Below are 57,671 nucleotides of genomic sequence, written 5' to 3' on the forward strand. Positions count from 1 at the left end.
GCAAAATTTACCGAAGTAGCCTTTTGCATTTCGGAAGCCTTGTCAAAATCCTTTTTTAAACCACCGCCATACCATAAGTAGCTATCCACGTTTTGTCCCAAAAGGGTGATTTCTTTAAAACCTTTGTCCCACAGATCGTTTACTTCTTCCAAGATAGATTGCGGGTCACGGCTGCGTTCCCTACCACGTGTAAAAGGAACCACACAAAAAGTGCACATGTTGTCACAGCCCCTGGTAATGGAGACAAATGCGGTAACCCCGTTAGAGTTCAAACGTACTGGAGCAACATCCCCATAGGTCTCATCTTTAGAGAGAATAACGTTGACGGCATTGCGACCCTCATCAATTTCCTGAATCAAATTCGGAAGGTCTTTATAGGCATCAGGTCCCACTACCATGTCCACAATTTTCTCCTCTTCGAGGAACTTGCTTTTCAAACGCTCTGCCATGCAACCAAGCACCCCAACCTTCATTCCTGGATTGGTCCGTTTCACGGCATTGAATTTCTCAAGTCTTTTACGTACCGTCTGTTCTGCTTTTTCCCGAATGGAACATGTGTTGACCAATACCAAATCGGCTTCGGCCAATTCTTGGGTCGTGTTGAAACCTTCTTTGGCCAAAATGGAAGCCACGATTTCGCTATCGGAAAAGTTCATCTGACAGCCATAGCTTTCAATATACAGTTTGCGGGTGTTCTTTTCGCTGTGCTCCATGGCCAATGTGCTCCCCTGTTGGCTTTCGTCTATAATTTTCTCTACTCTTTCTTCCTTTATCATTTTAGCGGTAATGGGGTGCAAAGATAACGCTTATTCTATTTTTGTGACAATATGGCAGTATTATTTGATATCCCTTTCAGAAATTAATGGGATATTCTTACCTTAACTATATATTCTAAACCAACCAGACTATGAATTTTGCTCAGATTTCTCAAAAAATATCAGAAAGTGGCGCCTTGGACTTTGGAAAGATTTTCAATGAAACCATTGAACTTTTTAAAAAAGTATGGTTGCAGGGTTTTATTACGATTCTATTGACCATGGTTGTGATACTTCCATTTTATATCATTTTGTACGTTCCGATGATTGCTATGGGTATGATGGACCCCTATAGTATGGATGGCAATGAAATTCCACCTGCTTTTTTGGTGTTCTTGATTGTTTACTACCCGATCATGCTGATTGGTATAGTGACTTTTGGGATGTGTTTGAATGCAGCTTTCCTAAGAATTTGCCGGTTGAAAGATTTAGACGGGTTCGGCCGCGATGATTATTTTTATTATTTTAAGAAAGAGTATTTGTACAAGGCATTTATATTGGCGTTGATAGTCACGGGTCTTTCCATTTTGGGTATGCTTACATGTGGTATAGGAATCATCTATTTGATTGTTCCCATGTCACTTTTTCCAGCTTTCTTCGCCTTTGATAAAGAACTTACCGCTAAGGAAATTACCAAGGCATCTTTTGCTTTGGGCAACAAAAATTGGCTATTGATTTTTGGGTTGATTGTTGTACTCGGTTTAATTGCCCAATTGGGCATAGTGCTCTGTTTTGTTGGTGTTCTTTTTACGGCCATGTTGTCCAAGATTCCAGTGTATTTTATTTACAAGGAAGCGATTGGCATTACTGATGCAGCGTGATTTTTTTCTGACCCCTTTGCGCAACTTTGTTTAAGGATTATTATCTAATGGGTAAAATACTGTCCAAAAACTTAAACAATTATGAAAAAGAGCATTCTATATCTGTTTTCCCTAACCCTATTTTCTTTTGTTTCCTGTGATAATGACAATGGGGACAATCAATTTGCAGATTATTTGGTGGCGCGCCCTTTGATCATGAGCAAGGCCGAATTTGCCTCAAGCGTAGATATCGTGGCCCCTCTCCCCATTGAGGAATCTGGCAAAGTCTATACCTATAAGGATTACATTTTCGTGAATGATCGCTATCAGGGGATACATGTAATTGATAATAGCAATCCAGAGCAGCCAGTTAAAATTGCCTTTATCAAAATTCCAGGCAATGTGGATATTTCAGTGAAGAATAATTATTTGTACGCCGACAGTCTTATGGATTTGGTCGTTTTGGACATCTCCGATATTAATGGTATATCACAAGTGAACCGATTGGAGAACGTACTTTATAACAATATTTTTTGGCCATTTGAAGCAGACATAATTGAGAGTGAGAACTACGATTACGAAAATGAGATTTTGATTGGGTGGGAAACAACTACGGAACGAAGATTAATTTCAGAGGTGGAACAAAGAAACGATTGGAGTCAGTTCGATGACCTGGCATTGGCCGAAGCGGCCAATGATGTAGGTGCTGGCCAAGGAGGTTCCTTGGCACGTTTTAAGATTGTCGCAGATTATTTATATGCCGTTGATAGCCACAACATTAATGTATTCAATATTTCCGATTTGGAAAACCCTCAGGATTTGGAAGATGTTTATGCAGGTTTTGATATCGAGACCATCTTCAACCATGGTAATCATCTGTTCTTGGGAAGTATGCGGGGAATGTATATCTATGATATTACCGACCCTGCTGTCCCGACTTTTGTTTCCGAATTTCAGCATGGTACCGCTTGTGACCCAGTGGTGGTAGATGGAGATTATGCATATGTGACCCTTAGAGGGGGAAATGGTTGTGGGGCTTTGGAAAGTGGACTTTTTATTGTGGATATTTCTGATATCGAAAATCCAGAACTGGCCATTTCCTATCCCATGGATGAACCTTATGGTCTTGGCATCCAAAACGAGAAGATTTTTGTATGTGATGGAGCATCGGGGCTTAAGGTGTATGACAAAACCGACATTAATGATTTGATACAATTGGACCACTTTAAGGATATAGTCACATTTGATGTCATTCCTTTGGAAACCCACTTGATTATGGTGGGGGATGGCGTATTGTATCAGTATGAATATTTGGACGATGGAATTAAATTGATGAGCCAGATAGGCCTGAATTAATTAGGTATACAATCAAATGAAATATCCCGTTTTACACGGGATATTTTTTTGTCCAATGTTTTGTGAAAAACCGGAAATCGAAAAATTGATATACTTTTGTTCCTCAAAACCCAGCGCATGCCAAAGAATTTAGTTATCGTTGAGTCTCCAGCCAAGGCAAAGACCATAGAGCGATTTTTAGGAAAGGAATATCAAGTGGAATCTAGTTTTGGTCACATTGTTGACCTTCCCTCCAAGGAGCTGGGCGTTGATGTAGAGAACGATTTTAAACCCAAATATACAGTAGACAAGGAGAAAAAGGCCTTGGTGAAAAAATTGAAGGATTTGGCCAGCAAGGCAGAAACCATTTGGTTGGCCAGTGATGAAGACCGTGAAGGGGAAGCCATTTCATGGCATTTGGCCGAAGAACTGAAGTTGGACAAAGACAAGACCAAGCGAATCGTTTTCAACTCCATAACCAAATCGGCTATTCAGCGGGCGATAGAAAACCCAAGGGAAATCAATTATAACTTAGTCAATGCCCAACAAGCCAGAAGGGTATTGGATAGATTGGTGGGCTATGAACTTTCACCTGTTCTTTGGAAAAAAATCAAACCAGGACTTTCTGCCGGAAGGGTACAATCCGTGGCGGTACGTTTAATTGTAGAACGTGAAAGGGAAATTGACGAGTTTAATCCGGAAGCCTCTTTCCGCATAAAGGCTGAATTTAAAACCGTGGATGGAAGTGTTTTTGCTGCGAGATTGAACAAAACATTTCCAACCAAAGCAACAGCTGAAGAATTTCTCAAAAAAAATATTGGTGCCAGTTTTTCGGTTTCTGGGCTAGACAAAAAACCTGCAAAGAAATCGCCGGCTGCTCCATTTACTACATCTACCTTGCAGCAAGAAGCATCCCGCAAACTATATTTTTCTGTCAGTAGAACCATGCAAGTTGCCCAAAGATTGTATGAGGCCGGGTTAATCACCTATATGCGAACGGATAGTGTAAACCTGTCCAAAGAAGCATTGATGGCGGCCAAGGATGCCATTGTGCAAAACTATGGTGAGACTTACAGCAAGACGAGGAATTACATCGGAAAAACAAAAGGAGCGCAAGAAGCTCACGAGGCCATTCGCCCTACCGATATGAAATTGCAATCACCTTCTTTGGAGCGTGATCAAGCCAGGCTTTATGAGTTGATATGGAAACGTACCCTGGCTTCTCAAATGAGCGATGCTGAATTGGAGCGTACCAATGTGAAAATAAAAGCGAACAAGCATGGCGACGAGTTTTTGGCCAATGGGGAAGTGGTAAAATTTGATGGTTTCTTAAAAGTGTATCTGGAGGATACGGATGAGGAGGACACAGTCGAGGAACAAGATGGAATGCTTCCTGCCATGCGCGTGGGGGAAACATTGCTGAACAACTTCATCACCGCCACCGAGCGTTTTACACGGCCTCCATATCGCTATACCGAGGCTTCATTGGTGAAAAAATTGGAAGAGCTCGGAATCGGACGACCTTCCACTTATGCACCGACCATCTCTACCATTCAAAATAGAGGATATGTGGAGAAGGGATCTGTTGATGGGACAGAACGCACCTATGTGCAACTGGTGTTGGAGCAAGGCCAACTTGCAGAGAAAAAACTATCGGAAACCATTGGGTCTGACAAAGGAAAAATGGTACCTACAGATATTGGAATGATTGTGAATGATTTCTTGGTAAGTCATTTCACCAAGATTCTGGATTATAATTTTACTGCTAAAGTAGAAGAGGATTTTGATGAAATTGCCGCAGGCGAAGAAGATTGGCAAGAGGTAATGAAGGAATTTTACAAGGATTTCCACCCCAATGTAATCGAGGTTGAGGAAAATGCAGAACGGGCCAGTGGGGAAAGAGTTTTGGGCACGGACCCAAAAACAGGACGTCAAGTAGCCGCCAGGTTGGGACGTTTTGGGCCTATGATTCAAATCGGAACAGTGGACGAGGAAGAGAAACCCTTATTTGCCAGTCTCTTGCCAAACCAGTCCATCAATACCATCACTTTTGAAGAAGCGATGGAACTTTTCCAGCTTCCGAGAAAATTAGGCGTGTACCAAGGAGAGGAAATTGAGGCCAACGTTGGCCGCTACGGACCTTACGTGAGGTTTGGTAAAAAGTTTGTTTCGTTGGACAAGGGAGAAAGCGCTTTTGATGTGGACTTGGAAAGGGCAATAGAGCTCATTAAAGCCAAAGAAAAAGCTGATGCACCCATTGCCAATTATGAAGGAAAAGAAGTGACCAAAGGAAAAGGGAGGTTTGGACCCTTTATCAAATGGGATGGGATCTTCATCAATGTGAACAAAAAATACGATTTTGATAATCTTTCCCAATCTGATATTGAGGAATTGATTGAGGCCAAAAAGAAAAAAGAAGCCGAAAAGTTGGTTCAGGAGTGGCCCGAGGAAAAAATCAGGATAGAGAAAGCCCGTTGGGGAAGACATAATATAATAAAGGGAAGAATAAAAGTAGAATTATCCAAGGACGTGGACGCTTCAAAAGTTACCCTGAAAGAAGCAAAGGCTCTTCTTGAAAAGAAAACCCCTAAGAAAAAGACCAAGGCAAAAGCTAAGAAATAGTATGGCGTTCGATTTTTTGGTTCCCGTAAAGGACAAAGTTTTGGCGTTTTCTGAATTGTTACCGCCTCAAGCGGTGGGCAAGAACATCTTCATGCACACCGAGAAAGACGGATTGCCCGTTTTCGCCAACGCTACCGTGGCCATTTTTGGCGTGCTCGAATCCAGAAATGCCTTTGAGAAGAAAACCGAAAAGCTGGATGTGGATGAAATACGGATTCAGCTTTATCGATTGATGATGGGCAACTGGAACTCCACCATTATAGATATAGGAGATGTGGAAGAAGGCAATACGGTGGAGGATACCTACTTTGTTGTCAAGGAAATTGTGGCCGGGTTGCTAGAGGAAAATATTATACCTATTATAATAGGCTACACGCAAGATATTACCTTCCCTACGTATCGTGCCTTCGATAATATAAAAGAAATGGTGAATCTGACTTCGATAGATAGCCGTTTCGATTTTGGTGAAGATGAAGAGTTAACATCCTCCCATTCCTATATGAGCAGGATCATAACGGATAAGCCCAACAACCTTTTTAACTTTTCCAACATAGGATATCAAAGCTATTTTAATGCCCAAGAAGAGATGGACCTTATGGAACGTCTTTTTTTTGATGCTTATCGCTTGGGTGACATTGCTGCAAACATAGAACTGGCCGAACCAGTGCTACGCAGCAGCGATATTGTAAGTCTGGACCTTAGGGCCATCCGTGCCAGTGAAATGGGGTTGTCCAAAAACTTTTCACCCAACGGATTTACTGGAAGGGAAATTTGCACCATAGCTCGTTACGCGGGGTTAAGTGACAGAGTTTCTTTGTTTGGAATTTACGAAGGGGAAAACTCCAATCAAGCCTTTCAAATGGTAGCCCAGATCATTTGGTACTTTATAGAAGGCATCAGCTATAGGATTAAGGAGTATCCTAGCTCCAAGAGTGAGGATTTCACCAAGTTTACCGTACCCACGGATGCAGAGGAACTCGTCTTCTTCAAAAGTCATGTTACTGAACGTTGGTGGGTGGAAGTGCCGTCAATTTTACCAGAACATACTAAAACCAATTCACCTGCGTTATTACCTTGCACCGAAGGGGACTATTTGGATGCTTGCAACCAGAACATTCCGGAAAGGTGGTTCAAGGCCTACAGAAAGGGCTTCAACTAAACAAATTAAATTTTAGCCATTAACTGTCCTTACACAATAAATTATTCAAAAAATAGTTTTGAGAGTAATGAATTTGTGTTGCACAGTTTATAATCTTAAATCGAAAATTTAACCTAAAGTATGAGAAAGCTATTCTTTTCATCTATTGCACTTGTCTTTTTGCTTACAAGCTGTGGGTCAAAATCAAGGTCAAAAGGTGAGCTCGTCGGGGTCGCTGGAAAAAAGTGGCATCCAGAAAAACCCTACGGGATGGAACTTATTCCCCGAGGCGCCTTTGTAATGGGGAAAGCTGAGGAAGATCAGGCAAAGGTACTGAACGCACCTACAAGAACCGTTACCGTACGTTCCTTTTATATGGACGATACGGAAATCACCAATAGTGAGTATCGACAGTTTGTAGAGTGGGTAAAGGATTCTGTTGCCAGAACCAAATTGGCCATACTGGCTGATGAACTTGGCCTAGGCCCAGAGGACGAAGGGATAGGCGAATATGCCTTTAAAGACACAGACACCACAGAACTTTCGGTATACGACAAGTATATGTTGGACAATTATGCGGGACTGGGAGAAACTGGGTATGAAGGTAGAGCCTTGAACAAAGATGCCGATTTAGTATGGGACACTTCGGAGTACCCAGACGAGTACTATGCCGAAGTAATGGACTCATTGTATCTCCCCGAAGAGGAAAGCTATAACGGTCTTCGCTCCATAGATGTTACCCAACTGAAGTACAAGTATAGTTGGATGGACATTGAAGCGGCGGCCCGAGCTAGGACCGGTAGCAGAAAAGACTTCATCAAGCACGAGGAATTGGAAATCTATCCGGATACTACGGTTTGGATTCGAGATTTTGAATATTCCTATAACGAACCTATGCACAATGATTATTTTTGGCATGATGCCTACAGTGATTATCCTGTTGTGGGAGTCAATTGGATTCAGGCCAAAGCCTTTTGTAATTGGAGGACCAAGTATAAGAACGATGATCAGAAAAGTCGAGGGAAGCAGTTCGTAAACCAATTTAGATTGCCTACCGAGGCAGAATGGGAATATGCAGCAAGAGGAGGCATTGAAGGAGGCACCTACCCATGGGGAGGTCCTTATGTAATTAGTGACACGGGATGCTTTATGGCCAACTTTAAGCCACAGCGGGGGGATTATGCCGCAGATGCCGCCTTGTACACTGTCGAGGCAAAGTCGTTCGAACCAAACGATTACAACCTTTACAATATGGCAGGTAATGTATCCGAATGGACAAGCTCAAGCTTTGATCCCGGTGCATATGAATATTTGTCCACCATGAACCCAAATGTGGGATCTGGGCAAAATCAAAGAAAAGTAATTCGTGGAGGATCTTGGAAAGATGTCGCTTACTTCTTGCAAGTAAGTACAAGGGATTATGAGTACCAAGACTCTGCACGTAGTTATATCGGGTTCCGAACGGTGCAGGATTATATGGGTGAAGAGGATTCCACCAAGGGCCAAGGCCTTCCAAACTAAATTATTTAAATAAAAAGAAGAGAACGTTTTATAAACCAAAGTAGTAACCAAATACTTATTTATATCACTTAATTAAAACTAGAATTATGGCACAGTCAAAATCAACAAAAAAACTGTTTAACATGGCCTATGGCCTTGGAGCATCGGTAGTAATTATTGGTGCACTGTTCAAAATCCTTCACTGGGAGTTTGGACCACTTACCGGTGGACTTCTTCTTGCGGTTGGACTTATTACCGAAGCATTGATCTTTGCGATCAGCGCATTTGAACCTGTGGACGACGAATACGATTGGTCCTTGGTTTATCCGGAATTGGCAAATGCTCCATCTAAAGGAAACAAGAATGATGCAAAGCAAGCCAAAGAAGCTGAAGGTCTTCTTTCCAGAAAATTGGATGATCTTCTTAAAGAAGCCAACATCGATTCTGAGCTTTTTTCAAGCTTGGGTGAAAGTATCAAGAGTTTTGAAGGTGCTGCCAAAAACATTGCTCCTACCACAGATGCAATTCAGCACACCAAGAAATACTCTGAAGAGTTGTCTCACGCAGCAGCTCAAATGGAGTCTTTGAACAGCTTGTACAAAGTACAGCTGGAAAGTGCCAGCCGTCAAGCTTCTATCAATGAGGAAGTTGTACAGAACGCCGGAGCCTTGAAAGAGCAAATGGAATCTTTGGCGACCAATCTATCTTCTTTGAACGGAGTTTATGGAGGTATGCTTTCTGCCATGAGCACAAAAAACTAATTAGGTATAATTAAGCAGATACCAAACCCAAATCAAATTAATTAATAATTCTAATTAGAAAATAACATGGCATCAGGAAAACAATCGCCACGTCAGAAGATGATCAACCTTATGTATTTGATCTTCATCGCGATGCTGGCCCTTAATATGAGCAAGGAGGTTCTTGCGGCGTTCGGATTGATGAATGCAAAGCTGGAAACTTCCAATGCTAAGGCAGACGCAAACAACTTGGCTTACTTTGAAGGTCTTGAGACCAAGGCATCCGAAGATGCACTGAAGTACGGTCCTTTGTTTGAAAAAGCCCAACAAGTGAAACAATTGTCGCAAGAGTACTATGAGTATCTGAGCGAACTGAAAAAAGGCATGTTGGCCGACCAGGAAGACCCAAACAACTATGTTGTTATGGACAAATCCGATTATTTGGATAACTTGTTTTTCCAAGGAGATAATCTAAAGCCAGAAGGCCAAAAGTTCCTTGAGAATCTTCAGAACTATCGTGAACAAATGTTGAAGACCATCCCAGAAAACATGACCGATGTTAAGGGAGCTATTCAGACTCGTTTTGAGACCGGTGGGGAAGATGGTAAAGTGGAACGGATTCGTGATAACGTCAAGGTCGACTGGATGAACTATCATTTTGAAGGATATCCTTTGGTAGCTTCTTTAACCAAGGTCACACAGTTACAAGCGGACATTAAGGCCACGGAACAGGAAGTGCTTAAGGGTCTGTTGGAAGGTAACTTGACTGAAGCAGTTTCCTTGAAGAATTTTGCTACCGCATTGAATGCATCAAAATCTGCGTTTTATGCTGGCGAAAAATATGATGGCAAAATTATCATCAGTAAGACCGACAAAACTTCAAAGCCTGTGAAAGCAGAATTGAAGTTGGATGGTAGAGATCTTAAAGAAGGTACGGATTACCTTCTTGAGGAAGGTGGCATCAAAATGTTGATCAGCGCCGGTTCTCCAGGGGACCATACCATTGCAGGAACCATGTACTTTATGCAAGATGGGGAGGAAGTTCCTGTGCCAGTGAACAATACCTTCGCTACCATTTCTAAACCAAATGCTGCGGTAATCTCTGCAGATAAAATGAATGTGGTGTATCGTGGTGTGGCTAATCCTATGACCATTTCCATTCCTGGTATTCCTGACAATAAAGTAAGAGCTTCAGCTCCTGGACTTACCAGAAGAACTGGTAGCAACTACGTTATGAATCCAGGTACAGGAAGAAAAGTGACCATTACGGCTTCTGGTACGTTACCGGATGGACAGTCCATTTCGACCAGATCTGAATTCAGGATCAAGGATATTCCAAGACCTGGAGGTACCGTACGTGGAGAAGCTGGTAGTGTTAAAATGCCAAGAAGGAACCTTGAAATTTCAACCATTGGCGCTATGTTGGAAGACTTCGATTTTGACTTGAACCTAGCCGTTAGTGGGTTTAAGTTCAAAGTTCCTGGTCAACCTACTATCGACGTCAATGGTAATAAATTGGATGGAAGAGCCAAGTCTGCACTTAAACGTGCCAAGCGTGGCGATGCCGTTCAGGTTTTCGATATCAAAGCCTATATAACCAACAACAGGACTTACAAGTTGAAGAAAGTTTCTCCTGTAGTGGTTGAGCTTACAAACTAAAAAGTATACAAGAAGTGATCATGAATTGGAAAAATGTATTAGTTATTGGAGTCTTAAGCTTATTGCCCGTATCAATTATGGCGCAGGCAAACATTTTGAATGCCAAATTGCCCACCGATATAGGTAAGAAGACTGAAGCCCAAATAGAGCAGGATGCTGACGCTCCTCTTGCATACGGCTATGTGGACGACAGGGACATTCTCTGGTCCAAAACTGTATGGGAAATCATCGATTTGGATGAGCGAGTCAACTTCCCGTTGTACTACCCGACCGATACCATTGGTATAGGAAAGGATAGAAGGTCGTTGTACCATGTTTTGATGACAAATATCAGAAATGGAAAACTGACCGAGGTTTACACGGATTCGTATTTCACTGAAAAACGAACCTTGGATGACTTGGCTGCAACCTTACAAAAAGTGGATACCACAGACCTTGGATATGAGCAATTGAACGCTGGTGAGCAAATTTCCCCCGAGTTTATCAACAAAAGGGATTTGACCGCGGCCGATATTGAAGAGTATCGCATTAAAGGAATCTGGTATTTTGACAAGCGTCAAGGTGAGCTAAAATATCGTTTATTGGGAATAGCACCTGTTGCACCCGATGTAAACTTCATCGATGACGAATCGGTGGATCCAGGAGAAAACAAAGTGGAATTGTTCTGGGTGTGGTATCCATCAGCAAGACAGATACTTCACGAAGCCAAGGTTTACAATCAACGTAACTCCGCACGCCCTATTTCTTTTGATATGCTGTTGAACGCAAGACGTTTTAATGGTATTATCTATAAAGAAGAAAATGTTCACGGAGACCGTGAAATAGACGATTACATTTTCGATAATGCCCTATTCCAGCTTTTGGAAGCGAATAGAATAAAAGAACATATTCGCGACCGGGAACAAGATATGTGGGCCTATTAACGAAATCCCAATTTTCCAATTCAAAAAAAGAAAACGTCGCACAATTGTGCGACGTTTTTTATTGGCTTCTCAAGGTTGGACTACATAAAATTTGCAGCAAGATATCTACCTTAGCAGCATGTTGGACTATTTGGTTGTAGGCCATGGATTGGCTGGAATTTCGTTTTGCGAAGTGTTGGAAGAACAAGGGAAGCGCTTTAAAGTAATCTCTGATGACTCCCAACAAGCTTCGCAAGTAGCAGGCGGATTGTACAACCCAGTTATCCTAAAGCGCTTTACCATGGCTTGGAAAGCCAAGGAGCAAATGGAACACATAGTGCCATTCTACTCCCGTTTAGAGAAAAAACTCCAAGTAAAGCTGGATTATAAGGTGCCCGTGTTGAGAAGATTTGCTTCTATAGAAGAACAGAATGCTTGGTTCGAAGCGTCGGACAGACCAGGATTGGAACATTTCATATCCACGAATCTCATCAACAATAATAATCCTCATATTGATGCACCTTTCGGTTTTGGTGAAGTAAAACATACAGGGCGTATAGACACAAAGACCCTGATTGTTTCTTATGTCCAGTATTTGGAACAAAAATCCTTTTTGGACAGTGAAAATTTCGACTTCGCCAAGTTTGGCATCAAGCAAGGTCATGTTGCTTACAAAGACATTAAAGCCAAACGCATTGTTTTTGCATGTGGCTATGGACTCAACCAGAATCCATTTTTTAATTATTTGCCCCTTAATGGGACCAAGGGAGAATTGTTGACCATAAAAGCTCCAGATTATAAAGAGCAAAACGTAATAAAATCCGCTGTTTTTACTATTCCTTTGGGAAATGACCTTTACCGTGTGGGAGCTACCTACAAATGGAAGGACAAGACCAATACACCCACAGAGAGCGCAAAAGAGGAGCTCCTTGAAAAACTGAAGACCTTTTTGAGATGCGGCTTTGAGGTTGTGGAACATGTGGCCGGAATACGACCCACCGTGGTGGACAGACGTCCCCTGGTTGGGCAACATCCAGAACACCGAAATGTTTATGTGTTGAACGGATTCGGTTCACGCGGAGTACTTATCGCCCCATATGCCTCAATACAATTGTATAATGCCATTGAACACCAAGAAAAACTAGAGCCAGAACTGGACATTGCAAGGTTTACCAGAAAATACTACTCCAACTGACTTTTGACGTTAGCGGAATCATACTTGATAAAAAAGTTGATCCAAATATTTCGAGACAAACGGATGATAATGGGCATAAAAACAATGAGTGTTCCCACTATGGCAATAAAAGTGTTCATTAGGCTCGTGCCAACGACCAAAAAGGCAATCACAAATGCTGCTGCGGCAAAGGCAATGCCCACGGCATAGCTCACATACATGGAACCGTAAAAGAATGAAGGTTCAATCTTATATTTGGTGGCGCAGTGGGAACAACGCTCGTGCATCTTAAAAATCTGGGATATGGCATAAGGGTTGGTATTCACATACATGCTTTCCTCATGGCACTTGGGGCAACTTCCTGTTAAAATACTGTACAGTTTGGTTCCTTTTTTTAACATTTGCAGCAATTTTGTACAAAATTAAGCATTCGTTCACGTTTGTTCTGTAATTCAAGTCACATTAAATGCTGAATATCCATAACCTTTCCGTTGCCTTTGGTGGAGAATTTCTTTTTGAAGAAATAGCCTTTCGTTTAAATGGAGGCGATAAGGTCGGTTTAATTGGGAAAAATGGTGCTGGAAAATCCACACTGTTGAAATTGCTTTCAAAGGAAATGAATCCAGATTCTGGGACCATCGCCACTGAGAAGGACCTTAAAATTGGGTTTTTGAAGCAGGACATCGATTTTGAGCAAGGCAGAACAGTTCTGGAGGAGTCCTATCTGGCATTCTCTGAGATCAAAGCTCTGGAAAACAAATTGGAAGAAATCAATCTCGCCTTAGCTGAAAGGACTGATTATGAAAGTGAGGGATACCATCAACTTATGGTTGATTTGAACGAGGTGACCCATCGCTACGAGATATTGGGAGGGTACAACTATCAAGGAGAAACAGAAAAAGTACTGATGGGCCTCGGGTTCAAACGGGAAGATTTCAATAAGGTGACCGACACTTTTTCAGGTGGATGGCGAATGCGTATTGAACTGGCCAAATTACTCCTCCAAAACAACGATGTGCTGCTCTTGGACGAACCTACCAACCATTTGGATATAGAATCCATCATTTGGTTGGAGCAGTTTTTAAAGAATTATACCGGGGCTGTGGTCATCGTTTCACACGATAAAATGTTCCTCGACAATGTGACAAATCGAACCATAGAAATATCCTTGGGCAGGATATATGACTACAGCAAGCCATACTCAAAATATTTGGAACTTCGAGGGGAGATAAGGGAGCAGCAACGTAATGCCCAAAAGAATCAAGAAAAACAGATACAACAAACCGAAAAACTAATTGAAAAGTTCCGTGCTAAAGCTACAAAGGCATCCATGGCCCAATCGTTGATCAAAAAACTGGACAAAATAGAACGGATTGAGATCGATGAAGAAGATCACAGCGTGATGAAAGTAAGGTTTCCTATTTCGGTAAACCCAGGCAAGGTAGTGGCCGAATTGGAAAACCTTTCCAAAAGCTTTGGGGACAATCATGTGCTAAAAAATGTAAACCTTTTGGTAGAGCGGGGCAGCAAGACAGCTTTTGTTGGACAGAATGGACAAGGAAAAACCACCTTGGCCAAAATCATTGTGGGTGAATTGGATTACGTTGGAAAACTGAAAATAGGACACAATGTTCAGATTGGGTACTTTGCCCAAAACCAAGCAGAATATCTAGATGGGAATAAGACCATTTTGGATACCATGATCGATGCTGCCAATGAAAGCAATCGAAGCAAGGTAAGAGATATTTTGGGCTCGTTTCTGTTTCAGGGAGATGAGGTGGAAAAATATGTAAAAGTGCTATCGGGAGGTGAGCGTAACCGTTTGGCAATGGCCAAAATGTTGTTGCAACCCTTCAATGTACTGGTGATGGATGAACCTACCAACCATTTGGACATCAAGTCCAAAAATGTCTTGAAGCAAGCACTGCAAAATTTTGAAGGAACCCTGATTCTAGTTTCCCACGACCGGGATTTTCTGCAAGGACTAACCAACCGCGTATATGAGTTTAAGGATGGAAGCATTAAAGAATATTTGGGAGATATTGATTTTTATCTGGAACAGCGCAATGCCGAAGACTTTAGAAAAATAGAGAAAAGGGACGAAGCGTCATTATCCAAACAAGAAAACAGTGACAAGTCCAATAGCGACTATGCGACCCAGAAAAAACTCAAGTCGTTGAAAAACAAACTCGGAAATGTGGAAAAGAAGATTACCGAGTTAGAACAGGAAATAGCCGAGATAGACCACAAGCTATTGATGGATTATGACAAGACCATAGCCGAATCTGGGTTTTTTGATGCCTACCATGGAAAAAAGAGGACCTTGGAAACCCTAATGGAAGACTGGGAAAAACTGTCTGGCGAAATGGAGCAATTGAGTTGATTGTTCCAGAATGGTTGGTTCACCACACGAACAGCTGTTTTCACAACATTCCGTATACCTTTCATCGATTAAATTGTAGGCTTTTTCTTTCTTTTCGTTAATTTGTAGGTAAATTCTTGATAATTATGAGAATCAATCGGATTTCACTGTTAGTTATCTTAACGATTTTGTTGTTAGGTCTGAACTTTATGTTCGGAAACATCAACTCTAGGGAAAAAGATGCGCTTATAGCACTTTATCAGGCTACAAGTGGTGAAAGTTGGAATACTCCATGGGATTTAGATTCCGATATAGCTACATGGAAGGGTGTAGAAGTAATTGACGGACATGTGGTCAGCATTAACCTCTTTCAGAACAATCTGGTAGGGGTATTGCCGGAAAATATTGGAGAACTGAAATATCTAAGGCATCTTAACCTGGCTTTCAACCAGATAACAGGGGTGTTGCCAAAAGATATTGTAAAGCTTAAAAAGTTGAGAGTGCTACGCCTGGAAATGAACCGAATTAAAGGCTCCATACCCACAGGTGTGGGACAATTGAAAGAATTGGAGGTATTTTCCATGTTCAACAATTTTTTGTCCGGGCCCATTCCTGAAACATTTGGTAATCTTTCGAACCTAAGAGAACTCAACCTTTCGAGCAATAATCTCAAAGGTATTATTCCAGAATCCATCGGAAATCTCACTAAGTTGGAGGCCCTTGGACTGTTTGAAAACAATCTGGAGGGTTCCATTCCCGGAGAAATGGGAAAACTGGGACGGTTACGGGAATTGGTATTGGCCAATAATCAATTGGGAGGAGAAATTCCCGTCGAATTTGGGCAACTGGCAAGTTTAAAGATTCTGCAACTACAAAATAATCGATTTAACTCCTATACCGGCCTCAAAGTTATGAACGCCGATCAATTTCTGGTTTTCGATAGTGATGAGAATGTGTTCGAGCCAGGATTCAATCAAATTCAAATTCCTAGTACACGCACACGTATGGCAGATACAAAATTTGAAGATGAAGATTTTGACGACATCGAGTAGTTTAGTTATATTTTAGTTAGTTTGGTTTGGGGATACGCAACAGTATCCCCTTTTTTATGTCCAATCCCCAATTTTAACATTTTATGAAATATTTAACCTAAGACATTTCCAATACGAGATAGCTTTGCAAGGACTAATTCATCCAACACGAACAAATGCGCAAGCTTATTTTTTCAGCGGTAGTCGGTGCTATTATAATCGTTGCATCCTTATATTTCGCGGGGCTCATAGCTGGAAGCAAAGATAATAGAAGACCTCAATCCCAAAAAGTGGTGAAAACCGTTTTTGTGGACACCGTAAAGAACGGAACAGTACCTATAGTTTTGCCTGCAAATGGAAATCTACAAGCCAAAAGAAGGGTAGAACTTTTTTCAGAAGTACAAGGGGTGTTCAGACCAGGAAGCAAACTTTTTAGAACGGGGCAAGAATACAACAAGGGACAAACACTTATTCGAATCGATGCTGGAGAATACTACGCTAGTGTTCAAGCGGCAAAAAGCGACCTTTACAATTTGTTGACTTCTGTGATGCCCGACCTCCGGTTGGATTATCCAGAAATTTATCCCAAGTGGCAAGCGTATCTGAACAACTTTGATTTGGATAAGACCATACCGGTTTTGCCCGATATGACTTCTGAGAAAGAAAAATTCTTTATCACCGGAAGAGGAATTGTCTCCAGCTATTATAATGTAAGAAACATGGAACAACGCCTTATAAAATATACCATAATTGCTCCTTTCAATGGAATTTTGACCGACGCCTTGGTGACCGAGGGCACCTTGGTCCGAGCAGGCCAGAAACTGGGGGATTTTATCAATACGGGATTATACGAGCTGGAAGTTTCGGTAAGTAAAACTTATGGGGATTTCTTAAAATTAGGCAAAAAAGTGGAGCTGTCCACCTTGAACAACACTCAAAAATATACTGGAAAAGTAACTAGGATTAATGGTCGTGTAGATCAAAACTCGCAAACCATTATGGTGTACATCGAAGTGAGTGGAGATAACCTGAAAGAGGGCCAATACCTAGAAGCGAATTTGGAGGCCAAGGAAGAACCCGATGCCATTGAAATTGACCGTTCTCTTTTGTTGGAAAACAATCAAATTTTTGTGGTACGAGACTCGGTACTCGATCTAATTGATGTCAGTCCCGTTTATTTCTCCGATAAGAAGGTTGTATTAAAAAATGTTCCTGATGGTGAGGTGTTTGTTTCCAAAGCATTGACCGGAGCTTATGCTGGAATGCTGGTAAAGATATTTGACGAGGGAAAATCCAAAAAAGGTAAATCGTGAAAAAGGTCATTTCCTATTTCATAAAGTATCATGTTGCCGTCAATACAATTATTGTGGCCTTTTTTGTATTTGGTATTGTGGGTGCACTTTCCCTTAAATCATCTTTTTTCCCACTTACCGAATCCAAGAATGTATTGATTAGCATTACCTATCCTGGAGCCTCACCTCAGGAAGTGGAGGAGGGTATAGTGCTCAAAATAGAGGACAACCTCAAAGGATTGGAAGGCGTGGAACGGGTTACTTCCACCTCACGCGAAAATAGCGGCTCCATCAATGTGGAGATTGAGAAAGGAAGGGATATTGACTTCATGCTTCTAGAAGTAAAAAATGCGGTGGACCGGGTGCCCACGTTTCCAATAGGTATGGAACCATTGATTGTTTCAAAACAGGAAGCCGTTAGGCCCACAATCAGCTTTGCCATTAGTGGAGATGAAATACCCTTGGCCACCTTGAAACAAATTGGGCGTCAAATAGAGAATGACCTGCGCGCCATGGACGGTATCTCACAGATAGATATAGCGGGTTATCCAGAGGAGGAAATAGAGATAGCTGTAAATGAAAACAACTTACTGGCCTATAATTTGTCATTTAACGAAGTGGCACAGGCCGTAGCCAACGCCAATATTTTGGTTACCGGAGGAAACATCAAGACCGTTGCTGAAGAGTATCTGATCAGGGCCAATAATCGATCCTATTACGGAGATGAGTTGTCCAATGTGGTGGTCAGGGCGGATGCTGATGGGCGAACCGTTCGATTAAAAGACGTTGCCATTATTCGAGACCGTTTTTCTGAAACCCCCAACACTTCTTACTTCAATGGCGATTTGGCGGTTAATGTGACCATCACCAGTACCAATACCGAAGACCTTATAGATTCAGCAGAAAGAGTAAAGGACTATATTGAAGATTTTAATCAGAAGTACACCAATGTGCAGCTGGCGGTGGTGAGGGACCTATCAAAAACCTTGACCCAACGGACCCAACTGCTAAGGGAAAATGCTATCGTAGGGATGCTTTTGGTCCTTTTGTTCCTTTCCCTATTTCTAAATACACGTTTGGCTTTTTGGGTGGCTTTTGGGTTGCCAATAGCCTTTTTGGGAATGTTCGTATTTGCTCCAATGGTCAATGTCACTATCAACGTACTGTCCCTTTTTGGTATGATTATCGTTATCGGTATTTTAGTGGATGATGGTATTGTAATTGCCGAGAACATCTATCAACATTATGAGAAGGGAAAATCTCCCATACAGGCGGCCATCGATGGTACCATGGAAGTGCTTCCGCCCATTATTTCAGCCATTCTGACCACAGTATTGGCATTCTCAATTTTCCTCTTTTTGGATGGACGGATAGGAGATTTTTTCAGTGAGGTATCTGTTATTGTAATATTGACCCTGGTGGTTTCCTTGGTAGAAGCCCTTATAATTCTTCCGGCGCACTTGGCACATTCCAAAGCATTGCAACCACAGGATAAAAAACCAAAAACTGGTATTGCAAAGGTGTTTTCCAAACTTCGGGTCATAAATAAAATGGGGGACCGGGCCATGGCTTATATGCGGGACAGATGGTATGCTCCCACCTTGAGGTTTGCCTTGGACTATAAGTTTTTGATGTTTGCGATCTTTTTTATGGCATTGGTATTGACTTTTGGCTCCATTGGGGGAGGTATTATTAGAACAGCCTTTTTTCCAAGAATTGCAAGTGACCGTATTGCGGTGGAACTTAGAATGCCGAACGGCACCAATGAAAAAGTCACGGATTCTATTATCAGTCTGATTCAAGAAAAAGCATATGTGGTCAATCAAGAGTTGACCGAGCAATACTTGCAGGGAATGAATCAGGAATTGTTCGAAAACATGATTAAAAATGTGGGGCCTGGCTCTTCCACGGCAACCTTGGTCATAAATTTATTGCCGGGTGAGGAACGGCCAGATGAGATACGGGCAGATCTTGTAACTACCAGGCTGCGAGAGTTGGTAGGTCCCGTAATTGGTGTGGAAAGTCTAATTTATGGTTCCGGTGGAAATTTCGGAGGTGACCCCGTATCTGTTTCGTTATTGGGTAACAATATTACCGAACTAAAGGCGGCTAAAGAAGAGCTTAAAGCTGCAATGCTTAACAATGCCACGCTCAAAGATGTTACTGATAACGACCCCGCGGGGATTAAGGAAATCCGTTTGGAGCTTAAAGAAAATGCATACTTGCTGGGGCTGGACCTTCGAACTGTGATGAACCAGGTTAGGGCCGCTTTCTTTGGAGCGCAGGCACAGCGGTTTCAGCGAGGTCAAGATGAAATACGGGTTTGGGTGCGCTACGACCGCACCAATAGGTCTTCCATAGCCGATTTGGATGAAATGCGCATTTTGGCTCCCAATGGAGAGCGCATTCCCTTGAAAGAGATTGCTACCTATTCCATTGAGCGTGGAGATGTGGCCATTAATCATTTGGACGGTCAGAGGGAAATACAGGTTTCCTCAGATTTGACAAATCCTGAAACCACTAGTGGAACAGATGCCATGGCATGGATAAGAAATGAGGTGATGCCTGAAATTACATCAAAATATCCATCCATTGTTCCCTCTTACGAAGGGCAAAACAGGGAAGCCAATAAATTTAGGAACTCCTTACGTTTTGTGGGACTCACCGTTCTTTTTCTGATTTACATTACCATTGCTTTTACCTTTAGGAGTTTTAGCCAACCCCTGCTGTTATTGCTTTTGGTGCCTTTTAGTTTAACCGCGGTGGCTTGGGGCCATTGGATTCATGGCTTCCCAGTGAATATTCTTTCCCTACTTGGTATCATTGCACTTATTGGAATTATGGTGAACGATGGCTTGGTGCTCATTGGAAAATTCAATATTAACTTGAGAAACGGAATGACGTTCAACGAGGCAATTTACGAAGCAGGACGCTCCCGTTTTAGGGCTATATTTTTGACATCCTTGACCACCATAGCCGGTTTGGCACCCTTGTTATTGGAAAAAAGTAGACAAGCACAGTTCTTAAAACCCATGGCCATATCCATTGCCTATGGCATTGCCTTTGCCACTTTTCTCACTCTGTTGATGCTGCCTTTGCTTCTCTCTTTCGGAAATAATGTAAAGGTTTGGACAAAAACATTATGGACTGGTGAAAAAGTTTCCAAAGAAGAAGTGGAAAGGGCGATTAAAGAACAGCATGAAGAAGAATTCATGTTAGCGGGAACCAAGCAGAAATTGAATGGAGCCTCCAATGGATCAACAACTGAGGAAACAACTTCAAAAGTTTTAGAAGAGACTACATAATGAGAAGTATATTTTTCGCCCTAGCCTTGATTTTAATGGTTTTTGTCCATATCGGAAATGCACAGGAGGTACTTTCCAAAGACGAGGCCATTGCGCTGGTATTGGAAAATAACCTTGGCATACAAGTGGCAAGAAATACCAATAAGATTGATGAGAACAATGCCAGTATTTTCAATTCGGGGTATTTACCTTCGGTAACGGCCAATGCTGCAGGAAGCATAGATCGTCAAAATACGGAGGGTATTTTGGGCAATGGTGAAACTCGAACTGCAGATGGCGCTGAGACACGTAGGTACAACGCTTCGGTTAATGTAAACTATACCCTGTTTGATGGTTTGGGGCGCTACTACAACTATAAAAGTTTTAAGGAACGCAGCCAACAATCTGAACTGGAGGTAAGACAGACCATAGAAACCACCATACTGCAATTATTCTCGGTGTATTATGAGGTAGCTAGACTTACAGAGAACACCAGCAATTTAGAACAAGCTCTGGGAATATCGAGGGATAGGTTAAAACGGGCCAAATATCAATTTGAATATGGACAGAACACAGGTTTGGACGTACTAAATGCAGAAGTTGATGTAAATACCGACAGCATCAATCTGTTGAATTCGCGGCAGCAACTGCGTAATACCATGCGGGATTTAAACCTCATTCTAAACCGTGAACTTTCAAGTCAATTTAAGGCGGATACCACGGTGAGTTTTGTTCCAGAATTACAAATGGAAAGCATGCAAAACGAAGCCAACATGAACAATGTACGTCTTCTAATTGCCGAAAAGGACATCAACATAAATGATTACGGAATTAAAGTGGCCCGAAGTGATTTTTTACCGACTATTGGACTTACAGGAAGTTACGGTTGGAACGAGTCCAACAATAATAGTCCGTTGGCTTTTGTCATTCAAAACACCTCCACCGGTGTCTCGGGTGGCGTGAACCTTACCTGGAATCTATTTGATGGTGGACGTTCCATAACCGGTTTCAAAAATGCCAGAATCAGCAAGGAAAATCAGGAATTGCTGCAAAAACAAATAGAGTTGGAAGTAGAGCGCGATATTCAAAATGCATGGGACAGCTACACCAATGCCCTCTACGTATTGGAAGTGCAAGAGAAGAATCTTCAAACCAATCAAAACAATTTTAAGCGTACGGATGAACGCTATGCAATGGGGCAGGTTACCTCCATCGAGTTCAGGCAAGCCCAGTTGAATTTATTGAACGCCGAACTGGCACAGAGCCAGGCCAAGTACGAGGCTAAGTTGGCGGAACTGCAAATGCTTCAGGTAAGTGGTCAATTGCTCAATGTGGACTTCTAACATTCCCATCTAAAGATTTGGGGCTTCTGGTTTCTAACATTGTAAGCTGATTATGTACGAACACTTCTTTAATTGTCCCTATTGTTGGGAGCCGATTTCTTTTCTACTGGATAGTTCTGTGTCCAATCAAACTTATATTGAGGATTGTGAAGTGTGCTGCAACCCCATTGAGGTTACTGTGACTTTTGAAGAAGACGAGCTCTCAGGGTTTACTGCAGAGGAATTGGGGCAATAAGCGATTATACCTCTTAAATATTCAAATATCTATAAAGGATTATCGGGATTATCAAATCTTAAGTAGCCTTTATTTATCTTGTTTGAAATTTCAAGCGAACAAATGAACGATATGAAATACAAAGGAAAAAAGACTATGTTGCCTATGGCCTTGAGTTTACTTGTAGCTATGGCAACTGCTTTGGCGCAGGAAGAAGAACCTTCAAAACTCTTGGATTTTTGGGTGGGGACATGGGAAGTCAGCTGGGATGAATCCGAAGGGAAAAAAGGAAAAGGAATCAACCGAATTGAAAAGATACTTGATGACAAGGTGGTACAAGAACATTTTGAAATCCATGAGGGAAAAGGAAAAGGATTCAAAGGGACCAGTATTTCTGTTTATCAGGCAGCTGTTAATCAATGGAAACAGTCTTGGGCAGACAGCCAAGGCTCTTTCTTTTGTCTGACCGGAAAACTCACAGGGGAAAAGAAAATATTTCAAACTGACATCAAGGAAACTGCCGATGGTAAAAAAAACACACAAAGAATGGTTTTTTATAATATAACCCGGGATGCTTTGACCTGGGATTGGGAATCATCTACCGATGGTGGTGAAGCCTGGACACTCAACTGGCGAATTGACTATAAACGAAAAAAATGAAAAAGATAATTACATTCTTACTTTTTGTCAGTATACTGGTTTGCGCTTGCAACCAACCTGTAAAGTCTATTGAAGTAACTAAAAGCGAGGTAAAGAAAGAGTTTGGCATATTGAACAAAAATGCTCCTATTGAAACCCAACAATATGGTCGATTGGTGGGGGAGTGGGACTGTTTGATAACCAATTACCAAAATGATACTACTGCTTCGCAAAGCCGGGCAAGTTGGGTTTTTAAATATGCATTAGAGGGCTATGCCATACAAGACTACTGGAAAAATCCTTCAAATTTGGATTCGGTAAACCAACGACAGATAATAGGAACCAATATTCGCATTTTTAATCCGCGTTTAGATTTATGGCAATGTGCCTGGATGGAAAACCAAGCTGGTTCCATAGCTGGTGTATGGGTGTCCCATGTAAATGAAAAAGATGAGATTTTGTTATATGATGAATCCAAACAATGGCAGATTACCTTTTATAATATTTCAGAAGATGCTTTTGATTGGAAATGGGAAGTTCGGCGACCGGATGGTGGAATGCAGCTCAGCACGACCATCACTGCCAATAAGAGGAAAACCTTATAAAGCACTAAACATTATTGGATATTAGTTCTTTTCGGTATAGGGAAGGTGTTGTTCCAGTATGTCTTTTGAATGCCTTGTTAAAGGATACTGTATTGTTGAAGCCGGATAAGAAACCAATCTCCGCTAAGTTCATTTGATTTTTTTTTGCCTCTAACAACCTTATGGCCTCTTCCACACGGTAAAGATTGATGAAGTCGAAAAAATTGTTTTGAAAATGTTCGTTGATTACCTGTGAAGTGTGGTGCCTGGCTGTTCCAAGGGCATCCGCAAGGTCGTCAAGCCGAAGTTCCCGGTTGAGGTATGGCTTTTCCCGGACCATCAGGTCAAGAAGATTTTCTTTGAGCTCTTTGGAGTAATTTTCCGAAAGGCCGGTTTTTTTGTACTTGATAAAAGGTATCACCGAAGCTATCGGCTTGCCTTGGAATATCACTGGGTAGTTGAACGCAAAGTAGGCGGCCGTCATTACCGAGATGCACAAAATCAGTGTGATGAAATAATCCTGATCCAAGGTCAACAATCTCGAATAGACAAGGGAGTAATATGCAACGTAACTTAAAACGCAACCGACATAGCAAAGAATAGTTGTCCGGACCCAGATTCGAAGATCTTCATCTTTTCCAAAGAAATTGTAGAACTTCCAAATGGCGCAAATGCCGTAAATAGACATGAGCAGCAGCAAACCAACCTCCATAAAGATGCTGCTATGGATATATTGGGCCCATGCCTTTTCTTCTTGCACTTGTAATTTATGCTCCGTGGAAAGCAAATAGTAGGATGAGTTCATCAAAAAAATGATCAAAAAAGGGAGAATGTGAACAAAATCACGCGCTATCCGAATACGATATCCATGTACAAGATTCTTCAGATAGAAAAAGAAAACCGGCCCAATTAGGGAAAGCGGCAGTACATAAGTGGCATTAAAATGAATTAATGGGGGTTGATACAGTTTTTTCGTCCAAAAAAGCACGTTGTACACAATAAGCCAACCACATAAGAGCAAAAAAAGGGAAAACAATCTATTTGCATACCTAAAAGAGCCTTCTTTTTTAAGGAAGAACAGTACTGAAAGTAAAAATGCTTGAAAGCCTAAAAACAAAATAAATATTTCCCAATTCGTCATTTGCATTCAAAATTATGATCAAACCCCATATCAATGTAGAATTCTTATCAGCATTATACTAATTATACGCTGCGATATCATAAAGTAGAAATATGTAGCTGTTTTACTAAATTAATTAAACCTTAATGTACTCGGAAGGAGGGCGTCCAAAATACTTTTTGAAAGCAGTAGCAAAATATGTCGGTTGATTGAACCCTACTGCATATCCAACCTCAGATATATTATCATGACCCTTCTGTAATAATTTTGCAGCTAATTTCAAGCGCTGTACTCTAAGGAATTCAGAAGTGGTAAGTCCAGTAAGCGCCTTTAATTTCCGATGTAGATGCATACGGCTCAATCCAACCTGGTCAGAAAAAGATTTGGCATTAAACTCAGGATTGGTCAGCTCAACATCCAATATTTGCTGAATTCTATACATCAACTTTGTGTCTGCTTTCGTAAGTTCAATGCCCTTTGGTATAAGAAAAAGCTGCTTACTGAATTTTTCTTGAATAGCAGTTCTAGTGGTAATCAATTTGTGGATGATTACTCTTAGTTTTTCTTCCTTAAAGGGCTTCACCATATAGGCGTCAGCTCCAGTTTTGAGACCGGTCAACTCATTTTCTTCTCCTGATCTTGCCGTTAGGAGCACAATGGGAATATGTGAAGTTCTTTCATCGTTTTTAAGCATGTTGCTCATGTATATGCCATCTTTTATAGGCATCATAACATCCGAAATAATTAAGTCGGGAATGGTTTTAAGCGCAATATTCGCCCCCTCTTCCCCATTTTCTGCTTCCAGTATTTGATATTCTTTTTTGAACAGCGTTTTGATGAAAAGCCTGATTTCGGTGTTGTCATCCACAACCAACAACACGGGGAGGGAGCTTTCTTCAGGTTCCTCCTCCTCATTATTTGCCTCAAAAAATACTTCTTCGCTGTGTGTTTTCATGCTTGCAGATACCCCATCTTTCACGGTTAAATCTGCCTTTGAAAAGGCATCTTTTGACACGGGTAAGGTTACTTTAAATGCTATTGTTGCATCATCTGGTTTGTGAGCGTGGACGGTACCGTGTGAAAGGCTCACCAACTCTTGTATCAACGATAGGCCAATGCCAAAACCCTGATGTATGGTATTGTTCTGATAAAAACGATTGAATAAAAAAGGAAGTTCTTTTTCAGTTAGTTCATCATTTTCATTGACTGCTGTAATAATAACTTCTTGGCCCTGTTGTATTGCTTTAAAATCAATACGGCCTTTATTCAAGTTGTATTTTAACGCATTGGATAATAGGTTTGTGACTATTTTTTCCACAACATCATGGTCAAACCAAACTTCATTCGGAACACTGATTTGACTAATGAAGACCATACCCTTTTGTGTGGCCTGATATTGGAAAGGCTCGACCAAGTGTTTTAGAAAAAGCTCCATGTTTCCTTTGGAAACCTTTAGTTTTCTGTTTCCCGCTTCAATTTTTGAAAGGTCCAATATCTGATCTACCAGCTTTAGTAAACGATTGGCATTCCGTTGAATCAAACCTAGATCTGTTTTATCATCTGGGGAGAGGTCTTTTTTGGACAACTGGTGGCCCACGGGCCCCGATATCAAGGTCAATGGAGTTCTAAACTCATGGGAGATGTTGGCGAAGAATTTCGATTTGGCCGATTCCAACTGTTTTAGCCTCTTGTTGGTCTTTTGTTTGTTCCTAAAAAGGATGAACAAGGTCATAAAGGCCAAACTCAAAATCGAGATGCCTGCAATAAAAATATTGCGCTGGTTTTTGGCTTTCTGTTCGGCCAACCGCGTTTGTGAAGTGAGCAACGTAATTTCCTGCTGCTGCTTTTCATTCTGATATTTTCTGTCAAGTTCTTCAACCATCGACAAGTTTTGGGATTTTTGGATGCTGTCCTTCAGAGCTGTTTGTTTCTCAAGGATATCCAAGGCCAATTTGTAATCATTTTTGTCCTTGTAAGCATCATAAAGTCCTCGATAGGCATTAAGAAGGTATATCGAGAATGACTTGTCATTTCCATCTTTTTGAAGGAATTCAACGGATTTTTTGAAATGTACGATGGCTTTGTCCAGTTCTCCTTTAAGGCGATATAGCTCGCCAAGATGGGTATAATTTGAAGCTGCATAGTGTATTTCCCTGGCGTTTTCGGGTAAGGAGGTTGCTTTCTTAAAATAGTATTCGGCTTTGTTATAATCCTTCACCTCTAGATAGCAGCTGCCCAATCTTCTATAGATGTTTGAAAGGATGTTCAATCCTCCATATTCTTCATAATAGTCCTTGGCCCTCAACAGGTGCTCTATGGCTCTTTTACGATCGTGCAGTAAATCGTAGTAGGTGCCCAAAGCAACTTCACCATAGTTGACCCCTTCGATAAGGCCTAAGGTCTTATTGACCTCAATGCCTTTTTTAATGTACTCCACCGCTTCGGGATTTCTAAGTTCGGTATATATCATGCCGATGTTCAAATATGCGGCAGCCAGTGATTTGTCTAGGGCATTGTGTGAGGTATAAATGGAGTCCAGTTTTAAGTAATAGGAAAGTGCCTCTGGATAGTTGGTAAGATGAAAACTTCGGTTCCCCAGTAGCACATATATGGATGAGATAAGCCGCCAATCGTCCGTTTGCTTTGCGTTGGCTAGTGCCATCTCTGCATACTTCTTTGAGAGGGAATCGTTGCGTCTTACATTATAGATGACACCTAATTTTTTGTAACAATCTCCCAAATAGGATTTGTTGTTAAGTTGCTTCGCTATTTTGGAAGCTGTTTTAATATGAAAAAATGCACTATCCAGATTTGATTTTGCAAAATGGTATTTTCCACCTAACGAGTGGTATAAGTACTGCCCATTGGTATAGACATTTTCCTCGGACAGCTTTCTGATATGTTCTCTATAAATATTGGCAGAATCGGGTGAAGAATATAGATAAGCGTCAAAAAGTTCAGTGTACAGGTTTGCAGACTCCACCGTACCATTTGTGACCTCTAGCAATCGTTTCAAGGAATCTATTTTTTGCTGACCTTGACACCATGCCGAGGAAAAACCAAGGGTGATGAGCAGTAAGGAAAATAATACTTTCATGGTAAGGTTGAATCATTTAAAAGGTACAAAAACCACAGGAATGACAAGGTATTGTATAACCCTACAAAGCCTTCAAATTCAGCGATAATAGGTCAAATATTCTGTTGGCGGGAATTCGGAAGGGCAAGTTCCGGTGGTTTCCCTGACCACGTGCAGGGTACCATTCGGCTGTAGTTGAAAATAGAAGTATCCTCCCGATTGCAGCTCATAGCAATGTTCTGTGGTCACTTCTTCGGGGTCAGCATGGGTCGAGGCTCCAAAGGGAACCCTATACACATTGGGTTCGGTCCCACGGACGATTTTTACCGTTCCGTTCAAGGCGGTAGCTATCAGCAAGGGCGAAAATTGGGTTTGACCGAAATGGGGGTTTGAAAATACCTCGACTGTATCGAACCAGGGCCCCGCCAGAGCACCTTCCTTACCTCTCGGTCCTCTGCAACTTATAGGTTGGGCCAAGGGTTTTGGGCCAAAAAGATCATACATCTGGTTCCTAAGGTCGGTGGTAAAGTAATCATAGGGACAACTGGCATATCTGAAGGTCTCCACAGGATGAAAACGGTCATTGTTCAAAAAAGTTAGCGGCCGTTCACTGCGGTAAACCCCAAAATCAAAACTTTTGGCTTCGGCCGTGCCGGAGGTAGTACCTATCAACTCCCCGGCCGAAATCTGTAACAGTGTAGGTGCCTGTCCTTCAAACATACTTATTCCTTGATCCCTTGCTAAATCCTGTATTGCAGGGATGGGGTTCGTAATATGTCCAAAGCGGAGCACCACCTCACAGCTTGCCCGGAACATTAGTCCGAAATCGGCCCCATCATCCGTGACATTGATTAAATCCATATCTACAGGGGCATAAACGGGGACCTCGGTTACTTCGGGCTTGATGAACACATAGCTATGTGCTGAAAAATTATGAAAGGCCTGTATTTCACCTAGGGGTTCAATATGTGCAATACCTTCAAGGTCCGTGAACGAAGCGGTAAAACTTACGTTGGGATTAGAACCAGTTTCACAGCCCGACAAGGGTGGTGGTTCATTGCCATCATCGCTTCCGCATCCAGTAAAGATTATGGTAAATAGTAAGGCAATATATCTTGTTGGCTTCCTAATGATAAAATGAAAATCCATTGAGTTACTATTGAATACAACTAAGAGGATATGCCCCGATGTTTAAGCTACTCCAAAAACTTATATTTTCCAGGCACTTTCGATTCAAGTTAACGATTTTTTGATTTATTTCTTGGCTAATCGGGAAGGTTATAAAAAGATTTTACCGCCTCATAATTGGAATAATCCAACTTTCCAGACTGCGCACTTTCGGGAATCAGTACATATCGAAATTCATTGCCCCTTGATCCCAGGTACTGATCTTCGGTCAGGTCCACACCATTGGTACTTTCAAGGACTATGGCTATACCATTTAAAGTTACGGTACCATGACCAAATGAATAGGAATACCACGTATTGCTCCAACGGCCAGTGCCCGGCATAGCATAAACACCATTGGTGCCGCTTTGGCCAAGATATACCTGAACCACGGTTTTGTTTCTTAACTCAATATCGTCAAGTTCGGGAACTGGAATATTCATCTCTTTCAACCTAGGAAGGTTTATACTGTTCCAATCGGCATCTATCCAATCGGAATAGATTACATTGGCATTTCCATCCTGGCCATCTGTACCGTCCTGACCATCTGCTCCAACTGGCCCCTGTTCGCCCTGTGGTCCTTGCAGCCCTTGCTCCCCTTGTAGTCCTGGGGGTCCAATGGCTCCATCCTCTCCGTCTTCCACGCTGCAGGATAAAAACAGGGTTGAACATACAACTGCACCAAAAATTTTATTTAAACTTAAGTTCTTCATTTTGTTTTGCTTTTATGGTTTCAAGCCTAAATAATCAACAACCTCTTGATAGCTCATTTTAGAAAAGTCCTTAACGGTCTTTTTATCCGAGGTGGATGCAGGCTCAATGATCATATACCGAAATTGGGTCTCGGGCCCAAGATATTCTTCATTGGCCACCGCGCGACCGAATGCCTCGATTTGGATAAATATACCATTGCCCGAAATTCTATTTTGTATAGCCAGCTCGGCTGCACCATTTATATCGAGTTGGAATAAGGGCAGTAAATCTATTGAGGTAAATGTTGGGCTCGTTTGATATCTGCGATATACCAAGATCACATCGTTTTCAATTTGGAACTCGGAAAGTATTAGGTCGGGGATTCTTTGGAATTTGAAATTGGACAAATCCGTGTCCCAAGTATTGATTTCAAACCATCCTGATGAAATTACAGTGGAGTTGGCATCCTGTCCATCTGTACCTGCTGGACCTTGTTCGCCCTGTGGACCAGTTGTCCCTTGTTCTCCCTGTGGACCCTCAGGGCCTGCTGGGCCAACAGCGCCATCTTCTGCCGAGCATGAAACGAGTAGGGTCAAAAACATAACGGCAACCATGATTAAAATGTGAGATTGAGTCTTCATAATTTTTCAGTATTAGTATTAAGACATTCAGTTGGTGGGAACTTTGCTTTGTATTGATACGCCCACAGTTTGGACATTTCTTAGATAACTAAAATTAAAAGGATTGGCGCAGTTACTATTTCCGATATGTAACAAAGACTTTTAGAAATGTAACATGGGCAAAAAAGTAGCTTTGTCCCCTGTCAATAGTCTCAATGAAGCTAAAATCAAAAAGCCATCAACTAGCGTTGATGGCTTTTTTTGTAACGGGGACTAGACTCGAACTAGTAACCTTAGGATTATGAGTTCCAGAAAATCCCTTATTTTTCCGCTTTTCGGATATATTTTGGCAAAAATCGTGTACTGTTAATTTGATTAAATCAAAAGTTCAAAAAAACGATAAATGTCAATGAGATCAGAGAAAGAAATTAAGCTAGAACCCACAACTGAAGTCCAAGCAAATTGATAGCAAATAACTTTAAGATGGGGTTGGTTGAGAATATTAAAACTTCACTGAGATTAGCTGATTTTGATTTTTCTCCGAAGCCTCAAATACAACTAATCAAGAGACTATAACCATAAGACCGTGCTCATTGGATTTGTTTCATCTTCGCCAAGACTTTACAGCGTGCAAATAGGCGCTGGATTCAGAATAACCTAAAATATGGGCAACGTCCATGGTTTTCAAATGTTTTTCATTTAGTAAGTAGTTGGAAAGTTCTTTTTTAATTGCATTGGCGATAGTTCTAAATGACCTGCCCTCACTCATTAATTTTCGTTGAATTGTTCTTTTACTGTAGGGAAATTGCTTTTGGACCTGTTCAAAATTGGGAATCTCGGGCGCGCACATATTTAGTGTCATTTTCCAAATTTGACTAGAAAATTCTTTAGAGTCATATTGGCTTTCGCTGAGCATTGCGATATACTTTGGTAGCAAAAGCTCTATTTCCTTAATCTTGTTTTGGTTTATTTCAGCATTTATAACGTCAATCGGTAGTACAAGCTGATATTCCTGATGCTTTGTTACGGTAGTTTCAAGAGCATTGTTGTATGGCTTATCATTGCTGTACGGTAGCACTATTTTTGGATTGAAAACTGGGGGAAGCATTAGTTTTAATTCCCTGTAAACTATGCCCGTGACCATATCTAAAATATGTCTTTTGAGCATGGCGTTCTCAATAGAACTATACAGGTGTAAACTATAGCTATTTGAGTCTTGTGACGGTTTGACTGAGACTATGGGAAACTTTGAATCCAGAAAATTTTGCAGAATTAGCACACCTTGTTCTATACTGGAAGTATGTAAAGAAATTTCCTTTACCAACCCTAGGGCACCCATATTTTGGTAAGTGCCAAAGTACAGACCTGTGTAGTCATTTTCGGTTTTCTGGATTATTCTGGCGAATACATCCAAATACCCTTCTGCGCTCACCATTTCATCTAGATTGTCAATATCGATATCATGATGAGTGAGGACATCTTTCAAAACAGAAGATTCTACTTGTTGATAGGCGGCATAATCCAACAAGTTTATTAAGTAAGGAGCATATACCTGCATAGTACAAATATCTAAAAATGGCGTAAAATATCAATAAGTTGTTTTCCTGAATCAAGATTTTTGTTCTGGAACAATTAAACCATTTTATAATGAATACACTACAACAGTATTTGACCACCAATGCAATATTTTCAACATTAACAGGGGCACTCGTTTTATTATTCACCGACAAAACCGAAGAAATATTTGGTGTAGCACCAAGTAACTTTTTCTTAGTGCTAGGTGTATTACTAATGCTCTTCACCATAACGTTATTGATTGAGATAGTTAAACAACGAGCATTGGCTGTACTATGGATTATAGTCCAAGATATGCTATGGGTCTTGGCCAGTGCGGTCTTGTTGATTTTTAACCCGTTCAATGTGACCGTCGAGGGAAATTTAATAATCGCTTTGGTAGCAATTGTGGTTCTGTTGATTGGTATTGGGCAAGCAAAAGGATTAGCTCAAATAGACAATAAGAACAAAAAGGCTTTAAAGGTATTTCAATTCAGCAGAATTGTAAACGGTACCAAAGCTAAAGCCTGGGAGGTAATATCTGACGTTGGAAACTACCACAAAGTAGCACCAAACATTGACGGTTCAGAAATAATATCAGGTGAGAAGAAAGGGATGGTACGCACCTGTTCGCACGGTAAAGACAGTTGGCGAGAGACTTGTACCCTATGGGAAGATGAAAAGCAGTATTCATTTGTCGTAGATACCAGTCCAGCAGATTACCCATTTCCCTTAAAATCTTTGCAAGGCAATTGGCGTGTTGACGAGATTTCAGATAAGGAAACTGAAATCACGATGACATTTGAATTTGAATACAAAAAAGGAATTCAGAATATTTTGGTACATCCTTTAATGAAATATAAATTCACTAAAGTATGTAAGGAGCTTTTGGATAACTGGCAAGAAATGATTGAAGACTAAAAATTAGTTCGAGTCAGGAAAAATTCAGATGATAACATAAGCTTTGAAAATTTCATCTCTTAACGATTTACCACCTCATTAAACCATTTGTCAATTCATTGGTCAAAAGGGTTTGGGTAAATCATCCAATTAACTAAGAATTCATCAATTTTATACGAGTACACATTTAAAATCAAATCAAAAAACTACGCTATGCTATACACATTTGTAATTATTCACATTATCGCAGGAACTATTGCATTACTCTCTGGTGGAGGAGCCCTAATTTTTCGAAAGGGTGGTGCTTACCACGGAAAAACGGGTAATGTTTTTTACATTTCTATGCTGATTATGGGAGTCACTGCAGCAGGACTTGCTGTTTACGTATCTAAGCCACTTTCCGTGGTAGGTGGGGTTTTGTCTTGTTATCTCGTTGTAACATCAAGGGCTTCTGTTAGGCGCAAAAAGGGAAAAACTGGTGTTACCGAAATCGCTGCAATGCTTACGGCACTTATTATTTCAGTTTTCGCTTATTACACAGGACTGGAAGTATTGAGGAGTGAAACAGGAATTTACGAAGGTGCTAGTTCTACACCTGGTCCTTACTTTTTCTTCGGGTCAATTGCCCTACTGGGTGCTTTACTCGATGCAAAAATAATATGGTCAGGTGGTGTTTTCGGAAAACAGCGTATTGTGCGCCATCTCTGGCGTATGTGTTTTGCCCTTTTCATCGCAGCAGCCTCATTGTTCCTTGGGCAGCCGCAAGTATTTCCCAAAGTCATACAAGGTACTTTCATTCTTGCTTTACCAGTATTTCTTGTCATTGGAACGATGCTTTTTTGGCTGATTCGTGTTCACTTTACAAAAAGGTTTAAATCATCATGAAATGATGAGGTTAAGAATTTTTTTTAGAGCATGACCTAATTCAAAACAACTAAAATCTAAGGAAGTTTAATCTCAAAACATATGGCGATTAGAGTGCTTAAAAAATGAGAAGATGTATTGTCCAAAATATATGTTTGGCGTAAAATATCAATTTCAAAAAAGAACTTCTTACTAGATTCCTCAATTATTTTAAATATAAGCTTATGAATATCATTTTAAACACAAGAACCAAACTGATTTTGACAGCTACTGCCACTTTGTTTATGTTGGGAATGCTTTTACTAGAACACTCAAAGGGGGGCGTTAATTCGTATCATCCATTAGGTAATAAAGACTTACCTAAAATATCAAATTGGTTGTCGCTTTTGATGATTCCAGTATTTAGTTGGCTCACACTTTCAAGTTTGCAAAAACGTAATAGAAGCGAAAATAATAAGCAAAAGCCAATCTCAAAATCACAATTCTATAGTTTCATGGGTGCTGTTTTGTTTGGTATTCTAACAACCATTGCATTTTACGGCCAGCTGGGAATAAACAGCTATCTTTTGGTACTTACATTTGTTTTAGCATTGTTTATTCCTATCTACAGAGCCGAATACTATTTGGGATATGTCTTGGGAATGATTTATGGTTTTGGCGGAGTACTGCCAATACTATTTGGTGGTGTTTCCATTATTATTTACCTAATTGAATATAAGCTCATTCGAAGGGGTCTTCTTTTTGTTTTTAATAAATTGAAGTCTTGAAATGATAATAGGAAACTCGGATTAAGTCATTGGTCCATACGACCATTGGCTACAAAATAACACAACATGGACAAAAGATCTATAATCGACAGTTTAATCCAAAGACATGAGGAATTTGGACAATATCTAGCCTCGCTCTCTAAAGAAGATTTTGAAATAAATAGAAAAGAGAAGTGGAGTGCTGGACAAGATCTTGATCATATTCTCAAAAGCATTAAGCCGTTATCAGAAATACTCTCGAACAAAGAATTTATAGCAGCTAAGTTTGGAAAAGGTAATGGGACTTCGAGTGACTATGAGAATTTAGTGAGGCGTTATAAAGGTAAACTTACCGAAGGTGGAACTGCTTTTGGGAATTTTATACCCGAGAAGATAAACTGGAGTAAAAAAGCTGATTTACTTCAGCTGTTGCATCAGCGTATTGAAAAAATCACTGAATCTCTTCGTGGGTATACCGAAGAGGAATTAGATGAACTTTTGCTGCCCCATCCTTTATTAGGTGCTTTGACAGTTAGAGAAATGTTGTATTTTACAAATTATCATGTTGTGCATCACCAGAGTAACATTATTAGGAATTTAAAATCCGTAGATAACACGATGTAAAAATACATTGAAAACACATTTTACACTAAATGCAATATAAGGAACTGGAGGTATGAACAAGGAAAATAAACTTCTTGCCATCAAGCTAATTCATACACTTATTTGGACAATTTTCGTTGCTGTAATCTTTTACATCGTGTACTCAGGGGTTACCGACAGATTAACCACCTATACCTGGATTGGCATTGGTTTAATATTTGGGGAAGGGTTGGTTCTCCTACTTTTCAAAATGTCCTGCCCTCTTAGCGTTGTGGCACGTGACTACTCGAGTTCCCAAAAAGATAACTTTGACATTTTCTTACCCAATTGGTTGGCCAAGAATAACAAACTAATATTTACCACTATTTTTATGGTAGGACTATTCCTTGTATTATATAGGACGCTAACGTAACGGTTTTGAGAAACAAAGTGCAAAACATGTTTAAGGAATTGGTCCAAAAGTTCAAGTAAACGATTAGAACAGAGTTTGAATATCGTAAATCCAGAATTGGAAATCCATACTATTAAACAGTATTAACGAGATTGCCATGAAACCAATCTCGATATGATAGATTCCAAGATTTCAGAAAAGCCCAAGACCCTTGCTAGAATCCAATCCAAATCCCAAGAAATTGGATTTTCCATGCCTTCCGATGAATTGGTCGGCTCACTTCTGAGAACACTCGTTGCATCCAAACCGAATGGGAACTTTCTCGAATTGGGTACTGGGATTGGCCAATCATTGTCATGGATGGTGGATGGAATGTGCAAGAATTCCCTTGTTACATCCATTGATAATGACCCAGAGCTGATTAAGATAACCAAAAGCTTTTTCAAGGGACATTCGGATGTTTCGATTATCTGTGCGGATGGGAGCAAATGGATCAAAAATTATAAGGGAGGGAGGTTCGATTTGATTTTTGCAGATGCATGGCCAGGAAAGTACAGTGAGTTAGATGAAACCCTAAGCCTTGTAAAACCAGGTGGGTTTTATGTGATTGACGATATGGTTAGGCAACCTAATTGGCCAGAGGGCCATCGTGAGATTGCCAGCAGTTTAATTATTAAATTAGAGGCTAGGAAAGATTTTGTTTTGACCAAAATGAATTGGTCGACAGGAATTATTGTTATGACAAAGAAAGCGCACTTTTAGAAGTTCAAATAAACGATGTTCGAAAGATTGGTGCAATCCCAAACAATCGGGTTTATCAAAGGACTTGTACCTTTTACAAAACACATAACCCTTTCATTATGAAGAACCTTGCTCTCATCTTTGTAATCTTGCTTAGCATTCCATTGTTCACTTATGGCCAATGGCGAGTGACTGGCTGCGAGGAATTGGGTCTTGATCCGATAGAACCCGGAACAGGACTTCGCTTGCTCCAAACCTATCTGGAGGGTAATGGGGATGGAATTGGAGGCTTTGGATGCTGGGTCCACCATCATCCCAATGGAAAGGACTACATTATAACCCCCAAAAGTTGGGGAAGGGAACCAATCATTGCCAAGAAAGGATTGATACAGGATGCAATGGACGCCCTTAACACGGCTAGGAACACTTATACGGAATATGGAAAACTGGATAGCCATTTGTACTACATTTTGGATGATATCAACCGCACTACAAGGGAAGAAGACAGAATTTCGCGGGAACATGGAAACGCTTTCTGGCTTATTAGGGATGCCTGTTGGATGCGAAGTGGGGTACCCACCAACCGAATGCTGAACCGCAATCAACGCAAACAGATCTTCGCCCATGAGGTGGGACATTGCTTCATCATGGAAAATGTGCCCAATTTAAGGGTACATGAAGATTTGAATGACTGGTTTGATGAGAGCGTTGCGGAACTTTTGAGTTCAGAAGCCTTTCCCCTTACCAATTTGGAACACTCCCGATCCAGACGCTATGATCTGGATGGTATGGAATTCACTCAGGACTACAGGGCATATGTCTTTTGGTATTATCTGTTAAGGACAAAGGGCAGCGGAGAGCTTGTTCGATTAATGAACGAATTGGCATCCCTCCCAACCAGGGAAACCAGATTGGCTTTTATGCGAGAAAAGCAGTACGACAAGGATTTTCATTATTTCTTGCATGATTTCCACCAAGGGAATTTGAAAGACTCTGGGGATGGCACCCCAATCCCAAGGGAAGGGGAAATAGAGATTATGGATGACACTCCAATTGAACTATTGCCCGTTGCTCCGATCACATTGGATCCTGTCAGGCCCGGGCGCCTGACTGTTGTGGAAATAGTTCTTCCCGCCAACTACGACCTTAACCTACCAGCGCCCAATGGTGCGGGAGAATCATTTTTTCTGTCGTTACTGGCCGGGGACAAAATTATCAAAGGTTGGAAAGACGAAGAAAGTATAAAGGGTGATTGTAATTCGGAAACCAAAATAAAGGTATTGATGAGTCATCTGAATGAAGATGCAATAACCGTGAAAATGTCCTATGAGTTGGAAGAAAAAGAGGGGTGTTGTGGCCAAAATATGACCATTGCCGAAAATCCTACTGAAGAAGAGCTCGACGGTCTTTTTTCATTCGATCATTATATAGAATCCCAAGTGTCTTATGTCCAGAATGGGCATTACCAATCCAGCCCCATGAATTACTACGTGAACTCAAAAGACGGGTCAATGCTGTTTACCGAGTCTTGGATATTGGAAAATTTTGGCGGCTCTGACAATGGAAACTTTAGTGTGGACGCAGTGATTTGGCTTCCTAACCGTCAGTTGGTGGGCTATGTCCAAGACGAAAATTTCAATCAGAAACGCGCCATTACCATAGATATTGACCAAATGAAGGGAGATGTCCTTTCAGAGCAGGACATATGGTTCAAAGAATTTTTGGATAAGGCCATAACCAGTGGAATGAGCCCGGCCCCACTGCCTTCGGAAAGTCCTTGGACAAACAATTCCACTGGTTATGCCTTTAAGCGTTCAGACCCAATGGACAAAACAAAGAACATAAAGTACAGTGGTTATATTTCAAATGGAACGGCAAATGTATCCAGCCCAACGGCATCCTTTGGTTTTATGGTAGGCTACATTCGTGACCATCAGGGCAAAAACAAAAAATTGGTGTACGCTAAAACGGAAATGCAAAACGGCGATATGCTTGAAGCTCATCTCAGGAATATCGAAAGGAAGTGTTTTTCCTTTGATGGAGCAGGTTATAAAAAATTGAGTTTAGGTGGATTTGCCGGAGGCGCATCAAATAGAACCCCACAGCAGGACGAGGACCGTTTGGCTGCCCATGATGCTTATGATAAGGAGATGAAGGAATTAAAGGAACAGCTCAGAAATTGTAGAAATGAGACTTGTGCAACGGAAATTGGCAAGAAGATATTGGCGCTTGAACAACAGAGGCGCGATGATATTTATAATCGTGATCCCAATTCAACAGATAGCGGAACTGCTGGCACGGATATGCAGAACAGCATGAAAGCAATTCAGGACCGTATCACCATATTGAGCAAACAATTAATGGATCAGGCAAGGCGCTGCAGCAAACTACAGCAAGAAAATTATCGTTGTGATGGCTGTAAGAAAGCAGCTTTGAAAGCATGTCAGAAAAAATCAAAAAGCCTAGGTGAAGAAATGGAGAAACTTGCCTGCCAGATGGCAAAACTCCAGGGTTTTGGCGATATGATGAAAGAATGTCAATAGCTAATGTATTTTAATTGCGGGACACTACTACAATCCAACGCCATGTTAGCATAAAGACAGTCGAAATCCAAAGTTAAACTATAACATTCCTGTTATTATTAATTGCCCGATACTGTTAAGTACAATAAAACGATATTCGCGGTTCAAAAGCTATTCCGATTTTTGAATGGTGCAACCAAGGTAAGCTGGGCCATTTTGATTAACCTAGAGGTTTTGCCTTTTTCCTCGTAGGTACTTTTAAGTAAATAATTCTCCTTTTCTATTTTATCCAAGATGGACTCAAATCGAGCACAATACCAAAGTCCGACTGTTTTACATCGAAGTATGTCCAGAGTTTCCAGATAATGCTTTCCCTTCATAAAATATTCTCGTGCTTTGGCTGTTCGTTCGCGTACCCAAGCCCTAAAAGCAGCACTATCTATTTGGGATAAGTCAATACCGTAAAGTTCAATATATTCTTTTGGTACATTGATAAATCCATTTTGCAAATCTTCGACCGTATCTCGTAATAAATGAACAATATGTGCCGCTTTAGCTGCAAAATATTGGTTTTCAGCAATCGGATATTGGTGATTATTTCCAATAAAATATTGAAGGCCGTCGGTGGTTGACTTTGCCACACAATTTGTATACCATTCCAACTGTTTTTCAGTAATGATTTGCCATTTACGATAAGCGTCGAATTCTACAATGGCAAACATATTTCTGATAAAAGATTGAAGTTTACTGTTAACTTTTTGGTCGTGTTCAATAAGGACGGCCATAATCTCTTCGTAGCTGTTGAGTGAATTGGGTCTTTTCTTTTGATAAAGAACATCTATTAGTTCTTTTTGTCTCTTTATGAATGAAATTCGTTCCTTTTGTGATTCAAGGGATTCATCAATCATATCATCCATCCAGCGGAAATAAGCATAGGCTCTGAAAAAATCATCTACAAGATTTCTATCTACCATGTATCGAGCCGTGTAGTACGTTTGCTTACTGGCTTTCTTGGTAATCGATTTGGCCAACTTTGCTGTTTGATCCATACGAGTGTATTGCATGAGTTAAGTATCTTCGATGTTACGATTTCTTGCATATTGAGCTGAAAGCAATATAGTGGAAAGTCTTGTACTTCAACAAAGAGTTGAGATATAAATATTCAAATAAAGGATTGCCAATAGTATTGGTATTATTCGGTTTGAAAAGCATAACGATGTGCCAGAAATTTTATTCACCAAGATTTTTTTTCATTTGATCAAGTTTTAATGAAAGTAAATAATGAAATAAGCTTTTGGACTCTACTTCTTGGAATTATTACTTCTTCATTACCCTTAATTAGTTTAATACAGAACCATGCCGATATTTCGCTGATTTACATTTTCAATCAATTAATAGAGGATTATAGAAATGCAATTGCTTTATTAACTGATAAGTTGCTATTCTGGACAGATTTTAGGCCAGGCAGAGATTATCTTGACAAGGTGACTTTATGGATTATTGTTTCATTTATTCTTTTACGCAGTGGGTACTCTCTAGCTCTAGAAAAACCGAAAGATAAATACGAGACCGGTCTATGGACCCTAATAATAGGCAGAATTATGATGACTATCGCATCGTTTGCACTTTTACCATTGCTCACTGAAATCCCTATGATTTTAGTAATGTCCATTATTTTTATAGTGAATCGAAAAAGTCCGCAAAAGAGAATTTCTTTTACAAATTGGATTGTATGTAGTTTTGGAAACAGCCCTAGGAATTTTAGATGAATCATTTTAATATAATTGCCAGTCTAATTCTAATTAGCCTTACGGCATTGTCTTTTTGGTTGCCTTATAAATCAGGTATGAAAGCAATTGGTGTAGTTGCTAGTTGCTTTTTTGGATTTATTCTAGCATGGACGTTGCTGGCTGAATTGGAATTTCTTGTCATTTTTATTTGGCCTGTACTCCTGGCTCTACAGTTGATTTTTCTGAGCTATTGGACATTTCGCGTTTTCAACAGTAAAAAAGTTGGTGTAGTAGTATCTGGTTTGTTATCCTTTGGGTTCATATTGATAGCGATGTCTCCCTGGATAAGTGATTGGACATTCAATAAAAAAGACACAAAAAAATTATTGTCAGAGCAAAATATTATCTTAAAAGAAAATTTTACGATTATCAAAAATGAAAGTGGTGGTTTCAGAGATTATTACCAAATTTTTAAAGTTGAAATCTCGGAAAAGGACAAGTTGCGAATAATTAACCAGATTGAATCTATGGATAATTATCAAGAGGAAACAAACAATCGATTTTATCTCCCTGAACTTTCTGAAAATCGTTATAAAGGAGATACACTTCATGCAAATTATCAAACTGATAGAGAATATAAAAACGCTATGTATTATCCAAATGGAGAAGGGTATACACCTACTTATAGGGTTGTAAGTATATCAAAAGACAAGAACGAATTGACGTTTGAAGAAATATTGGACTAGACCTGTAACGTAAAACAATCGCTTTCAAAACAAATAGAGTTCAATAAAACGATTCTAAAGAATTAGTTTATGAAAAGACGAAGTTTTTTGAAGACAAATAGCATGCTGCTTACTGCACTTCCGCTAATGAGTTTCGATGAGTTTTTATTACTGAAAATTATGGAAGAAAGTATTTATGAATTTAAGATAGGAAGGTTTCAATGCACCATCTTCCGGGATTTGATGTTCAAGTACCAAGCCAGAGATTATTTTATAAACGCGGACCCTGGAGAAGTCCAATCAGCTCTAAAACGATTTGGCATCACGACCGAAATCATACCCTCACCATACATCTCTTTACTGATTCAGGATGGTAACAGGACAATTTTAGTAGATTCTGGAATTGGTTTTTCGGACAAACCAATTGTTTTTAAAGGAAATGAATTTATACTAAAAGGACAATTGGGAAATCTACTTGAGAGAAAAGGGATTAGAAATGAGAAAATAACTGATATCGTACTTACCCACTTTCATCCAGATCACATTGGAGGTGTATTTTCCGATATTGGTCAATTGAATTATCCCAATGCCACTTTTCACATGAGCCAAGTTGAATGGGATTATTGGCATTCATCCAAATCATTATCTCAACCACCGCTTTTCAAGTTCTTTGTAGAAAATAATGTTACCCCCCTTAAGGAAAAAGACATCAATTTTATAGTACAAGACTATCAGGAAATAACCGAGGGCATCATTTCAGTTGATGCCCCAGGCCACACTCCCGGACAAATTGCCTTAATTTTTTCTGATAAAAATGATAATCTTCTTTACATTTCTGATGCTTTTTTACACCCATTACACATAGAGAATTTGGATTGGAGAACCAGCTTTGATTTAGACCACGAGCTAGCAAGGAAGAGTAGGATGAAACTTTTGGGAATGGCCACAGAAAAGGATATGCATATAAATGCATTTCATTTTGATTTCCCAGGTATGGGCAGGGTCATGAAAGAAAATGATAAGTGGAATTGGTTTCCTGGAAAATAAGGCCCTTCTTAAATTACATGAAAGTTCAAATAAACAATTCCTTTCATCCGTAATTCACGCATCAATTTGCAAGGTTCCCTGAAACACAAGCACTGATTGGTGAACAAGGAGAATCTGGGTCGATATTTTCATTTTAGGACATTTGGATTTTATCCCCTGAACAAATCATAATCAGTTTTTTTAATTCTGAACAAAGGAATGCATAAAAAAGGTACCTTTATGGGTATCTGTATTCTTAAAAAAATTTAAGCCGTGTTCTGTTTGGTTTACAAATCCCAATCAAATCCTCTATTTGGATACGACCAAATCAAGGAAATGCTTGAAAAGGCAAGGGAATTCAATAAAGAAAACGCGATAACTGGGTGCCTTTTGTATTACGAACGGACATTTTTGCAATATCTCGAGGGTAACCAAATCGATGTGCTGAAACTATTCGATAGGATAAATGCCGATGATAGGCATTCGGATGTGCGCATACTATGTCACAGCCATATCGATGAAAGAAAGTTCAAATCTTGGGATATGGCCTATGAGGATTTAATGGGAGAAAACGACCATCTACAATTTCTTAAACTATTGGTAAGTTCTTACACGGCCGAACCAATAGGAGCAATAGAGCCCAATCCCTCATCAATGCATTTCTGGAATGCCGCAAAAAGATTGTTGGAGGGTAAGGAGTCTCATAGGATTAAATGAAAAAACGCACGAAATTTTAATAACAGTATTTCGGTGAATTATCAATCTGTTTTCATTCTTCAAATTGTATCCCCAACAAGATAGTTCTGTAAATGATATGTCAACGAAAGGCGTAAAAAATTATCTGCAAGCAATATAAATATATGTGGATTGCAAGAACTCAGTTAAAACAAAGTTCAATAAAAGGATTCAATCGGTTTAATACTTACGAACCCTACTATGGTGAAAGAATCTTGTTCCCATTTCAATGAAGCTGCCTGATATCATCCATTGACAGTGTTTTGGGATCCAGAATTATGGATTCAAACCTCATCTCATGAATCAATCCTTCGGGAGTGGGCAAATAACCCAGTCGGTGCACGAAAGGAATCACCACCCCATTGACCTTCCTGAAATCATCGAATACCACAAATCCAGCAGCTTTTGGATCTACCACCCGCACCGTATATTGAACAATTTCCAAAAGCTTCGTCTCCTTGTTTATCCAGTAGAGATATTGATCAAACTCGCTATTGGCTTTAAGGGTTTTCCAAGTGCCATAGACTAAATGGCACCTCTTGTTTTGAAGCACAGTGTCTTTTACATATGAGGCTATGGGAACTTTCTGTGTCCAATATGGCAATTGTATGAAATATTCTTTCCCCACAAGTGCCGGAATCATGTTTGGATCATCTATTTCATCGATTTTTCCATTAATTATCTTATAGGGGATATTATCATCAATTCCCCAGATTTCTTCCTTAGAGGGACCATTGAGCAAACGTACTTTTGAAAACCCCAATCGAAAAGACAGAAAATCATGTTGCAATTCCTGTTTCAGGTATGGCCAGTTGTTGTAAGCTTGCAGCCGCTCTGGAGCAACCGACCAATCATCAACATATTTTGCAGATATGATGCTTGAACCGCCCTTGACCCATCCATGAGCTATCCGACATTGGTTTAAAAGCTCCCTGCCCCTCTGTTCTTTATCGGAGATTCCAGTAGGGATTCCATCGCCCAATTCCAAAATCTCTTTGGGCCTAATGTCAACCAAACCATCGGTGGACTGTGAGTAGGCATTCATAAAAACGCTTATTAGAAATAAGAAAAAAGTAATTCTTTTATTCACTAGCATCATCAAAATATCTTTCATCCTATTTTCTATAATTTTTGAACAAAACTTGCAGCCCCCTTGGCAATGCACGATTAAACGTCGTAACATGGGTTTCCCCGTAAAGCACCTCGCTCACAAAGTCAATGCCTTCTGGATTGGTCTTATTAAAATAGTTTGTGAACTCAACCCAGTTAAGAACCATTGCTCGAAATGGTTCTTCTGAACCAATCGCCGTATAAATCGAAATCGGGTTTTGATTTTCTTTAAACTCCATATTTTCGATTGTCGGCAACTGTCCATTGTACCACCAAAGAGAGGGACTTGAAATCAAGTAATTATCAAAACTGGCGGGATGCTTCATGACCACGTGGGTGACAAACAAACCACTTAGGGATAACCCAACCAGGGTTTCAGAATTCGTATCCACCCTGTAGTTTTCAGTTATACTTTGCTTGATGTCGTTTACCAAAAAATCCAGGAACTGATCGGCCCCACCCGATTCATCTATATCTTTCGTGCCTGTAACTTCAAAAATCTTCTGTGCAGGCCATTTAGTGGGAGTGAAGTCCCTGAACCTGTTGCCATGAATATTTTTGAAGTCTTCCGAATAGGATATGCCAACCAAAATCATCGGGGGAATCTCTCCTCCAAAGGCCATCAGTATTCGTGTATTATAGGCCAATCCGAAGGAAAGATCCCCATCCAAGAGGTACACAACAGGAAAGGCATCTTCCGATGTATGGTATTCCGGTGGCAGGCTTAAATATATTTCATACTCTTGGCCATACTTTGATTCCATCTGAATCAACTCCGTCAATGGTAGGGTCACCTCTCTATTTGACTGACCATTCACAATCTGTTGGAAGGGAAGACCTAATGTCAATAATATTACAACCAAGCACTTCATAAAACAGTAGTCTAGTTAATTGCTCTTAATGATTTACGATATTTAATGATGCCAATGGTCTGAAAAATTGCAAACAAGGCTACCAACAGGTTGGTTACAACAATCAATAGTTCTCCTCCCACGCTGAGTTCAGGTGCCACAATGGATAGATTATAGAATCCGAACAATACATACAAAACATCGAGAACGATAATTACCCAAACAAGAATGGTGGGTGTTTTCTTTCGATAGGCGGCAATCAAGACAACTGCTGCAAAAACGATTAGTTGAATTGAAAAGGTCATGGGCTGGCCATTGGCCATTTCATTAATGGCAACAACCGTGCTGCCCAATATCAGTGTAAGTATGGCCGTCACCAGTGAGAAAAATCCATTAGCCTTGAGAGCTGTCCTGAGTATGGTCAATCCTTCCATAATTTCCTGATTTAACAAAGACAAGATTAAACCAAATAAAAGAGCATATCGTATCCCTAGATTGAGAGTGACATATTTTGTCCGCGTTAACCGAACAATGAATGTGAAGACCTTAAATTTGTGTTCCTAATGGTTACTTTTTGGTATGCAGGGTTTGAATGACATAACATTTAACTTCTGGTCTGTACTTCTAATTTTTGGAGTCTTGCAGGGTGTTTTTCTGAGCCTGATTTTGATTGTGGAGCATTCGAAGAAGAGGTCTAAATATTTCTTGATCTCACTTGTTGTGATCGTCTCTTTGAATTTGCTGAATTATTTGGTAATCAATTCGAGTCTCTATGTAATAATTCCACATTTTGCTTATTTGGGCCTTCCTTTACTGTTTCTAATCGGGCCCCTGTTTCTATACTACGTAAAATCCATCTTAAGCCCGCAATTAAAACTTAAGCTTACGGACCTATTGCATACAGTCCCGTTCATATTGGCCGTTGTGTTCATGCTTCCTTTTTTTGCTCTACCAAGTGATGTGAAGATTGAACTGCTTCAAGCTCAAACGCAACCTGATGGCCAGGTTTTTGATTTGGGAACCCAAGTATTCAGCATAGCCCAAATTATACATAGCTTTATATATGTGGCCATTTCACTAAGTATACTTTACAAAAAACCTCGAGGGAACATCAGTAGGGAATTTACGAACAAACTGATATGGTTAAAAAGATTCGCTGTCGGATTTTCAGTGTTTTGGATGGTTGACTTTTTGGCTTTGTTGTGGTACGCAAAAGAAGGATTCATTGATATTAGGGTTTACTATCTTACCATGTTCTGTTGTGCCTTCGCCATAAATCTTCTGGTGGTTCTCGCCATTAGGAGCAATAAGGCCTTTAGGGAGGTGTTCCTGGATATTATCCAAGCAAAATACAAAAGCTCCAACCTTTTGGAATCTGAGTTGAAAAAGCACCTTTCGGACATCATTGCCTATATGGAAGATGAAAGGCCCTATTTACATAATGATTTGTCCCTGCCCAAACTTTCCAAAGATCTCAACAAACCTAAATATTTGATATCCCAGGTATTGAATGTTGAACTTGGAAAAAGTTTTTATGAGTTTTTAAACGAATATCGCTACAATGAGGTAAAATCTCGATTATCAAACCCCGAATACCACCATCTCACCATTCTGGCAATTGCCTATGATTCCGGTTTCAACAACAAGAATACGTTCAACAAAGTATTTAAAAAGCATGCGGGCATGACACCTTCGGAATATCTAAAAATGATTTCAGGGAAAAATGGTTGATTGAACAACTCGCTTCCGTTGATTCTTATTTGCCCGGTCATATTGATGCCGGAATTTGTACCACGCTTGTCACTCTAGATAGATGATGACGATTTCATCCAATCTTTAATATATTTTGAGCCTTAGAAATGGAAACCGAACAAAACCTTTTCAATGCAAATCAGGTTTCTGCTCGAAATTCAGGCTTCTTTAACTAAGGGATAAAATCACTAAAATGAAAAAAGCAATATTTTTAATTGGTTTGTCAATATGTCTATCCAAAATAGGATTTGGACAAAAAGGTAGTGCAGAACCTTTTGGGCAACTTGTAGATATCGGTGGGTACAACCTTCATTTCAATATTCTGGGTGATTCGGAGACTACCATTGTAATAGAAGGTGGCACGGGTTCTTGGACAATTCAATGGCTGGAATTACAGAGAAGGCTATCTGAAGAATTTAAAGTGGTCACCTATGATAGGGCAGGATACGGCTGGAGTGACTCGTCCCCATACTCAAGAACAGCATTCAATATGGTCGATGAGTTGAATACAGGATTGGAAAAGCTGGGAATAAGCTCGCCCTTCATACTTATTGGTCACTCCTACGGAGGAATGATCATAAGAGCATTTGCGAAAAAGTTCCCAGAAAAGGTAAAGGCACTTATTCTTGTCGATTCTGCTTCTGAATATCAGTTTGAACAGCTACCACCTATGATTTTCAGTATTTTGGAAGTAGGAAAGAAGCAATTCAAACAATCAGGTGCGATGGCCAGAGTGGGCCAGTTGAAATCACATCACATTCCCATTGATTCCACCTTGGATAAAAAATACTGGAGAGCATATCAATATAATACCGCCAAACCCTACTATTACGATGCCATGTACAACGAAATGGATCTGCTACCCATGACCTACGAACAAAGTGAAATCAAAACTCCGATTGATATTCCATTGTTGGTCATCTCGGCAGGTGACAGTTTTGAGGCTTTTGCCAAAGTGCCAAATCTACCCAAGAAAGAGAGCAACGAAGTTTGGAACATCTTGCAGAAAAAGCTTTTGGACATATCCACAAACAGTCTACATCATATCATCGAGAAAGGCAGCCATGATCTTTTGCTGACCTCTCCCACAGAACTTGAAAGGACAATTAAAAAATATATTTCAAGCTTGGATTGATCCTGTCCAACATTCATCATGAATTGAAAAGTATAACCCTAATCCAGACAAGGTGAAGAAACTTATAATACCGGTATGGGCAAAAGCAATTTTCTTCGGTTTCATTATTCTGGAGCTGGGCACAAAGCTTTGGTCGCTGATTGCAATTGCCAACTTTAGCACTTCGCCGAAAATACCTTGGTCTTTTCCCCTAATGGCAGTTGTTCTAGTGTTGCTTTGGAACTATTTGGACGGTAATTGGATGCCGAGATCAACCCAAGGAATACGTCACTTATGGATGCGGGCCAATTCATTGAAAATAAAACACCGGAAATGGGGTTGGATTTCGGCTGTACTGCTTGGATGCACCATTTTTTGCTTTGCAGTTTTGGGAATGAGAATCGTGGATGTGCCTTCCGGTCAGATAGTTCAAATTGAACACATAAGCAAATACCCCCCATGGACAATTATTTCCCTGATAACAATGACTTCCGTGACGGCAGGGGTAATCGAAGAGATTTCATTTAGAGGCTATATGCAAAAACCCATGGAATTGAAGTATGGTCCCAAAATAGCAATAACGGTCGTTGCCCTTTTCTTTACCATTCTACATTTACCAAATGCTACCATAACCCCAGGTCTCATACCCATTTTCTTTCTTGGTTCCATTGGTTGGGGCGTTTTGGCCTATCTGACAAATTCAATAATACCAGGTGTAGTTGTTCACGGTGCAGTTGATATTATTGGTTATTTTTCCATTTGGAAGAATCTGGAACTGGTGAAGGCTTTATCAACCAAGAGTGTATTGAAGACTGGGATGGACGCCCCATTTTTGATTCTTTTGCTTATAACCTTGATGTTCACTTTATTGACAGTATTTGGATTTAAAAAGTTGGACAGGCTCAACAGAAAGATAATTTAACATTTCTGCGATATGCTGGATCAAATGAGACTGAAGATAGAATATATAGTATAACACATTATGAAAAAAATAATCTTATTGTTTCTGCCAGTAGTTTTGAGCTGTACATTATCTAATCACCTTCAAGCGCAGCCCCGGGACGATTATGACCAAAAAACCGTTGAGCTTAATTCAACATCTTTTTATTATTATGAAACCAGTACGGATTCTAAGTACGTTGTTCTGTTGTTCCATGATTGGTTTGGGGTATCTGATCTTAGCTTTGAAATTGGAGATCTATTAAAAAAAAATGGATATAATGTTATTATAATGGATTTGTATAAAGGCAAATCCGCAACGACTAACCAAGAAGCCGGTACACTGATGAACTCCATCGATCAGGCAAATGTTTGGAACTATATTGATCAAGTCGTAACAATGGCATATGAATCATATGACAAAATAATTTTCTGGGGATTTAGTTTGGGAACCGTAGCAGCATCAAACACAGCGATCAAACATCATGATGTTGCAGATGGGTTAATTCTGTTTTACGGTAATGTGACCCAAGAAGAGTCTCAATTGGCTAAAATCACGTTCCCCACTTTGATGGTCATGGGAAGTGAAGACAATCCTGCCAGGGCAATTGATTTTTTCAACTCGGTCAACAAATTATCTGGTACGGCGACGCTGTTTATTTACCCACGGGCAAAACATGCGTTTGCCCAAAAATTATTCAATGATGGTGCTAATTATGACATAAAAGCAAAAGAGGCCAGCTTAAAAGTTGTTTCTACATTTTTGAGTCAAATAGAATGAACTGCGAATCGTCCCTAAAACTGGGATTCTGAAAAGCAATTTATAACAGACTACAATTTCTTAATCCACTAATTCAAATCACTTTGGAATTCTAATCTTGAAAGTGCAGCCTTCCCTAAAAATAGGACAATACAAAGTTTAGAAACATTAGCTTTAGGAAAGTTCAAAAAAACGATGACGAGATATGTTATTAATGGAAAGAAAATCCGTGATTGGAAGTCTTTCCATTTTGAATTTAAGTTTGTAATGAAGTTCCCAGATTATTATGGGGAAAACATGGATGCCTGGATAGATTGCATGGATGAACTTACTGAGGAACCAACATTGGTTTATGTCGAAAATGGAAAAGTAATGAAGGAAACTAATTCGGATTTGGTTGAGAGCTTATTAGAATGCACTGCTTTTGTAGATTTTAGGAAGTTAGAGGCTGGAAGCTTGGGTTCCGAGAAGTTGCATTTCATGTCAAAACCGTGTACGTTTTTCAAAAATAGGGAAACATAGGGCATAAAAAAACGGATTGCTGGTACACAATCCGTTGGCTTTCCGCCTTTCGGCCTTGTAGCGGGGACTGGACTCGAACCAGCGACCTTCGGGTTATGAGCCCGACGAGCTACCTACTGCTCTACCCCGCGATGTGGACGGCAAATATACGACTGTTTTTACATTATTTCCAAACAAATGCCAATATTCCTAAATCCCTTGGGGCTGGCATGTTTAAAATCCATAAATTCGGGTTTTTGCTCTATGAAAGCTATCAATGATTTCTTATCGGCCATGCTGCCTTATACTGAATGGGCGATGCTTTTACTTTTGATTGGAGGAGGATTGTACCTGGTGTTTCAATCTAGATTTTTGCCCTATCGGTATTTTGGCCATGCCATTGCCATTACCGCAGGAAAGTATGATGATAAAGATGCCAAAGGTGATGTTAGCCATTTGCAGGCCTTATCTGCAGCTGTTGCGGCCACTGTGGGTCTTGGCAATATTTCGGGTGTGGCCATTGCCATTTATATGGGCGGGCCAGGTGTTATTTTTTGGATTTGGATCACAGCATTGATAGGTATCTGCATCAAGTTCTATTCCTGTAGCTTGGCCATTATGTTTAGGGGCGAGGATTCGGAAGGAAAATTGCAGGGAGGCCCCATGTTTTACATTACTAAAGGAATGGGTGAGAAGGCCAAACCCTTGGCCATTTTCTTTTGTGTTGCTGGCTTGTTTGGTTTTTTGGGAGTTTTCACTGCCAATCAGTTTACGCAAACTTTCATGAATGTGGTAAAACCCAACGAGACCCTGGCTTTGCTAGGGGATTTTAATTGGAAATTGATTGTTGGGATCATTCTTGCTATAATCACTTCATTTGTCATTTTTGGCGGATTAAAGAAAATAGCGAAAGTGGCATCAGCCATTGTTCCTTTTATGGTACTGCTATATTTTGTGGCAGTTCTGGTGGTCATGTTCAATAATGCTGAACAAATAGGACCTTCATTAAAATTGATTATTACGGAGGCTTTCAATTTTAAAACCATGGTTGCTGGTGGATTTTGGGGATTGGTCATATTGGGCGTTCGAAGGGCCATGTTTTCCAATGAGGCAGGATTGGGTAGCGCACCCATGTACCACGGTCAGTCCAAAACAGACGAGCCTGTGCAAGAAGGATTGGTGGCCATGTTGGGCCCCTTTATCGACACTATTGTCGTATGCACGCTGACCGCTGTTGTGATTATATTGAGCGGTGCTTACTTGGAAGCTGAAAGTAATGGCATTTTAATGACCTTGATTGCTTTTAAAAAGTCTCTTTTTGGTTTTGGAGATATTTTGCTGATGATCATTGTATCGGCCTTTGCGTTGTCCACGTTGTTCACATATTCCTACTATGGGGTAAAATGTCTTTCATTTTTGACCAATGCCAAAATTGGAAAGTACTATAATTGGTATTTTGTGGCCACCATTGTGTTCGCCGCTGTGGCTTCCGTGGATTTGGTCATTAATTTGATTGACTTGGCCTACGCGCTTATGGTAATTCCGAATATGATTGCAGTGCTGTATTTATCCCCTAAAGTAAATACAGCTGCTAAGAGGTACTTTCAAAAAATGAAACAAGGTGGCGCATAAAGCAGGTTTTGTAAATATTATAGGAAATCCCAATGTGGGCAAATCCACGTTGATGAACGCCTTTGTGGGAGAGAAACTTTCCATTATCACTTCAAAGGCTCAGACCACCAGACATCGGATTTTGGGGATTGTCAATGGCGATGATTTTCAGGTAATACTTTCGGACACCCCAGGAATCATAAAACCCGCTTATGCTTTGCAGAGTTCCATGATGGATTTTGTAAAATCAGCCTTGGAAGATGCTGATGTTTTGTTATATATGGTGGAAATAGGGGAAAAAGCGCTCAAGGATGAGGATTTCTTCAAAAAAATAAAAAGCAGCAATATTCCCGTCCTCTTGCTTCTGAACAAAATAGATACATCGGACCAAAAAATGTTGGAAGAACAAGTTCAACATTGGCAAGAACTTTTGCCCAATGCAGAGATACATCCCATATCGGCCTTGGAGAATTTTAATGTGAAGGAGGTCTTTGAACGTATTTTAAAACTTTTGCCCGAAGGACCTCCCTATTTTCCCAAAGACCAGCTTACCGATAAGCCGGAACGTTTTTTTGTAAATGAGACCATACGGGAAAAAATCTTACTGAACTATAAAAAGGAGATTCCCTATGCGGTTGAAGTGGAAACGGAAGAGTTTGTGGAGGACGAAGATATTATCCGAATTCGGTCCGTAATCATGGTAGAACGTGATACCCAAAAGGGAATTATCATTGGCCATAAAGGAGGGGCTTTAAAAAAGGTTGGCGTGGCAGCCCGAAAGGATTTGGAAAAGTTCTTTGCCAAACAAGTGCATATCGAACTATATGTTAAGGTAAACAAGAACTGGCGAAGCGATGCACGGCAACTGAGACGATTTGGCTATAACAACAAATAAGTTATTGCATGGGAAGGTTACCGATCAATCCCCTAAAAAAGTTTTTGAGTTGGTCCATTTGCGGTTTTCCCTTTGATTTTCCCAAACGGCCAAACGCATAAAGTGCAAACCATAGTACCACCAAAAAGAACATCCCCACCATCCAAAAGGTAATATCATGTCCCAATGAATAATTGGAGTAGGCAAAAATACCAAGGATCACAAAAAGGGTTCCCACACCAAAATGAAGGAACATAAAAAAGGTCCAAAGTGTTGGGTTGGGTCCAAAAACCCCATGAATTTTACTCATTCCTTTCTCATACGAGGTGAGCTCCAAATGAAGCTGGGGTGTCCAAAATGTAATTTCCGACTTTCTAAATTTGATGTAAATGTGCTCATCCAGTCTTTTTACCACAAATTTGTCCGTCTTCACTGAATCAAAAACTGCTTCTAATTCTTTCAGGTCAGTTCGTAAAGCGACCTGAAAACGGGGTCGCAGGACAATTTCATTGGTAAAGTCACTCATAACAGATTGAAAATGATAAAAAAAGGTATCACTTTTTCTTTATAAATAAGTGGTATTTTTGCCAAAATTTAAGGAGGATGGGAGCTATTGTAGCCATTGTAGGGAGACCCAATGTAGGGAAATCCACTTTTTTCAATCGACTGATTCAGCGTCGCGAGGCCATTGTAGATGCCGTAAGCGGCGTCACACGAGATCGCCATTATGGAAAAAGTGACTGGAACGGAAAGGAGTTTTCCTTGATTGATACAGGAGGCTATGTGCTGGGAAGTGACGACATTTTTGAAAAAGAAATTGATAAGCAAGTAGAACTTGCCATTGATGAGGCCGATGCCATTATTTTTATGGTCGATGTGGAAGCTGGCGTTACCGGCATGGATGAAGATGTGGCCAAATTGCTTCGCAAGGTCGATAAACCCGTTTTTTTGGCCGTAAACAAAGTGGACAATGCCCAACGCATGGCAGACGCAGTGGAATTCTACGCATTGGGATTGGGGGAATACTATACCTTATCCAGCATTAATGGTAGCGGTACGGGAGAGTTGTTGGATGCTCTGGTCAAGGTGCTTCCAGACAAGCACGAAGAAGAAAGTGAGCTGCCCAGGTTTGCGGTGGTAGGTAGGCCCAATGCCGGAAAATCGTCCTTTATCAATGCCTTGATAGGCGAGGAACGCTATATTGTTACCGATATTGCAGGAACCACTAGGGACAGTATTGACACAAAATATAATCGCTTTGGTTTTGAGTTCAATTTGGTGGATACAGCAGGTATCCGTCGAAAATCCAAAGTAAAGGAAGACCTGGAATTCTACTCTGTGATGCGTTCCATTAGGGCTATTGAACATTGCGACGTGTGTATTTTAATGTTGGATGCCGCACGTGGATTTGACGGGCAGGTACAAAATATTTTCTGGTTGGCCCACCGGAACAATAAGGGCATAGTTATCTTGGTCAACAAATGGGATTTGGTGGAAAAGGAAACCAATTCCGTAAAAGAATACACGACCAAAATCAAGGAGATTATATCACCTTTTGATGATGTACCCATTCTTTTTGTTTCGGTGCTCAACAAACAGCGGATTTTCAAAGCGATTGAAACAGCAGTTGAGGTGTTCAAGAATCGTTCAAAAAGGATACCCACGCGAAAATTGAACGATGTGATGTTGCCCATCATTGAAAAGACACCTCCTCCGGCCTATAAGGGCAAATACGTAAAGATCAAATTTTGCACCCAATTGCCGACACCTTATCCCCAATTTGCTTTTTTCTGTAATTTGCCACAATACATTCGGGATCCATACAAGCGCTTTCTGGAGAATAAGCTCAGAGACCATTTTGATTTTACCGGAGTGCCTATAACGGTTTTTATGCGGAAGAAATAGGCTTAATTTTCCGAAGCCATTCGAATTTGCACCATTTGCTGAATACGATTCCCTTTTTCGTCAACGGCTGTTAATGTATAGTCACTTGGGCTTATGTTGATTACAAGCTCATGAAAGTTTTTGGTTCTTCCTACATAGGTTTCATCCAAATACCAATAAACTGTTGCTTCGCTTTGTTGATGGGCCAATTTGAATACAACATCTTGGGTTTTGTAACCTAAATCTTTCGGGAGTAATATTGCTTCGTTTTTCTTCGGATAAATAAATTCCATAAGTTGTGCTTCCAAATTGGAACATCCCCGTAAAAGAGGAGGCAGGGTTTTATAATTGGGATTGGAACTGGCATGATAGTACTCCATGATGGCAGGGAGCACAAACCAATTTTTCGCAACCATGTTTTCCAATGGATAACACTCCGAGTTTACCCTAAAATGTTCCGAAGCATCTAGAAATACCTGTTGATGATAGACACAGGGCCCGGCCCTTGTTCCGTGGGTAGGCACCAGTACATTTTTGGTTTCATCACAAAAGACCGAAGCACGGAATCCACTTTGGGCGCACATTTCCAGCTCGGTCAGGTCATCGAAAGGTTCTTGGAACCATCCGCTCTCTGGCAACGCATCCAATACATCAAAAAGTAAGGGTGCTGCGGCAGTTATTCCGGTCAAACCGGGCCTGCCTTCCCCATCGGCATTGCCTGCCCAAACCCCAATGGCATATTTTGGGGTTACACCAACGGCCCAAGCATCCTTAAACCCAAAACTGGTGCCTGTTTTCCAGGCTATGGGTTGGGAAGAATCAAAAAAATGCCAATTTTCTTCTCCTTCAGGACGATTTACTTCATATAGGGATTGAAATGTACTGTAAATGGATCCGGCTCCTAAAATAGGAGGCTCAAACAGTTCTTGCTCCAAGTTTGCCTCTTTGTTTGCCAAATACTGGGGCTCCACAAACTCGTTTTGAAAGTAGGTGCTGGAATTGGCCAAAAAATGGTTCAACGTGGAGGCCATGGAGGCATAGGTTTTTGTCACTTCCCAAAGTGAACTTTCTGCACCACCCAATATCAGGGAAAGCCCATAATGGGAAGCTGGTTTGTCTAACGAATTCAAGTTCATTTTATCGAGTTTGTTATAGAATTTTTGAAGCCCATATTGTCTTAATAAACGTATTGCTGGAACATTTAAAGAACGGGACAGCGCCCTGCTGGCGGGGACGGCACCTATATGTTTTTTATCGAAATTTTGAGGACGATATCCATTGATGAGGGTGGGAACATCGGCTACCAAACTATGGGGCAGTAGTTGGCCTTCATCCAATAAGGAAGCAAATAGAATAGGTTTTAGTGTGCTGCCTGTGCTTCTTTTTTTTGTAATGATATCCACATAGTTAGCATGTTCTTTTTCAGTAGGGGAATTCCCTACATAACCCAATACCTTTCGTGTTTCAACATCAAGAACCAAAATGGCCAAATTATGGATTTCGTTGGTCTTTAGCCGCTGATAATGTCTTTCCGCTAAAAGATTGAGCCGTTTTTGTAAGGGTAGGCTAACGGAGGTGGTGACACGTTCACCGGGATGTTCTTTTCGTATGCGTTCTGTGAGATGGGGAGTTACATTGGGCAATGGAAAAGGTTTTTTCGGAAGAGGTTCTGCTAGAGCTAGGTTGTAGGTGGTTGAATCTATGATTTTTTTGTCCATTAATTTTTTTAGCAGCCGATTGCGCTTGTCCAAGAACTGTTCCTCATTGCGACCAGGAAAAATTAAAGATGGCGCATTGGGCAAAACCGCCAATGCGGCAGATTGCCCCCAACTTAACTCATATGGTGAAATGCCGAAGTAACGCCACGCAGCTGTTTCCAATCCAACCACATTGCCTCCGTACGGTGTATGTGAAGCGTACAGCTTAAATATCTCTTTCTTGGAATACCGAAATTCCAGTCGGGTGGCCATAAATAGTTCAACACATTTTTCCCAATAGGTGCGCCCCCTGTTTTTACGACTCAAGCGAATTACCTGTTGGGTTATGGTGCTTCCCCCCCTGCGGGTGTCACTGGTTAGGTTATGACCAATGGCCTTGAGGATGGAAATTGGATTGAATCCTGGGTGTTTGTAAAAATATTCATCCTCAAATAGCAATACACTTTGTTTGAACCGTTCGGGAATAGAGTCCATCTTTGGAAATCGCCATTGCCCATCAGTTGCAATACGAGCACCCATTAGAGTACCGTTAGAACTATTGACCACGGTCGAAGTTGGCTTGTCAAATAGATTGATAGGCAAGCAGAACCACCATAAAATAAAAATGATGCCCAAAAAGCTTATCTTGATTTTATGTTTTGCGCTAATTCGTAGTACTAGCGATAAAAAATCTTTCATCTACGTTACATCATTGAACCACTTTGATCCATTTTCCCCTATTACGGGCCTGATAGTTATTGTTGTACATAGCTTCCACCTGGGCTCCAGGCAAATAATAATCCCCCAAGAAAGAGGCATTCAATGTAATGGTAAAGGTTTTGGACTTTCGGGCACCTAAATCAAAATACAAATGGGTTCGGTCATCTCTTGTGTCTATGTAGTCCGCCGTGGCATTATTTGAATTGCTTCCGTTGGTGTAAGAAGTATCCACAATTTCCCAACCACTGGGGACAATATGGGTCAAAGCTAAATTCTCTATTGCATCATTAGAACTATTGAAGACGGTAATCTGTGCTTGAAGCTCTGTTCCTTGTCTCAATTCATTCACAGTAATGGAATTTCCAATGGCATCCAAATAGGTGACCGATAGGTTTAGGTTTTGGCGTTGTTCCAGTTCTTGACCTAATGGTAATTTCCCCGTTTGGGTCAAAGTGGCGTAAATGGTATTTCCCTGCTTGTTGGAAATTAGAATTTCCTCTTTGAATGAAGTGATTGCAATTCCTCTTTGTGCAATGGCTCTGTCGGTTTTAACGGCTATTTCTTTACCGTTGTTGGTAAATGTAAGGTCGATGGACTTACCTCCGTTTTTCATCACCATTTTTGCCAAAGAGAGCAACGCATAGGCCGTTTCTTGGGTACTGTACCAACGTTGTGAGGATAGATTTTTTGCTAACGAAACTGCCAAATCACGCTGCTGTGGATTACCTAAAATGACCAAAGTCTCCAAAGCCATGGCCTGGTTTCGGAAAACGGAACCATAGGTTCTGTAATCGTAATTGTTTGGAACAAAATCGATATTGGCCTTTTGGGCGATTTCTTGGGCAACTTCTTTTTTACCGGTCAAGGCGTAGGCCGCAGCCAATCGCCACTTGGCCTCATTGCTCAAATTTTTGGTTTCTCGCAAACGGTTCATGGAAGCCAATTCGGGTTGTTGTGCCAAAGCCAGGGTGTACAAACGATAGGCTTGGGAAAGGTCATCGTTGTAGCTTGTACTCTGATTGCTCCACTGGCGGGCGACATTTTTTTGATATTTTAACCAGTTGCTCAAGAAGGTCAAAGGCAATTGATATCCTTTTTGTTTGGCCTCTATCATGAAGTGACCGGCATATGAGGTACTCCAATCATCAGCTGCACCATATCCGGGCCAATAGGTCAAACCACCATTTGGGGTCTGAAAATCCCCTAATCTT

49 protein-coding genes and 1 tRNA gene (2 of these 50 only partly in view) are annotated in these 57,671 nt (G+C 40.6%); 34 read left to right on the plus strand and 16 right to left on the minus strand.

Annotated features, from left to right (window positions below; all coding sequences use genetic code 11):
• Positions 1-776, minus strand: partial view of a tRNA (N6-isopentenyl adenosine(37)-C2)-methylthiotransferase MiaB gene (gene miaB / locus GTQ34_RS09530; protein WP_166523539.1) — the 5' portion only. The gene continues 688 nt to the left of window position 1, outside the view; 776 of the gene's 1,464 nt are visible here — the first part of the coding sequence; it begins with the start codon at positions 774-776; the stop codon falls past the left edge of the window.
• Positions 777-907: 131 nt separating this feature from the next.
• Between miaB and GTQ34_RS09535 the strand changes: the two genes are divergently transcribed.
• The 9 genes from GTQ34_RS09535 (at position 908) to GTQ34_RS09575 (ending at position 12,706) form a co-directional block, all read left to right on the plus strand.
• Positions 908-1,636 (plus strand): hypothetical protein, encoded by a 729-nt coding sequence (locus tag GTQ34_RS09535; protein WP_166523540.1) that lies wholly within the window; start codon positions 908-910, stop codon positions 1,634-1,636.
• A gap of 81 nt (positions 1,637-1,717) precedes the next feature.
• Positions 1,718-2,971 carry an LVIVD repeat-containing protein gene (locus GTQ34_RS09540; protein WP_166523541.1) on the plus strand — a complete coding sequence of 418 codons (1,254 nt, stop codon included), beginning with the start codon at positions 1,718-1,720 and terminating at the stop codon, positions 2,969-2,971.
• Between the two features lie 117 nt (positions 2,972-3,088).
• Positions 3,089-5,572: a type I DNA topoisomerase gene (gene topA, locus GTQ34_RS09545; RefSeq protein WP_166523542.1), complete on the plus strand. Its 2,484-nt coding sequence runs from the start codon at positions 3,089-3,091 to the stop codon at positions 5,570-5,572.
• A gap of 1 nt (position 5,573) precedes the next feature.
• On the plus strand, positions 5,574-6,731 hold the full coding sequence (locus GTQ34_RS09550) for a formimidoylglutamase (protein ID WP_166523543.1): 1,158 nt from the start codon (positions 5,574-5,576) through the stop codon (positions 6,729-6,731).
• Between the two features lie 120 nt (positions 6,732-6,851).
• Entirely contained in the window at positions 6,852-8,231 is a 1,380-nt protein-coding gene (gene porK, locus GTQ34_RS09555) for a T9SS ring complex lipoprotein PorK/GldK (RefSeq protein WP_166523544.1), read from the plus strand.
• An 86-nt stretch (positions 8,232-8,317) separates the two neighbouring features.
• Positions 8,318-8,971, plus strand: coding sequence for a type IX secretion system motor protein PorL/GldL (gene porL, locus GTQ34_RS09560; protein ID WP_166523545.1), 654 nt, complete (start codon positions 8,318-8,320; stop codon positions 8,969-8,971).
• 66 nt (positions 8,972-9,037) lie between these two features.
• Positions 9,038-10,609 carry a type IX secretion system motor protein PorM/GldM gene (gene porM, locus GTQ34_RS09565; RefSeq protein ID WP_166523546.1) on the plus strand — a complete coding sequence of 524 codons (1,572 nt, stop codon included), beginning with the start codon at positions 9,038-9,040 and terminating at the stop codon, positions 10,607-10,609.
• 20 nt (positions 10,610-10,629) lie between these two features.
• Positions 10,630-11,532 (plus strand): type IX secretion system ring subunit PorN/GldN, encoded by a 903-nt coding sequence (gene porN / locus GTQ34_RS09570; protein ID WP_166523547.1) that lies wholly within the window; start codon positions 10,630-10,632, stop codon positions 11,530-11,532.
• A gap of 118 nt (positions 11,533-11,650) precedes the next feature.
• Positions 11,651-12,706 (plus strand): NAD(P)/FAD-dependent oxidoreductase, encoded by a 1,056-nt coding sequence (locus tag GTQ34_RS09575; protein WP_166523674.1) that lies wholly within the window; start codon positions 11,651-11,653, stop codon positions 12,704-12,706.
• Here GTQ34_RS09575 and GTQ34_RS09580 read toward each other — a convergent pair.
• Positions 12,694-13,086, minus strand: a complete 393-nt coding sequence (locus tag GTQ34_RS09580) for a DUF983 domain-containing protein (RefSeq protein ID WP_166523548.1) — start codon at positions 13,084-13,086, stop codon at positions 12,694-12,696. The two genes, GTQ34_RS09575 and GTQ34_RS09580, sit on opposite strands and share 13 nt — an antisense overlap.
• A 65-nt stretch (positions 13,087-13,151) precedes the next feature.
• Between GTQ34_RS09580 and GTQ34_RS09585 the strand changes: the two genes are divergently transcribed.
• The 8 genes from GTQ34_RS09585 to GTQ34_RS09620 all read left to right on the plus strand — a co-directional run bounded on the left by GTQ34_RS09585 (position 13,152) and on the right by GTQ34_RS09620 (position 23,455).
• Positions 13,152-15,068 carry an ABC-F family ATP-binding cassette domain-containing protein gene (locus GTQ34_RS09585; protein WP_166523549.1) on the plus strand — a complete coding sequence of 639 codons (1,917 nt, stop codon included), beginning with the start codon at positions 13,152-13,154 and terminating at the stop codon, positions 15,066-15,068.
• A gap of 125 nt (positions 15,069-15,193) precedes the next feature.
• A complete protein-coding gene (locus tag GTQ34_RS09590; RefSeq protein ID WP_166523550.1) occupies positions 15,194-16,099 on the plus strand; it encodes a leucine-rich repeat domain-containing protein in 906 nt (301 codons plus the stop codon).
• 155 nt (positions 16,100-16,254) lie between these two features.
• Complete coding sequence (locus GTQ34_RS09595; protein WP_166523551.1) at positions 16,255-17,391, plus strand: efflux RND transporter periplasmic adaptor subunit; 1,137 nt, start codon at positions 16,255-16,257, stop codon at positions 17,389-17,391.
• Complete coding sequence (locus tag GTQ34_RS09600; protein WP_166523552.1) at positions 17,388-20,675, plus strand: efflux RND transporter permease subunit; 3,288 nt, start codon at positions 17,388-17,390, stop codon at positions 20,673-20,675. Before GTQ34_RS09595 ends, GTQ34_RS09600 begins: the two co-directional genes overlap by 4 nt.
• Positions 20,675-21,997, plus strand: a complete 1,323-nt coding sequence (locus GTQ34_RS09605) for a TolC family protein (protein ID WP_166523553.1) — start codon at positions 20,675-20,677, stop codon at positions 21,995-21,997. The genes GTQ34_RS09600 and GTQ34_RS09605 overlap by 1 nt, the downstream gene beginning before the upstream one ends.
• 52 nt (positions 21,998-22,049) lie before the next feature.
• Positions 22,050-22,232, plus strand: a complete 183-nt coding sequence (locus tag GTQ34_RS09610; RefSeq protein ID WP_166523554.1) for a CPXCG motif-containing cysteine-rich protein — start codon at positions 22,050-22,052, stop codon at positions 22,230-22,232.
• 111 nt (positions 22,233-22,343) lie between these two features.
• Positions 22,344-22,871, plus strand: coding sequence for a DUF1579 family protein (locus GTQ34_RS09615; RefSeq protein WP_166523555.1), 528 nt, complete (start codon positions 22,344-22,346; stop codon positions 22,869-22,871).
• Positions 22,868-23,455 (plus strand): hypothetical protein, encoded by a 588-nt coding sequence (locus GTQ34_RS09620; protein WP_166523556.1) that lies wholly within the window; start codon positions 22,868-22,870, stop codon positions 23,453-23,455. Before GTQ34_RS09615 ends, GTQ34_RS09620 begins: the two co-directional genes overlap by 4 nt.
• Before the next feature lie 4 nt (positions 23,456-23,459).
• On the opposite strand, the gene GTQ34_RS09625 is transcribed toward GTQ34_RS09620, so the two are convergent.
• The 6 genes from GTQ34_RS09625 to GTQ34_RS09650 form a co-directional block, all read right to left on the minus strand.
• Positions 23,460-24,575, minus strand: coding sequence for a helix-turn-helix domain-containing protein (locus GTQ34_RS09625; protein ID WP_166523557.1), 1,116 nt, complete (start codon positions 24,573-24,575; stop codon positions 23,460-23,462).
• Positions 24,576-24,690: 115 nt separating this feature from the next.
• Positions 24,691-27,651, minus strand: coding sequence for a response regulator (locus GTQ34_RS09630; RefSeq protein ID WP_166523558.1), 2,961 nt, complete (start codon positions 27,649-27,651; stop codon positions 24,691-24,693).
• A 78-nt stretch (positions 27,652-27,729) separates the two neighbouring features.
• Positions 27,730-28,779 carry a hypothetical protein gene (locus tag GTQ34_RS09635; protein ID WP_166523559.1) on the minus strand — a complete coding sequence of 350 codons (1,050 nt, stop codon included), beginning with the start codon at positions 28,777-28,779 and terminating at the stop codon, positions 27,730-27,732.
• Between the two features lie 116 nt (positions 28,780-28,895).
• Positions 28,896-29,510 (minus strand): collagen-like triple helix repeat-containing protein, encoded by a 615-nt coding sequence (locus GTQ34_RS09640; RefSeq protein WP_166523560.1) that lies wholly within the window; start codon positions 29,508-29,510, stop codon positions 28,896-28,898.
• 12 nt (positions 29,511-29,522) lie between these two features.
• On the minus strand, positions 29,523-30,131 hold the full coding sequence (locus tag GTQ34_RS16735; RefSeq protein WP_208103867.1) for a collagen-like protein: 609 nt from the start codon (positions 30,129-30,131) through the stop codon (positions 29,523-29,525).
• Between the two features lie 583 nt (positions 30,132-30,714).
• A complete protein-coding gene (locus GTQ34_RS09650) occupies positions 30,715-31,668 on the minus strand; it encodes a helix-turn-helix transcriptional regulator (RefSeq protein WP_166523561.1) in 954 nt (317 codons plus the stop codon).
• Between the two features lie 89 nt (positions 31,669-31,757).
• Here GTQ34_RS09650 and GTQ34_RS09655 point away from each other — a divergent pair, with 89 nt between their 5' ends.
• The 6 genes from GTQ34_RS09655 to GTQ34_RS09680 all read left to right on the plus strand — a co-directional run bounded on the left by GTQ34_RS09655 (position 31,758) and on the right by GTQ34_RS09680 (position 38,452).
• A complete protein-coding gene (locus GTQ34_RS09655) occupies positions 31,758-32,585 on the plus strand; it encodes a type II toxin-antitoxin system RatA family toxin (protein WP_166523562.1) in 828 nt (275 codons plus the stop codon).
• A 192-nt stretch (positions 32,586-32,777) separates the two neighbouring features.
• The gene (locus GTQ34_RS09660; protein WP_166523563.1) at positions 32,778-33,449 is read left to right on the plus strand and encodes a hypothetical protein; all 672 of its coding nucleotides are present in this window, start codon (positions 32,778-32,780) and stop codon (positions 33,447-33,449) included.
• Between the two features lie 203 nt (positions 33,450-33,652).
• The gene (locus GTQ34_RS09665; RefSeq protein ID WP_166523564.1) at positions 33,653-34,195 is read left to right on the plus strand and encodes a hypothetical protein; all 543 of its coding nucleotides are present in this window, start codon (positions 33,653-33,655) and stop codon (positions 34,193-34,195) included.
• A gap of 66 nt (positions 34,196-34,261) precedes the next feature.
• Entirely contained in the window at positions 34,262-34,798 is a 537-nt protein-coding gene (locus GTQ34_RS09670; RefSeq protein WP_166523565.1) for a DinB family protein, read from the plus strand.
• 544 nt (positions 34,799-35,342) lie between these two features.
• The gene (locus GTQ34_RS09675; protein WP_166523566.1) at positions 35,343-35,930 is read left to right on the plus strand and encodes an O-methyltransferase; all 588 of its coding nucleotides are present in this window, start codon (positions 35,343-35,345) and stop codon (positions 35,928-35,930) included.
• A 98-nt stretch (positions 35,931-36,028) separates the two neighbouring features.
• Positions 36,029-38,452, plus strand: a complete 2,424-nt coding sequence (locus tag GTQ34_RS09680; protein ID WP_166523567.1) for a hypothetical protein — start codon at positions 36,029-36,031, stop codon at positions 38,450-38,452.
• A 143-nt stretch (positions 38,453-38,595) separates the two neighbouring features.
• Here GTQ34_RS09680 and GTQ34_RS09685 read toward each other — a convergent pair whose 3' ends face one another.
• Positions 38,596-39,480, minus strand: a complete 885-nt coding sequence (locus GTQ34_RS09685) for a squalene/phytoene synthase family protein (RefSeq protein ID WP_166523568.1) — start codon at positions 39,478-39,480, stop codon at positions 38,596-38,598.
• Positions 39,481-40,277: 797 nt separating this feature from the next.
• Between GTQ34_RS09685 and GTQ34_RS09690 the strand changes: the two genes are divergently transcribed.
• The 3 genes from GTQ34_RS09690 to GTQ34_RS09700 all read left to right on the plus strand — a co-directional run bounded on the left by GTQ34_RS09690 (position 40,278) and on the right by GTQ34_RS09700 (position 42,629).
• Complete coding sequence (locus tag GTQ34_RS09690) at positions 40,278-40,907, plus strand: MFS transporter (protein WP_166523569.1); 630 nt, start codon at positions 40,278-40,280, stop codon at positions 40,905-40,907.
• Positions 40,908-40,976: 69 nt separating this feature from the next.
• Positions 40,977-41,933: an MBL fold metallo-hydrolase gene (locus GTQ34_RS09695; protein WP_166523570.1), complete on the plus strand. Its 957-nt coding sequence runs from the start codon at positions 40,977-40,979 to the stop codon at positions 41,931-41,933.
• Positions 41,934-42,185: 252 nt separating this feature from the next.
• The gene (locus tag GTQ34_RS09700; RefSeq protein ID WP_166523571.1) at positions 42,186-42,629 is read left to right on the plus strand and encodes a BLUF domain-containing protein; all 444 of its coding nucleotides are present in this window, start codon (positions 42,186-42,188) and stop codon (positions 42,627-42,629) included.
• Positions 42,630-42,873: 244 nt separating this feature from the next.
• On the opposite strand, the gene GTQ34_RS09705 is transcribed toward GTQ34_RS09700, so the two are convergent.
• The 3 genes from GTQ34_RS09705 to GTQ34_RS09715 form a co-directional block, all read right to left on the minus strand.
• Complete coding sequence (locus GTQ34_RS09705) at positions 42,874-43,692, minus strand: hypothetical protein (RefSeq protein ID WP_166523572.1); 819 nt, start codon at positions 43,690-43,692, stop codon at positions 42,874-42,876.
• 70 nt (positions 43,693-43,762) lie between these two features.
• The gene (locus GTQ34_RS09710) at positions 43,763-44,629 is read right to left on the minus strand and encodes an alpha/beta hydrolase (RefSeq protein ID WP_166523573.1); all 867 of its coding nucleotides are present in this window, start codon (positions 44,627-44,629) and stop codon (positions 43,763-43,765) included.
• Positions 44,630-44,640: 11 nt separating this feature from the next.
• On the minus strand, positions 44,641-45,042 hold the full coding sequence (locus tag GTQ34_RS09715) for a hypothetical protein (protein ID WP_166523574.1): 402 nt from the start codon (positions 45,040-45,042) through the stop codon (positions 44,641-44,643).
• A gap of 205 nt (positions 45,043-45,247) precedes the next feature.
• On the opposite strand from GTQ34_RS09715, the gene GTQ34_RS09720 reads away from it, so the two are divergent.
• From GTQ34_RS09720 to GTQ34_RS09740, 5 genes are all read left to right on the plus strand, one after another.
• The gene (locus GTQ34_RS09720) at positions 45,248-46,339 is read left to right on the plus strand and encodes a helix-turn-helix domain-containing protein (RefSeq protein ID WP_166523575.1); all 1,092 of its coding nucleotides are present in this window, start codon (positions 45,248-45,250) and stop codon (positions 46,337-46,339) included.
• A gap of 214 nt (positions 46,340-46,553) precedes the next feature.
• On the plus strand, positions 46,554-47,495 hold the full coding sequence (locus GTQ34_RS09725; protein WP_166523576.1) for an alpha/beta hydrolase: 942 nt from the start codon (positions 46,554-46,556) through the stop codon (positions 47,493-47,495).
• 52 nt (positions 47,496-47,547) lie between these two features.
• A complete protein-coding gene (locus tag GTQ34_RS16940; protein ID WP_166523577.1) occupies positions 47,548-48,396 on the plus strand; it encodes a CPBP family intramembrane glutamic endopeptidase in 849 nt (282 codons plus the stop codon).
• A 60-nt stretch (positions 48,397-48,456) separates the two neighbouring features.
• On the plus strand, positions 48,457-49,194 hold the full coding sequence (locus GTQ34_RS09735) for a dienelactone hydrolase family protein (RefSeq protein WP_166523578.1): 738 nt from the start codon (positions 48,457-48,459) through the stop codon (positions 49,192-49,194).
• A 174-nt stretch (positions 49,195-49,368) separates the two neighbouring features.
• The gene (locus tag GTQ34_RS09740; protein ID WP_166523579.1) at positions 49,369-49,695 is read left to right on the plus strand and encodes a barstar family protein; all 327 of its coding nucleotides are present in this window, start codon (positions 49,369-49,371) and stop codon (positions 49,693-49,695) included.
• Between the two features lie 58 nt (positions 49,696-49,753).
• Here GTQ34_RS09740 and GTQ34_RS09745 read toward each other — a convergent pair.
• Positions 49,754-49,826 (minus strand) — tRNA-Met (locus GTQ34_RS09745).
• Between the two features lie 112 nt (positions 49,827-49,938).
• Between GTQ34_RS09745 and GTQ34_RS09750 the strand changes: the two genes are divergently transcribed.
• Complete coding sequence (locus GTQ34_RS09750; protein ID WP_166523580.1) at positions 49,939-51,306, plus strand: alanine/glycine:cation symporter family protein; 1,368 nt, start codon at positions 49,939-49,941, stop codon at positions 51,304-51,306.
• Positions 51,296-52,180: a GTPase Era gene (gene era, locus GTQ34_RS09755; protein WP_166523581.1), complete on the plus strand. Its 885-nt coding sequence runs from the start codon at positions 51,296-51,298 to the stop codon at positions 52,178-52,180. The genes GTQ34_RS09750 and era overlap by 11 nt, the downstream gene beginning before the upstream one ends.
• A 1-nt stretch (position 52,181) precedes the next feature.
• On the opposite strand, the gene GTQ34_RS09760 is transcribed toward era, so the two are convergent.
• Complete coding sequence (locus GTQ34_RS09760) at positions 52,182-52,685, minus strand: GTP-binding protein (RefSeq protein ID WP_166523582.1); 504 nt, start codon at positions 52,683-52,685, stop codon at positions 52,182-52,184.
• 77 nt (positions 52,686-52,762) lie between these two features.
• On the opposite strand from GTQ34_RS09760, the gene der reads away from it, so the two are divergent.
• Entirely contained in the window at positions 52,763-54,064 is a 1,302-nt protein-coding gene (gene der, locus GTQ34_RS09765; protein WP_166523583.1) for a ribosome biogenesis GTPase Der, read from the plus strand.
• 2 nt (positions 54,065-54,066) lie between these two features.
• Here the strand turns inward: der and pbpC are convergent, their stop codons facing one another.
• Entirely contained in the window at positions 54,067-56,439 is a 2,373-nt protein-coding gene (gene pbpC / locus GTQ34_RS09770) for a penicillin-binding protein 1C (RefSeq protein WP_166523584.1), read from the minus strand.
• A gap of 10 nt (positions 56,440-56,449) precedes the next feature.
• A protein-coding gene (locus GTQ34_RS09775; RefSeq protein WP_166523585.1) for an alpha-2-macroglobulin family protein crosses the window boundary here: on the minus strand, positions 56,450-57,671 show its end. Its footprint extends 4,337 nt past the window's final position; only the last 1,222 of its 5,559 coding nucleotides appear in the window; the start codon falls outside the window, past its right edge; it ends in the stop codon at positions 56,450-56,452.

Origin of the sequence: Flagellimonas ochracea, assembly GCF_009903685.1 — a bacterium.
Taxonomy (GTDB): Bacteria; Bacteroidota; Bacteroidia; order Flavobacteriales; family Flavobacteriaceae; genus Flagellimonas; species Flagellimonas ochracea.

Bases quoted from the DNA above. Each gene is read 5' to 3' on its own strand.
- GTQ34_RS09535 (WP_166523540.1), top strand. From the start codon at position 908: ATGAATTTTGCTCAGATTTCTCAAAAAATATCAGAAAGTGGCGCCTTG.
- GTQ34_RS09540 (WP_166523541.1), top strand. From the start codon at position 1,718: ATGAAAAAGAGCATTCTATATCTGTTTTCCCTAACCCTATTTTCTTTT.
- topA (WP_166523542.1), top strand. From the start codon at position 3,089: ATGCCAAAGAATTTAGTTATCGTTGAGTCTCCAGCCAAGGCAAAGACC.
- GTQ34_RS09550 (WP_166523543.1), top strand. From the start codon at position 5,574: ATGGCGTTCGATTTTTTGGTTCCCGTAAAGGACAAAGTTTTGGCGTTT.
- porK (WP_166523544.1), top strand. From the start codon at position 6,852: ATGAGAAAGCTATTCTTTTCATCTATTGCACTTGTCTTTTTGCTTACA.
- porL (WP_166523545.1), top strand. From the start codon at position 8,318: ATGGCACAGTCAAAATCAACAAAAAAACTGTTTAACATGGCCTATGGC.
- porM (WP_166523546.1), top strand. From the start codon at position 9,038: ATGGCATCAGGAAAACAATCGCCACGTCAGAAGATGATCAACCTTATG.
- porN (WP_166523547.1), top strand. From the start codon at position 10,630: ATGAATTGGAAAAATGTATTAGTTATTGGAGTCTTAAGCTTATTGCCC.
- GTQ34_RS09575 (WP_166523674.1), top strand. From the start codon at position 11,651: ATGTTGGACTATTTGGTTGTAGGCCATGGATTGGCTGGAATTTCGTTT.
- GTQ34_RS09580 (WP_166523548.1), bottom strand. From the start codon at position 13,086: ATGTTAAAAAAAGGAACCAAACTGTACAGTATTTTAACAGGAAGTTGC.
- GTQ34_RS09585 (WP_166523549.1), top strand. From the start codon at position 13,152: ATGCTGAATATCCATAACCTTTCCGTTGCCTTTGGTGGAGAATTTCTT.
- GTQ34_RS09590 (WP_166523550.1), top strand. From the start codon at position 15,194: ATGAGAATCAATCGGATTTCACTGTTAGTTATCTTAACGATTTTGTTG.
- GTQ34_RS09595 (WP_166523551.1), top strand. From the start codon at position 16,255: ATGCGCAAGCTTATTTTTTCAGCGGTAGTCGGTGCTATTATAATCGTT.
- GTQ34_RS09605 (WP_166523553.1), top strand. From the start codon at position 20,675: ATGAGAAGTATATTTTTCGCCCTAGCCTTGATTTTAATGGTTTTTGTC.
- GTQ34_RS09610 (WP_166523554.1), top strand. From the start codon at position 22,050: ATGTACGAACACTTCTTTAATTGTCCCTATTGTTGGGAGCCGATTTCT.
- GTQ34_RS09615 (WP_166523555.1), top strand. From the start codon at position 22,344: ATGAAATACAAAGGAAAAAAGACTATGTTGCCTATGGCCTTGAGTTTA.
- GTQ34_RS09620 (WP_166523556.1), top strand. From the start codon at position 22,868: ATGAAAAAGATAATTACATTCTTACTTTTTGTCAGTATACTGGTTTGC.
- GTQ34_RS09625 (WP_166523557.1), bottom strand. From the start codon at position 24,575: ATGACGAATTGGGAAATATTTATTTTGTTTTTAGGCTTTCAAGCATTT.
- GTQ34_RS09630 (WP_166523558.1), bottom strand. From the start codon at position 27,651: ATGAAAGTATTATTTTCCTTACTGCTCATCACCCTTGGTTTTTCCTCG.
- GTQ34_RS09635 (WP_166523559.1), bottom strand. From the start codon at position 28,779: ATGGATTTTCATTTTATCATTAGGAAGCCAACAAGATATATTGCCTTA.
- GTQ34_RS09640 (WP_166523560.1), bottom strand. From the start codon at position 29,510: ATGAAGAACTTAAGTTTAAATAAAATTTTTGGTGCAGTTGTATGTTCA.
- GTQ34_RS16735 (WP_208103867.1), bottom strand. From the start codon at position 30,131: ATGAAGACTCAATCTCACATTTTAATCATGGTTGCCGTTATGTTTTTG.
- GTQ34_RS09650 (WP_166523561.1), bottom strand. From the start codon at position 31,668: ATGCAGGTATATGCTCCTTACTTAATAAACTTGTTGGATTATGCCGCC.
- GTQ34_RS09655 (WP_166523562.1), top strand. From the start codon at position 31,758: ATGAATACACTACAACAGTATTTGACCACCAATGCAATATTTTCAACA.
- GTQ34_RS09660 (WP_166523563.1), top strand. From the start codon at position 32,778: ATGCTATACACATTTGTAATTATTCACATTATCGCAGGAACTATTGCA.
- GTQ34_RS09665 (WP_166523564.1), top strand. From the start codon at position 33,653: ATGAATATCATTTTAAACACAAGAACCAAACTGATTTTGACAGCTACT.
- GTQ34_RS09670 (WP_166523565.1), top strand. From the start codon at position 34,262: ATGGACAAAAGATCTATAATCGACAGTTTAATCCAAAGACATGAGGAA.
- GTQ34_RS09675 (WP_166523566.1), top strand. From the start codon at position 35,343: ATGATAGATTCCAAGATTTCAGAAAAGCCCAAGACCCTTGCTAGAATC.
- GTQ34_RS09680 (WP_166523567.1), top strand. From the start codon at position 36,029: ATGAAGAACCTTGCTCTCATCTTTGTAATCTTGCTTAGCATTCCATTG.
- GTQ34_RS09685 (WP_166523568.1), bottom strand. From the start codon at position 39,480: ATGGATCAAACAGCAAAGTTGGCCAAATCGATTACCAAGAAAGCCAGT.
- GTQ34_RS09690 (WP_166523569.1), top strand. From the start codon at position 40,278: ATGAAAGCAATTGGTGTAGTTGCTAGTTGCTTTTTTGGATTTATTCTA.
- GTQ34_RS09695 (WP_166523570.1), top strand. From the start codon at position 40,977: ATGAAAAGACGAAGTTTTTTGAAGACAAATAGCATGCTGCTTACTGCA.
- GTQ34_RS09705 (WP_166523572.1), bottom strand. From the start codon at position 43,692: ATGAATGCCTACTCACAGTCCACCGATGGTTTGGTTGACATTAGGCCC.
- GTQ34_RS09710 (WP_166523573.1), bottom strand. From the start codon at position 44,629: ATGAAGTGCTTGGTTGTAATATTATTGACATTAGGTCTTCCCTTCCAA.
- GTQ34_RS09715 (WP_166523574.1), bottom strand. From the start codon at position 45,042: ATGGAAGGATTGACCATACTCAGGACAGCTCTCAAGGCTAATGGATTT.
- GTQ34_RS09725 (WP_166523576.1), top strand. From the start codon at position 46,554: ATGAAAAAAGCAATATTTTTAATTGGTTTGTCAATATGTCTATCCAAA.
- GTQ34_RS09735 (WP_166523578.1), top strand. From the start codon at position 48,457: ATGAAAAAAATAATCTTATTGTTTCTGCCAGTAGTTTTGAGCTGTACA.
- GTQ34_RS09740 (WP_166523579.1), top strand. From the start codon at position 49,369: ATGACGAGATATGTTATTAATGGAAAGAAAATCCGTGATTGGAAGTCT.
- GTQ34_RS09750 (WP_166523580.1), top strand. From the start codon at position 49,939: ATGAAAGCTATCAATGATTTCTTATCGGCCATGCTGCCTTATACTGAA.
- GTQ34_RS09760 (WP_166523582.1), bottom strand. From the start codon at position 52,685: ATGAGTGACTTTACCAATGAAATTGTCCTGCGACCCCGTTTTCAGGTC.
- der (WP_166523583.1), top strand. From the start codon at position 52,763: ATGGGAGCTATTGTAGCCATTGTAGGGAGACCCAATGTAGGGAAATCC.
- pbpC (WP_166523584.1), bottom strand. From the start codon at position 56,439: ATGAAAGATTTTTTATCGCTAGTACTACGAATTAGCGCAAAACATAAA.